This window comes from Vibrio sp. 1978, from assembly GCF_033344345.1.
Genome location: NZ_JAWPOP010000013.1, coordinates 3,936 through 61,606, shown reverse-complemented (window position 1 = coordinate 61,606; position 57,671 = coordinate 3,936). Strand labels below are relative to the sequence as shown.

General features: G+C 44.7%; 47 protein-coding genes, 4 tRNA genes and 1 other annotated feature (1 of these 52 only partly in view). Of the genes, 29 read left to right on the top strand and 22 right to left on the bottom strand.

Going from position 1 to position 57,671, the window contains the following annotated elements; translation table 11 throughout:
- The 8 genes from R8N49_RS14100 to uvrY form a co-directional block, all read right to left on the bottom strand.
- Window positions 1–1,218, bottom strand: the 5' portion of a protein-coding gene (locus tag R8N49_RS14100) for a pyridoxal phosphate-dependent class III aminotransferase (protein ID WP_186584860.1). Its footprint begins 1,659 nt before the window's first position; the window shows 1,218 of its 2,877 coding nt (coding positions 1–1,218); it begins with the start codon at window positions 1,216–1,218; the stop codon falls past the left edge of the window.
- 897 nt (window positions 1,219–2,115) lie between these two features.
- Window positions 2,116–2,191: transfer RNA gene (locus R8N49_RS14095), tRNA-Gly, on the bottom strand.
- A gap of 13 nt (window positions 2,192–2,204) precedes the next feature.
- Window positions 2,205–2,291 (bottom strand) — tRNA-Leu (locus R8N49_RS14090).
- A gap of 78 nt (window positions 2,292–2,369) precedes the next feature.
- Window positions 2,370–2,445: transfer RNA gene (locus R8N49_RS14085), tRNA-Gly, on the bottom strand.
- A 36-nt stretch (window positions 2,446–2,481) separates the two neighbouring features.
- Window positions 2,482–2,555 (bottom strand) — tRNA-Cys (locus R8N49_RS14080).
- 463 nt (window positions 2,556–3,018) lie between these two features.
- The gene (gene pgsA, locus R8N49_RS14075) at window positions 3,019–3,576 is read right to left on the bottom strand and encodes a CDP-diacylglycerol--glycerol-3-phosphate 3-phosphatidyltransferase (protein WP_186584859.1); all 558 of its coding nucleotides are present in this window, start codon (window positions 3,574–3,576) and stop codon (window positions 3,019–3,021) included.
- A gap of 46 nt (window positions 3,577–3,622) precedes the next feature.
- Window positions 3,623–5,455, bottom strand: a complete 1,833-nt coding sequence (uvrC, locus tag R8N49_RS14070; RefSeq protein WP_017820475.1) for an excinuclease ABC subunit UvrC — start codon at window positions 5,453–5,455, stop codon at window positions 3,623–3,625.
- Between the two features lies 1 nt (window position 5,456).
- Window positions 5,457–6,101: a UvrY/SirA/GacA family response regulator transcription factor gene (uvrY, locus tag R8N49_RS14065; protein ID WP_005386783.1), complete on the bottom strand. Its 645-nt coding sequence runs from the start codon at window positions 6,099–6,101 to the stop codon at window positions 5,457–5,459.
- A 427-nt stretch (window positions 6,102–6,528) separates the two neighbouring features.
- Here uvrY and R8N49_RS14060 point away from each other — a divergent pair, with 427 nt between their 5' ends.
- Window positions 6,529–8,892 (top strand): DNA polymerase II, encoded by a 2,364-nt coding sequence (locus R8N49_RS14060; protein ID WP_132936802.1) that lies wholly within the window; start codon window positions 6,529–6,531, stop codon window positions 8,890–8,892.
- Here the strand turns inward: R8N49_RS14060 and R8N49_RS14055 are convergent.
- Window positions 8,889–9,656, bottom strand: a complete 768-nt coding sequence (locus tag R8N49_RS14055) for a nucleotidyltransferase domain-containing protein (protein WP_258489724.1) — start codon at window positions 9,654–9,656, stop codon at window positions 8,889–8,891. The genes R8N49_RS14060 and R8N49_RS14055 overlap by 4 nt on opposite strands.
- Window positions 9,657–9,850: 194 nt before the next feature.
- Here R8N49_RS14055 and yeiP point away from each other — a divergent pair, with 194 nt between their 5' ends.
- Window positions 9,851–10,417: an elongation factor P-like protein YeiP gene (yeiP, locus tag R8N49_RS14050; RefSeq protein WP_005376801.1), complete on the top strand. Its 567-nt coding sequence runs from the start codon at window positions 9,851–9,853 to the stop codon at window positions 10,415–10,417.
- Window positions 10,418–10,419: 2 nt separating this feature from the next.
- On the top strand, window positions 10,420–10,740 hold the full coding sequence (locus tag R8N49_RS14045; RefSeq protein ID WP_005376800.1) for an HI1450 family dsDNA-mimic protein: 321 nt from the start codon (window positions 10,420–10,422) through the stop codon (window positions 10,738–10,740).
- 187 nt (window positions 10,741–10,927) lie between these two features.
- On the opposite strand, the gene rluB is transcribed toward R8N49_RS14045, so the two are convergent.
- A complete protein-coding gene (gene rluB / locus R8N49_RS14040) occupies window positions 10,928–11,866 on the bottom strand; it encodes a 23S rRNA pseudouridine(2605) synthase RluB (RefSeq protein WP_005376798.1) in 939 nt (312 codons plus the stop codon).
- Between the two features lie 565 nt (window positions 11,867–12,431).
- Here rluB and R8N49_RS14035 point away from each other — a divergent pair.
- Window positions 12,432–13,142: a calcium-binding protein gene (locus tag R8N49_RS14035; protein ID WP_005376796.1), complete on the top strand. Its 711-nt coding sequence runs from the start codon at window positions 12,432–12,434 to the stop codon at window positions 13,140–13,142.
- Between the two features lie 93 nt (window positions 13,143–13,235).
- Here R8N49_RS14035 and R8N49_RS14030 read toward each other — a convergent pair whose 3' ends face one another.
- Together R8N49_RS14030 and rnm are read right to left on the bottom strand one after the other, a co-directional pair.
- Entirely contained in the window at window positions 13,236–13,856 is a 621-nt protein-coding gene (locus tag R8N49_RS14030; RefSeq protein ID WP_005376791.1) for an L-threonylcarbamoyladenylate synthase, read from the bottom strand.
- Between the two features lie 59 nt (window positions 13,857–13,915).
- Window positions 13,916–14,773 (bottom strand): RNase RNM, encoded by an 858-nt coding sequence (rnm, locus tag R8N49_RS14025; RefSeq protein ID WP_005386777.1) that lies wholly within the window; start codon window positions 14,771–14,773, stop codon window positions 13,916–13,918.
- 95 nt (window positions 14,774–14,868) lie between these two features.
- On the opposite strand from rnm, the gene R8N49_RS14020 reads away from it, so the two are divergent.
- From R8N49_RS14020 to R8N49_RS13985, 8 genes are all read left to right on the top strand, one after another.
- On the top strand, window positions 14,869–14,994 hold the full coding sequence (locus R8N49_RS14020; protein ID WP_132936804.1) for a Trp operon leader peptide: 126 nt from the start codon (window positions 14,869–14,871) through the stop codon (window positions 14,992–14,994).
- Window positions 14,941–15,044, top strand: a sequence feature (Trp leader region). Its footprint overlaps the gene before it by 54 nt.
- A gap of 126 nt (window positions 15,045–15,170) precedes the next feature.
- Window positions 15,171–16,736, top strand: coding sequence for an anthranilate synthase component 1 (locus tag R8N49_RS14015; RefSeq protein ID WP_258489726.1), 1,566 nt, complete (start codon window positions 15,171–15,173; stop codon window positions 16,734–16,736).
- Between the two features lie 16 nt (window positions 16,737–16,752).
- Window positions 16,753–17,361: an aminodeoxychorismate/anthranilate synthase component II gene (locus R8N49_RS14010; protein WP_005434961.1), complete on the top strand. Its 609-nt coding sequence runs from the start codon at window positions 16,753–16,755 to the stop codon at window positions 17,359–17,361.
- Between the two features lie 37 nt (window positions 17,362–17,398).
- Window positions 17,399–18,409 carry an anthranilate phosphoribosyltransferase gene (gene trpD, locus R8N49_RS14005; RefSeq protein WP_186584854.1) on the top strand — a complete coding sequence of 337 codons (1,011 nt, stop codon included), beginning with the start codon at window positions 17,399–17,401 and terminating at the stop codon, window positions 18,407–18,409.
- A gap of 13 nt (window positions 18,410–18,422) precedes the next feature.
- The gene (gene trpCF / locus R8N49_RS14000; RefSeq protein WP_186584852.1) at window positions 18,423–19,862 is read left to right on the top strand and encodes a bifunctional indole-3-glycerol-phosphate synthase TrpC/phosphoribosylanthranilate isomerase TrpF; all 1,440 of its coding nucleotides are present in this window, start codon (window positions 18,423–18,425) and stop codon (window positions 19,860–19,862) included.
- A gap of 64 nt (window positions 19,863–19,926) precedes the next feature.
- Window positions 19,927–21,117, top strand: a complete 1,191-nt coding sequence (gene trpB / locus R8N49_RS13995; protein WP_005445041.1) for a tryptophan synthase subunit beta — start codon at window positions 19,927–19,929, stop codon at window positions 21,115–21,117.
- Window positions 21,117–21,923 (top strand): tryptophan synthase subunit alpha, encoded by an 807-nt coding sequence (gene trpA, locus R8N49_RS13990; RefSeq protein WP_025767264.1) that lies wholly within the window; start codon window positions 21,117–21,119, stop codon window positions 21,921–21,923. Before trpB ends, trpA begins: the two co-directional genes overlap by 1 nt.
- 196 nt (window positions 21,924–22,119) lie before the next feature.
- Window positions 22,120–22,815 (top strand): Crp/Fnr family transcriptional regulator, encoded by a 696-nt coding sequence (locus R8N49_RS13985; protein WP_005376777.1) that lies wholly within the window; start codon window positions 22,120–22,122, stop codon window positions 22,813–22,815.
- Between the two features lie 126 nt (window positions 22,816–22,941).
- Here R8N49_RS13985 and R8N49_RS13980 read toward each other — a convergent pair whose 3' ends face one another.
- Window positions 22,942–24,483 (bottom strand): long-chain-fatty-acid--CoA ligase, encoded by a 1,542-nt coding sequence (locus R8N49_RS13980; RefSeq protein ID WP_186584850.1) that lies wholly within the window; start codon window positions 24,481–24,483, stop codon window positions 22,942–22,944.
- 543 nt (window positions 24,484–25,026) lie between these two features.
- On the opposite strand from R8N49_RS13980, the gene R8N49_RS13975 reads away from it, so the two are divergent.
- The 8 genes from R8N49_RS13975 (at window position 25,027) to R8N49_RS13940 (ending at window position 32,705) form a co-directional block, all read left to right on the top strand.
- A complete protein-coding gene (locus tag R8N49_RS13975; RefSeq protein WP_005376774.1) occupies window positions 25,027–26,286 on the top strand; it encodes a dicarboxylate/amino acid:cation symporter in 1,260 nt (419 codons plus the stop codon).
- A 156-nt stretch (window positions 26,287–26,442) separates the two neighbouring features.
- Entirely contained in the window at window positions 26,443–27,627 is a 1,185-nt protein-coding gene (locus R8N49_RS13970) for an acyl-homoserine-lactone synthase (RefSeq protein ID WP_186584848.1), read from the top strand.
- A complete protein-coding gene (locus R8N49_RS13965) occupies window positions 27,620–30,160 on the top strand; it encodes a hybrid sensor histidine kinase/response regulator (protein WP_258489733.1) in 2,541 nt (846 codons plus the stop codon). The genes R8N49_RS13970 and R8N49_RS13965 overlap by 8 nt, the downstream gene beginning before the upstream one ends.
- A 111-nt stretch (window positions 30,161–30,271) precedes the next feature.
- Complete coding sequence (locus tag R8N49_RS13960; protein ID WP_017634694.1) at window positions 30,272–30,514, top strand: hypothetical protein; 243 nt, start codon at window positions 30,272–30,274, stop codon at window positions 30,512–30,514.
- A 198-nt stretch (window positions 30,515–30,712) separates the two neighbouring features.
- A complete protein-coding gene (locus R8N49_RS13955) occupies window positions 30,713–31,276 on the top strand; it encodes a septation protein A (RefSeq protein WP_005376769.1) in 564 nt (187 codons plus the stop codon).
- Window positions 31,277–31,501: 225 nt separating this feature from the next.
- Window positions 31,502–31,897, top strand: coding sequence for an acyl-CoA thioester hydrolase YciA (yciA, locus tag R8N49_RS13950; protein ID WP_005376768.1), 396 nt, complete (start codon window positions 31,502–31,504; stop codon window positions 31,895–31,897).
- A gap of 115 nt (window positions 31,898–32,012) precedes the next feature.
- A complete protein-coding gene (locus tag R8N49_RS13945) occupies window positions 32,013–32,309 on the top strand; it encodes a YciI family protein (protein WP_005376766.1) in 297 nt (98 codons plus the stop codon).
- A gap of 3 nt (window positions 32,310–32,312) precedes the next feature.
- Entirely contained in the window at window positions 32,313–32,705 is a 393-nt protein-coding gene (locus tag R8N49_RS13940; protein WP_005386726.1) for a GspS/AspS pilotin family protein, read from the top strand.
- A gap of 133 nt (window positions 32,706–32,838) precedes the next feature.
- Here R8N49_RS13940 and metE read toward each other — a convergent pair whose 3' ends face one another.
- Window positions 32,839–35,121, bottom strand: coding sequence for a 5-methyltetrahydropteroyltriglutamate--homocysteine S-methyltransferase (gene metE / locus R8N49_RS13935; protein WP_186584844.1), 2,283 nt, complete (start codon window positions 35,119–35,121; stop codon window positions 32,839–32,841).
- A gap of 281 nt (window positions 35,122–35,402) precedes the next feature.
- Here metE and metR point away from each other — a divergent pair, with 281 nt between their 5' ends.
- A complete protein-coding gene (metR, locus tag R8N49_RS13930) occupies window positions 35,403–36,314 on the top strand; it encodes an HTH-type transcriptional regulator MetR (protein WP_005386724.1) in 912 nt (303 codons plus the stop codon).
- A gap of 21 nt (window positions 36,315–36,335) precedes the next feature.
- Here the strand turns inward: metR and R8N49_RS13925 are convergent, their stop codons facing one another.
- From R8N49_RS13925 to R8N49_RS13915, 3 genes are all read right to left on the bottom strand, one after another.
- Window positions 36,336–36,536 carry a DUF4250 domain-containing protein gene (locus R8N49_RS13925; protein WP_005376762.1) on the bottom strand — a complete coding sequence of 67 codons (201 nt, stop codon included), beginning with the start codon at window positions 36,534–36,536 and terminating at the stop codon, window positions 36,336–36,338.
- Window positions 36,537–36,688: 152 nt separating this feature from the next.
- Entirely contained in the window at window positions 36,689–37,399 is a 711-nt protein-coding gene (locus tag R8N49_RS13920; protein WP_005389354.1) for a hypothetical protein, read from the bottom strand.
- Window positions 37,400–37,485: 86 nt separating this feature from the next.
- Entirely contained in the window at window positions 37,486–39,942 is a 2,457-nt protein-coding gene (locus R8N49_RS13915; RefSeq protein ID WP_151514980.1) for an EAL domain-containing protein, read from the bottom strand.
- Between the two features lie 425 nt (window positions 39,943–40,367).
- Between R8N49_RS13915 and R8N49_RS13910 the strand changes: the two genes are divergently transcribed.
- From R8N49_RS13910 to R8N49_RS13900, 3 genes are all read left to right on the top strand, one after another.
- On the top strand, window positions 40,368–42,701 hold the full coding sequence (locus tag R8N49_RS13910) for a YgiQ family radical SAM protein (RefSeq protein WP_258489735.1): 2,334 nt from the start codon (window positions 40,368–40,370) through the stop codon (window positions 42,699–42,701).
- Window positions 42,702–42,963: 262 nt separating this feature from the next.
- Window positions 42,964–46,461 carry a T6SS effector BTH_I2691 family protein gene (locus tag R8N49_RS13905; protein ID WP_186584838.1) on the top strand — a complete coding sequence of 1,166 codons (3,498 nt, stop codon included), beginning with the start codon at window positions 42,964–42,966 and terminating at the stop codon, window positions 46,459–46,461.
- A gap of 3 nt (window positions 46,462–46,464) precedes the next feature.
- Entirely contained in the window at window positions 46,465–47,409 is a 945-nt protein-coding gene (locus tag R8N49_RS13900) for a hypothetical protein (RefSeq protein ID WP_054574767.1), read from the top strand.
- 128 nt (window positions 47,410–47,537) lie between these two features.
- On the opposite strand, the gene R8N49_RS13895 is transcribed toward R8N49_RS13900, so the two are convergent.
- From R8N49_RS13895 to R8N49_RS13885, 3 genes are read right to left on the bottom strand one after another with little or no spacing between them, the layout of a single operon-like run.
- On the bottom strand, window positions 47,538–47,960 hold the full coding sequence (locus tag R8N49_RS13895) for a GtrA family protein (RefSeq protein WP_186584836.1): 423 nt from the start codon (window positions 47,958–47,960) through the stop codon (window positions 47,538–47,540).
- Between the two features lie 4 nt (window positions 47,961–47,964).
- A complete protein-coding gene (locus R8N49_RS13890) occupies window positions 47,965–49,371 on the bottom strand; it encodes an ArnT family glycosyltransferase (protein ID WP_186584834.1) in 1,407 nt (468 codons plus the stop codon).
- Between the two features lie 2 nt (window positions 49,372–49,373).
- On the bottom strand, window positions 49,374–50,414 hold the full coding sequence (locus R8N49_RS13885; protein ID WP_186584832.1) for a glycosyltransferase family 2 protein: 1,041 nt from the start codon (window positions 50,412–50,414) through the stop codon (window positions 49,374–49,376).
- 152 nt (window positions 50,415–50,566) lie between these two features.
- On the opposite strand from R8N49_RS13885, the gene R8N49_RS13880 reads away from it, so the two are divergent.
- The 3 genes from R8N49_RS13880 to R8N49_RS13870 all read left to right on the top strand — a co-directional run bounded on the left by R8N49_RS13880 (window position 50,567) and on the right by R8N49_RS13870 (window position 53,531).
- Entirely contained in the window at window positions 50,567–51,244 is a 678-nt protein-coding gene (locus R8N49_RS13880; RefSeq protein ID WP_020197905.1) for a response regulator transcription factor, read from the top strand.
- Entirely contained in the window at window positions 51,241–52,527 is a 1,287-nt protein-coding gene (locus R8N49_RS13875) for a sensor histidine kinase (RefSeq protein ID WP_186584830.1), read from the top strand. Before R8N49_RS13880 ends, R8N49_RS13875 begins: the two co-directional genes overlap by 4 nt.
- Before the next feature lie 107 nt (window positions 52,528–52,634).
- Window positions 52,635–53,531, top strand: a complete 897-nt coding sequence (locus tag R8N49_RS13870; protein ID WP_086046917.1) for a 1-aminocyclopropane-1-carboxylate deaminase/D-cysteine desulfhydrase — start codon at window positions 52,635–52,637, stop codon at window positions 53,529–53,531.
- A gap of 39 nt (window positions 53,532–53,570) precedes the next feature.
- Here R8N49_RS13870 and R8N49_RS13865 read toward each other — a convergent pair whose 3' ends face one another.
- Entirely contained in the window at window positions 53,571–54,113 is a 543-nt protein-coding gene (locus R8N49_RS13865) for a hydrolase (protein ID WP_005457944.1), read from the bottom strand.
- Window positions 54,114–54,263: 150 nt separating this feature from the next.
- Window positions 54,264–55,124, bottom strand: coding sequence for a LysR family transcriptional regulator (locus R8N49_RS13860; RefSeq protein ID WP_017634710.1), 861 nt, complete (start codon window positions 55,122–55,124; stop codon window positions 54,264–54,266).
- 99 nt (window positions 55,125–55,223) lie between these two features.
- On the opposite strand from R8N49_RS13860, the gene R8N49_RS13855 reads away from it, so the two are divergent.
- Together R8N49_RS13855 and R8N49_RS13850 are read left to right on the top strand one after the other, a co-directional pair.
- Entirely contained in the window at window positions 55,224–56,288 is a 1,065-nt protein-coding gene (locus R8N49_RS13855; RefSeq protein ID WP_186584828.1) for an HlyD family secretion protein, read from the top strand.
- 9 nt (window positions 56,289–56,297) lie between these two features.
- Complete coding sequence (locus tag R8N49_RS13850) at window positions 56,298–57,317, top strand: DUF2955 domain-containing protein (RefSeq protein ID WP_053306601.1); 1,020 nt, start codon at window positions 56,298–56,300, stop codon at window positions 57,315–57,317.
- Window positions 57,318–57,671: the final 354 nt, after the last annotated feature.

Genomic DNA, 57,671 nt, shown 5'->3' with positions numbered 1-57,671 from the left:
AAATTTATTGAGCTCACCGTCTGGATTTTTAATCTCCACGCCTAGCATCAAACCTTTGCCACGAACCTCTGCGATACAGTTTACACGCTTTTGAATACTCTCAAGGCCGTAACGCAGGTACTGACCCGCAATATTGGCATGCTCAACAAGGTTATCACGCTGGATAATTTCTAATGCTTTCGCACCAGAGACCATAGCTAGCTGGTTACCACGAAATGTACCTGTGTGCTCGCCCGGCTTCCATGTATCATGTTGCTTGTTGATAACCAATAGCGACATTGGTAAGCCACCACCAATTGCTTTTGATAAACACAGAATATCTGGAACAATGCCCGACTCTTCGAACGCGAAATTGTAGCCAGTTTTACCAATACCACACTGGATCTCATCGAAGATCAGTAAGATACCGTGTTCATCACAAATACGACGTAACTCTCGTAGCCAGAATGCTGGCGCAGGAACAACACCACCCTCACCTTGCACTGGCTCCACGATAATCGCGGCAGGCTTCATAATGCCTGACTCATCATCGTTTAAAAGACGATCGATATAGCGAATACTTGCTTTTGCACCTTCATCACCGCCAAGCCCAAAAGGACAACGCAGGTTGTATGGGAAAGGCATAAAGTGCACATCCGACATCAAACCAGTTCGACGAGCTTTGGTGCCTAAGTTACCCATCATCCCCATCGTACCATTAGTCATACCATGGTATGCGCCACGGAAGGCAAACATAGTGTTGCGACCGGTAGTCTGTTTCGCGAGCTTGATAGCAGCTTCAACCGCATCAGCTCCAGACGGGCCACAAAATTGGATAACGCTGTTCTCGCTTAACTCTTGAGGAAGAAAAGACTTAACAGATTGAATAAACGTCGTTTTTGCTGATGTTGCAATATCTAGCGTCTGATATGGCAGTCCTGAATCTAATTGCTCTTTCAGAGCTTGGTTTATTTCAGGATGGTTATACCCCAAAGCTAGAGTGCCTGCCCCCGCAAGGCAGTCTAGAAAGATCTGTCCACGCGTATCTTCAACCAAGCACCCAAAGGCTTGTTTAATTGCGATCGGCAAACGACGTGGATAAGAACGTACTTCAGATTCATGCTCAGCCTGATCAATCAATACTTGATCTGGCGTTAAGTCATACGTTCCCTCAACGATAGGAACCTGAGACGAAAAAATGTTTGCGATATTGCTATCGACTTCAAAGGCAGTGCTCATACTACATAATCCCTTGAATTATAATAATTCTGTATCCTGTATTAATAATCATTAGAATGAAATTACAGGAGGTGTGAATACCCCTCCGCATTTGTCAGTGCATAAATGACAAATACAGATCATCCGCCACGATACTCGCGACTTTATATGTAAAAGGGATTAATCAAGGTTCTGTAATGCACCCGTTTTGTAAAACAGGACATTTCGGCAGTATGAAGCTGATTAGTGTGTGTTTATTCAAAGGTTTCAATGTTGGGTTTCCCATTAATATGCCGCGTTTACAGCATTAGTATCCCGTCTATCGACAAAAGGCTTTGCCGATACCTACCCTACGCAGTGTCACAATCAGCTTGAATGGTCACTACGCGTATCCCCCAGAGATCAAACGTTGTTAATTACGCTCCGAGATTGCGCGCGAATTTATCACAAAATAAAATCTTCTGGCAACGATTTTTCATATTAGTAACAGTGATGTAAATCACAACAAAACATACCCCATCGTAACTCGCATGTTCATATTCATGAGCTATGCTTTTCTGCTTCTCTCAAACAGCTGTTATTTAAACAAATATTCTTGAGATATCATCACCTCATCCAACAGAGGTTTAAGGTTGTGCTGCTTAATCGTAAAACATTCCTTTCAATATCCGGAACATTTAAAAAGATAGCATTCTCGTCACAGCTTTGCCTGGAGTAAGAGTGGTTATTCTCCACAAGTGATGGTTTAAACATAGACTAGTAGGAATGGCTAAGATGCTTTGCAATGGCAGAATGAACAATCACTTGAGTCAATTAGACAAAGGGTTCGTTACTTAACGAAGTCTGTGACAGAAAAGAAGTTTGAGATTTTCAAAAAATACGAAAAAGGCCTAACATTTTCATGTTAGGCCTTAAATCTGGAGCGACACACGAGGTTCGAACTCGTGACCTCAACCTTGGCAAGGTTGCGCTCTACCAACTGAGCTAGTGTCGCATTTAATATGAGATGGTGCCCCGGGCCGGACTTGAACCGGCACAACGCGAACGTCGAGGGATTTTAAATCCCTTGTGTCTACCAATTCCACCACCAGGGCACACAAATATTCTTTGTGATGCCTTTACAGAAAAGTAAAACACCATCTGATACCGCTAAATGCCATATCAATAAAATTTGGAGCGACACACGAGGTTCGAACTCGTGACCTCAACCTTGGCAAGGTTGCGCTCTACCAACTGAGCTAGTGTCGCATTTTTCTCGAAAGCCATTCGCTCTCAAAAGAATAATGGAGGCGCCTCCCGGAGTCGAACCGAGGTCCACGGATTTGCAATCCGCTGCATAGCCACTCTGCCAAGGCGCCTCATTTGTGAATAAAGCTAAGCTTTTTCACAACCCTTTTGAGCCGTGCTCTCTTGGGTACGGGATGCATTCTACGGATTCGAGCGATCGAGTCAACACTATTTTTATTTTTTTAAATCGTTTGACTAGAATTTGTGCGAAAGACGATGGATTGCTTAGTTTTAATACTAAAAATCGCTTAAATACACTTGTTTATCATAAAACTTTGGCTACGCCTTACACTGCTGGCCGTGCGTTGCGTGCATTGAAGTATTAATAATCAGAAGACTCGCCTCTCTAAGACTCTCCAAGGACAAAAACAAGACTTAGATCACAAATAGAACTCTATCGAAGCAAAAGCCCCAGATACAAATTGCAAACATGGCCGTTAGCAAGCATTGAAAAGCGAGAGAAGCCAAAAAATGCTGTAGATTGTCTTAGATACAAAAAAGCAGGCTATTAAGCCTGCTTTCTAACATCAGAATTTAATGGTGCTCTTCATTCAACAGATCGTCTTTCGCAGCAGCCAAATATTGAATCATTGACCAATATGTCAAGAAAGTTGCCACATACAAGGCCGCAAAGCCTAGCCAAACCATCCATTCATCGTAACGCCATATCAACACCCATAAGGCGAACATTTGCGAAACAGTTTTTACTTTGCCAACCCAAGATACCGCAACACTCGCTCGCTTACCGATTTCAGCCATCCATTCTCGCAATGCTGAGATAATGATTTCTCGCGCAATCATCGTTACCGCAGGAATGGTCACCCAAATTGAATGATAATGTTCCGTGATTAGAATCAATGCCGTTGCCACTAGCACTTTATCAGCGACAGGATCAATAAACGCGCCAAAACGAGAAGTTTGGTCAAGTTTACGGGCCAACATGCCGTCAAGCCAGTCAGTAAAACCCGCTACCCAAAACACCATTGCTGCTGCAAACGGTGCCCATGAATAAGGTAGATAAAAGACAACCACAAAAACAGGGATTAGGAACAGTCTAAGAAGAGACAGAATGTTCGGGATATTCAAACGCATTTTATTATTCTCTTACACATTGCGGCTTAATGTTGCGCGATTTTCCTTATTGTTTCAATGCTTGGAAAATAATTTCTGCTAAAGAGTGACTTATTCCCGGTACTTTGGCGATTTCTTCGACACTTGCACGTTTAAGTTCTTGTAACCCACCCATGTACTTGAGTAACGCCTGACGTCGTTTAGGGCCGATTCCCTCAATCCCTTCGAGTGCACTCGTACGTCTGGTTTTACCTCGCTTAGCACGGTGCCCCGCTATAGCATGGTTATGACTTTCATCACGAATATGTTGGATAAGATGCAGCGCAGGAGCATCGCTTGGTAAATGAAACTCGTCCCCATCGACTGTAATCAGCGTTTCTAAACCTGGTTTGCGAGTAACGCCTTTTGCAATACCTATCATGATAGGACGCTTTGGCCAATCCCCCCAGTACTGCGAAATGATGTCATGCGCACGATTTAACTGACCTTTACCGCCATCGATAAAGATGATGTCGGGAATTTTCTCTACGTCCAATTGCTTCGAATAACGGCGCTCCAACGCTTGTCCCATTGCTGCGTAATCATCACCACCGGTAATCCCAGTAATGTTGTAGCGACGATACTCTTGCTTTACGGGGCCTTCGTTGTTGAACACAACACATGACGCAATCGTGCTTTCCCCCATCGTATGAGAGATATCAAAACATTCCATTCGAGCTATAGACTCCAAATTCAATGTTTCGCGAAGCGCATGAAAACGTTGATTAATCGTCATTTTGTGATTGATTTTGGTGGTAATCGCCGTTAGTGCATTCGTGTTCGAAAGCTTGAGATACCTTGCTCGAGAGCCAGTTGGCGACGTATGAAAATGAACCTTACGGCCTGCCACTTCACTTAACGCTTTCTGTATTGGCGCAATATCTTCTGCCAACTCTTGATTCAAAATAATACGAGAAGGAATTGTACGTGCTTCGTTATGGCTCAAATAGTATTGAGTCAGAAAACTATCGAACACTTCCTGCTGGCTTGTATTTTGTGGGATTTTCGGAAAATGGCTACGGCTACCAAGCACTTTGCCTTGACGTATCATCAGGATATGGATACACGCGATACCATTCTCCTGAGCAAACCCGAGTACATCCATATCATCCATGCTGTCTTCTGAGACGTACTGCTGCTCTTGAACACGCCTAATCGCTTGGATTTGATCGCGAAATTTAGCGGCATCTTCAAAGCGCAATTGCTGACTGGCAACTTCCATTTTCTCGATCAGTTGTTTGAGTACTTGCTGATCTTTGCCTTGCAAAAACATGCGCACAAAGCCAACCAACTCTGCATATTCTTCATCAGAAATGATGGTATTAACGCATGGTCCTGCACAACGACCAATTTGGTACATCAAACATGGGCGCGTTCGGTTGGAATAGACAGTGTCTTCACACTGGCGCACAGGAAATATCTTTTGCAGCAAATGCAATGTTTCTCTTACTGCACCAGAATCTGGGTAGGGGCCAAAATATTCACCTTTGCGCTTCTTGGCGCCACGGTGGATAGAAAGCCGTGGGTGCTTATGACCGCTAATAAAGATATAAGGGTAAGACTTATCATCTCGCAGCAACACATTGTATTTCGGCAAATACTGCTTGATGTAGTTATGCTCTAAGATCAGCGCTTCTGTCTCAGTGTGAGTCACCGTGACGTCTATTTTGGCGATATTACTGACAAGCGCGCGAGTTTTCTCACTGTCTACTTTTTTCCGAAAGTAGCTTGAAAGGCGCTTTTTAAGGTCTTTGGCTTTACCTACGTAGATTACAACAGCTTCGGCGTTGTACATTCTGTAAACGCCGGGCTGATGAGTTACTGTCTTGAGAAAGGAAGCCGAATCGAAAGGAGGATTCACGCTAAAGGGTCTCGGTGTCCAGCATTCCGTGGCGAATCGCTAAGTGAGTTAACTCAACGTCACCATTAATGTCCAATTTACTAAAGAGTCGGTAGCGATAGCTGTTGACTGTCTTTGGACTTAAATTAAGTTGCTCAGAAATATCCGTTACCTTTTGGCCTTTGGTGATCATAAGCATGATCTGCAATTCACGTTCGGATAAGTCTTTAAAAGGGTTCTCAGAGGCTGGAGAAAATTGACTCAATGCCATCTGCTGCGCAATCTCTGGCGAGATGTAACGCTGCCCACTATTAACTACACGAATCGCATTCACCATTTCGTCAGGGCCAGCACCTTTGGTTAAATAACCAGACGCACCTGCCTGCATCACCTTGGTTGGAAACGGGTTTTCTGTATGAACGGTAAGTACGATGATTTTCACATCAGGATTCACGCGAAGAATTTTTTTAGTGGCTTCCAAGCCGCCAATTCCTGGCATGTTCATGTCCATTAAAACGACGTCAGCATGATTACTGCGACACCATTTTACTGCATCTTCACCGCTGTCAGCTTCTCCTGCTACGTTCATTCCACGGACGTCTTCAATAATACGTCGTATCCCTGTGCGAACCAGCTCGTGATCATCTACAAGGAAAACATTTATCAAACTTGTATCTCCACACTTTGTATTGGTTCTGCACCCACATAACCATTATTTGTTAAATGTGGATATCAGTATGACTGCCTATATACTAACGTAATCGACAAAAAATTGCTTTCTATGAATATGTGCTGAAACGCAAACTTTAGCAAGAACTTATTCATAAACCACTCTATTATTTTAGAGCGTGATGAGCAGAACCGAAATCTAAGAAAAGACAATTAACAACATTAAGTACAATAAATCAAGTAACTAGGTTTCATATTGCCCAGAGAAACACGCTATAACTTAAAATGACACTGTCCCTCTTGCACCAAAGACTAACTTGTAATCACTAATTCCAGCAAAAATTTGAGACGCTTTCTTTACTGGTTATTTTTACAGTTCTTAGTGTTAAACTAACGTTCTTCAAGTTTTCTAAGGTTTCTCACATTTGAATATTCAACAAGGCTTCCTGCTAACTCGACAGGCACGAGACATCAAAGGTCAAACTCAAATCGAGCTGTGGCTTTCGACAGAAGCAGGTCCTACTCAGTTACTTATTAATGGTGAGAAGCCAGTATTTTTCATCGCTCAGAAACACTCAGAGCAAGCAAAGACACTCGCACGAGAAAAAAACATATTCGTCGACATCCGCCTTTTGGATCTCAAAACGTTTGAACATACGCCTCTTGCTGCCTGCTATACCAATGTAACCAGAGACGCTCTCGCACTCAAAGACACATTCGCTCAAAAAGATATCACTACGTATGAAAGTGATATTCGCCTCGCCGATCGCTACCTAATGGAGCGTTTTATCAAAGGCAGTATCGAGTTTACAGGCAATGTGACTCGCACCAATGGCTACCAACGCGTCCAGAGCGCAAAATGCCGTGCGGGGCAATATGAGCCGAAGTTAAACGTTGTCTCGTTAGATCTAGAATGCTCTGAGAAAGGCATTCTTTACTCAATCGGATTAGACAGCGTCATGGATTCCCGCGTTATCATGATCGGAGAGCCAGAACCTTCGGAGACACCGATACAATGGGTTAAGGATGAAAAAGCGCTTCTAGAAGCACTCATCGATTGGTTTAAAAAATTCGACCCCGATGTCATTGTCGGTTGGAATGTCATTGATTTTGACTTTCGTCTGCTACACAAACGAGCAGAATGGCACAACATGAAGCTAATGCTTGGCAGAGCAGACCAAGCCAGCTTTTTTAGAAGTTCATCTCAAAGCCAACAAGGGTTTATCTCCATTCCCGGGCGAGTTGTGATGGATGGTATCGATACGCTAAAAACGGCTACTTACCACTTTCGATCTTGGTCATTAGAGTCTGTATCTCAAGAACTCTTGGGGGAAGGGAAAGAAATCCACAACGTGCATGACCGCATGGATGAGATCAATCGTATGTACCGCTCCGACAAACCATCGCTGGCTAAATATAATTTACAAGACTGCGTGTTAGTGAATAAGATTTTCAATCACACTCACCTACTAGACTTTGCAATAGAGCGCTCTCGTCTCACTGGTGTCGAACTGGATCGTGTTGGCGGTTCGGTTGCAGCATTCACAAACCTATACATGCCTCAGATACACCGAGCAGGCTACGTCGCCCCAAACCTACACCCTGAAAATTGGATTGCCAGCCCCGGAGGTTACGTGATGGACTCCATCCCTAACCTATATGATTCTGTTTTAGTATTGGATTTTAAGAGTCTATATCCATCGATTATTCGCTCTTTCTTGATTGATCCTATGGGTTTAGTTGAGGGGTTATTGCTCGATATTGGAAAAGAAGAAAATCAGGCTGTACCTGGCTTTCGCGGTGGGCAGTTCCATCGTACGAAACACTTTTTACCAGAAATGATTGAAAAGCTTTGGGCAGCACGTGATGTTGCAAAGAAGAACAATGAAAAAGCTTTTTCTCAGGCAATCAAAATCATCATGAACTCCTTTTATGGCGTACTGGGCTCATCGGGATGTCGTTTCTTTGATACTCAGTTAGCTTCTAGTATTACCATGCGCGGACATGAAATCATGAAGCAAACTAAGGTGCTGATTGAGGAGCAAGGATATCAAGTGATTTACGGCGATACGGATTCCACATTCGTGTCGTTGAATCGACCATACAGTCAAGTAGAAGCTGACGCTGTTGGAAATCAATTAGTTGATTACATCAACTCTTGGTGGCAAGAACACCTGCGTTCTGAGTACAACCTAACATCTATGTTGGAAATCGAGTATGAAACCCATTATCGCAGATTCCTTATGCCAACGATTCGTGGCGCAGAAACTGGCTCGAAAAAGCGCTATGCGGGTTTAATCGGTGAAGGAGAGCAAGAACGGATTGTATTTAAAGGGTTAGAAAGTGCCCGTACTGACTGGACCTCGTTAGCACAGAAATTTCAAAATACACTCTATAGCATGATTTTCCATGGTGAAGATCCAAGCGACTATGTCCGAGAGATGGTTGAGAAAACTAACAACGGTGAATTTGATGAACAGTTGGTGTATCAAAAGCGACTGCGCAGAAAACTGCATGAGTATCAGAAGAACGTCCCGCCACAAGTGCGTGCAGCTCGTTTAGCGGATGAGATAAATGCCAAGCTTGGCCGCCCATTACAGTATCAAAACAAAGGGCGAATTGAATACATTATTACCGTGAACGGCCCTGAACCTTATGAGTACCTCAATAGCCCTATTGATTATCAACATTACATTGATAAACAACTCAAACCTGTTGCGGATGCGATTCTCCCTTTCATTGGGACGGACTTTGACAGGCTTTCAGCGCCACAAATGGGGTTGTTTTAGCCGATACGAAACTCTGTTTTCTGGTACTGTTTGACTAACCAATCACCAAACGCATCAATTAGCCCGATAACAGAACGCTTGGGAATACCCCGGCCAGAAAGTAAAATTTCTAGCCGCTCGATCTCAAGCTGCTTTTCAGTATGATAAGTTAAGAATACCTTGCCACATTGTATAGGGTCATCAAACCAACGTTTATCTCGATACATCACCAAAGAGTATGACGCTCTTAGTAACTTTTTAGCAATCACGCGCTGGGCGGCCACCTGCTCTTCTATCGTCTTCGCTTGTACGATTTTTTTGCGATACACCGTAATCCAATCTTCCACATCCATATTCCAGTGCTTAGCAATTTCCCAACTTGGGACGTAATCACCGAAGCAGTCTGCTAGATCATCACCATAAACACAGACACAGCAATGCTTAAGCATAAAGCCCCAAGTGAAAATACTGTCTAAATTAGCTACTTCACTCACTAAGGCTGTACGGACCGATACACCATTAACGTGAGGGTAACTCTGCTGCGCACGCCACTTAATTGTGTTGAGCAAAGTCGCGCGATTGTGCTCAAAGGATGATTGAGTAACGACAACCAGGTCTAAGTTCGACTTCCCAACGATCGCTGTTTTACGAGCAACACTACCGTATACATAAACGCTGTGTAAGTTTTGCCCCAGTCCACCTTTGAGACAAGCGATGACTTCCCTAATTAAAGGCGCAAACTCTGGTTGAAATGGTTGTTTAGGATCGATAACAGGCAGAGACATGACTTAAAACGTGTTCTCAGATGGTTCAAGAAGTTGGGCTATATGTTCTCTTAGCCGACTCACCGAATCAAGTCCATTCAGGTGTTTAGTCATGGGAGTAACAACAAATTTCTGCAATGAATTTTAATGCTAGGCGGCTAACTTAGCGCTATAATCACCGAGTTTTGCTTAATAAGTATGAATAGGAATATACAATGCCAAAGGCAAGTGAAATCAAAAAAGGCTTCGCAATCGAGTCTAATGGTAAAACTCTTCTAGTTAAAGACATCGAAGTAACGACTCCTGGCGGTCGTGGCGGCGCTAAAATCTACAAAATGCGTTGTACAGATCTAAACACGGGCGCACGTGTAGATGAGCGTTACAAGTCTGATGACGTTGTTGAAACGGTAGAAATGAACAAACGTGCAGTTGTGTACTCATACGCTGACGGCGATGAGCACATCTTCATGGATAACGAAGACTACTCACAATACACATTCAAGCACAATGAAGTTGAAGACGACATGCTGTTCATCAACGAAGATACACAAGGTATCCACATTATCCTTGTTAACGGTGCTGCAGTGGGTATTGAGCTACCATCTTCTGTTGAGCTAGTGATTGAAGAAACTGACCCTTCAATCAAAGGTGCTTCTGCATCTGCTCGTACTAAACCAGCACGCTTCGCTTCAGGTCTTGTCATCCAGGTTCCTGAGTACATTGCAACTGGTGACCGTGTTATCATTAACACAGCTGAACGTAAATACATGAGCCGAGCATAAGCATGTCTGATTTGATTTCTTACGACGACGTCATCGACGCAGCGTACGACATTTTCCTTGAGATGGCTCCAGATAACCTAGAGCCTGCTGACGTGATTCTGTTTACTGCGCAATTTGAAGATCGTGGTGCCGCAGAACTTGTTGAAACCGGTGATGACTGGGTTGAACATGTTGGCTTCGAGATCGACAAAGAAGTATATGCAGAGGTTCGTATCGGCCTAGTAAATGAGGAAAATGACGTTCTTGATGACGTATTTGCTCGTATGCTAATCAGCCGAGACCCTGAACATAAGTTCTGCCATATGCTTTGGAAACGCGATTAACGTTTCTTCATCATGAACAAAAATACCAGCCTAGTGCTGGTATTTTTTTATCTGTTGTTTTTGTTTAGCTGAGATATTTGTTTATCCAAAGCACCCTGCTCTATATCGGCTTTAGATCCTTTTGTTATGTAACAGATAAGAAAAAGGCTTGCCGAATTGGCAAGCCTTTCTGATGTTTTGCTATCGATTAACGATGCTTGTTGCGTGCGCCTTGGTCACCAGCAGTCTTCTTCGGCTTACGACGAGAAGGGTTGTTGCTGCGACCTTTTGGTGTGTTAACACGCTCTTCATGGCGCTTAACTGCGCGACGAATTTTTTGGCTGCGTGCACGCTCACGTTTGCGTGACGTGTTGTCTTTGTTCAGATCAAGCATGGTTTCTTTCTCTGGACGAAGCTCTACAAGCTCACGCAAGTAGTTTACTTCTTTCAGGTCAAGCTCCATCCAACCGCCACGAGGCAGTTTCTTGTCTAAGAAGATGTCGCCGTAACGAACACGTTTCAGACGGCTAACGGTACACTCTTGCGATTCCCATAGTCGACGAACTTCGCGGTTACGACCTTCATTGATAACAACGTAAAACGTGTGGTTCATGCCTTCACCACCCGCGTAAACAACATCTTCAAAGCGAGCTAAACCGTCTTCCAGTTCAACACCTTTTACTAGATTACGAACTTTCTGTTCAGTTACTTCACCGAACACACGTACTAGGTATTCACGTTCAACTTGGCGGCTTGGGTGCATTAAGCGGTTCGCCAGTTCACCATCCGTTGTGAAAAGTAGAAGACCAGAAGTGTTCGCATCCAGACGACCAACTGAAATCCAACGAGAGCCACGAATTTTTGGCAGACGATCAAAAACAGTACGACGACCTTCTGGATCGTGACGAGTACACAGTTCACCCTCAGGTTTGTAGTACGCAAGTACACGACAAATCACTTCTTCTTGAATCTTTGCAGAGACAATGTGACCATCGATACGAACTACGCTGCTCTCGTCTTCAAGTCTTTCACCAAGCTTAGCGACTACACCGTTCACGCTAACGCGACCAGATTTAATTAACGATTCAATCTCACGACGAGAACCGTGACCAGCACGTGCTAATACTTTTTGTAACTTTTCGCTCATTTATCTACCTATGTGTCGTCTTCACAGACGTCTAGACCAGGATTGGTCTGCATTTTGCTATTTACCCATTTCAGTGGGATTTTTCGGTCGGACATTATACGTAACTTTCTTAGTTAATGTAAGCTAAATCGGCGCCATTCTCCACACCAAAATTCACTTCAAAAATGACCGAAATATTTGTCCTATTCTGCAACTTTTTTACTACTTAATGCAGGCATTGATCAACGAGAATCCCACTAATATCGGTCTTCCTGAACCACTTTAACCACGCTGTACCTGATAAAATTGTCAGGGTTACAACAATAACCACTTGGGGTGTGTTTACTGTTCGTATTGCTAGAAAGCAACGAAGAATAAGCCGTCCCGGTTTGCTGCTAAGTAATACCAATCACCGCAGACAATGAGCGCTCATAGCAAAACAAGGTCGTGGGTAACAAGACAAAAATTGTCTTTAAGTCATTAGTTCACATCAAAAATAACACTAATGCTATCGTGTACTCTGACTCTCTAGGTTCGCTCTGCACTCTCGGCGATTGGCATAAATCAGACAAAAAGGAATAGAACAATGTCTATGCTAAATCTCGACCTAAATTGGATTTTTGGGACATCTCAAGATGACGATATGACAGGCACAAAAGGCTCTGAAACAACCGATATTTTCTTCGGCTTCTGTGGTGATGATAAGTTTGTAGGATACGGAGGTAATGATATTGTCTTCGGTGGCTGGGGAGATGATACCTTGCTTGGTGGCCGAGGTAACGACTTTGTTTCTGGCGGCTTTGGAAACGATTTCCTATCCGGAGGATTAGGAAACGACAAACTCTTTGGTGGCTGTGGCGACGACACAATTTTTGATTATTCAGGCAACAACTACTTGAGTGGTGGCTGGGGTAACGACACCCTCGTTGTTGGTGATGGTGAATCAGTACTGAGCGGTGGCTGTGGAGACGACACCTTCGTGCTTACAAACCGCCTGGCTATTGGTGTACCTGATCAGCCAGTATCTTCCAACGATATTGATGTCAAAGCCGACATTGTCGATTTTAATATTTTCCATGACAAACTTGTCTTTGATATGGGCCGAGACACTGATAACGATGGCATTCGAGATACGTTCTTGGATTCAGCGGATGATCTGACTTTATCTTACAATGAATGTGGCTGGGCAGTATTCTCAAGTGATGAATACAATGTTGAAGTGACACTAAACGGTGTGAGCTCTGCATACATCAACTATGCAGAACAAAATGGTATCGACATTTTCGATTTCGCTTAACCTCAATCAGTTAAGTTCAATGAGATATTCGATATGACAACTAAAATAGGAGGCGCGATGCCTCCTATTTTGTTTGGCGGTGGTGTGCGTCTACTATTCGAATGGTGCAGGGTCACCAGATCCCAAACGAACCACAACAGGTTCACCTTCGCTAAAGTCAATTACAGTCGTAGGTTGTTCACCTAAGTAACCGCCATTAAGAATCACATCAACCGCATGTTCTAGTTTATCGCGAATATCCTCTGGATCAGATTCTGTTACGTCACTGCCAGGTAGAATCAACGACGTAGACATCATCGGCTCACCTAATGCTTCCAACAAGTCCAAGGCAATTTGATTGTCTGGAACACGGATACCGATGGTCTTACGTTTTGCATTCATCAAACGACGCGGCACCTCTTTTGTGCCTTTGAAGATGAAGGTGTAAGGACCTGGTGTGTTATTTTTCAGCAGTCGGAATGCAGAGTTATCCACTCGCGCATAGAGAGAGAGCTCCGACAAATCACGACACAGTAAAGTAAAGTTATGCTTATCATCCAGACGACGAATCTGACAGATTCGTTCCAGTGCCTGTTTGTTCTCCAACTGACAGCCAAGTGCATACCCTGAATCAGTAGGGTAAACCACAACGCCGCCGTTACGAATGATTGCTACTGCTTGATTAATCAAGCGAGCCTGTGGGTTTTCTGGGTGAACGTAAAAAAACTGGCTCATTGTAATTCCTCATTATCGAGCCTCTCGGCTCTATATTTTTATGGGTTCTCGACTTCGTATTACTGAGTATTATTCAACGAAGGATCTATTCCCCAATCTTTCCAAACTGGTTCGACGCCAGCAGGCAACCATAGGTTCCTTCCTAGCTCCATCCACGGTGATGGGTAGTGAAAATCACTGCCTTGAGAGGCTAATAGTTTGTATTGTATAGCATAATCAGCCAAGTTGCGCCTTTCTTGTTGCGCTTGCTGTGGCTGTGCAACTTCCATCGCATCACCACCCGCTTCGACAAACGCTGCTAGAAGACGCTTAATCCACTTCGCTGTCAACTTATATCTACCAGGATGCGCTAATACCGCCATTCCACCAGCCGCATGGATAGCATCAACCGCATCCTTCATCGAACACCAATTCGGTGGTACATAACCTGGGTTATTACGCGTTAGGTATTTTTTAAACACCATTTGCATGGTTTTTGCGTAACCATTATCTACCAACCATTTCGCGAAATGCGCTCTTGTCACTGGAGCATCACCGGCGATTTGTCTTACCTCTTCAAGCACACCTACTCGAGTTGCTTTTTGTAGTCGCTCTGCAATTAACTCAGATCGTGTTATGCGATGCTGCTTCTGTTGTTCTATGAGGGCAGATAATTGTTCATTTTCCGGATCGATATTCAGGCCGACAATATGAATGTCTTTGTTTTGCCAGACGGTCGATATCTCAATGCCATTGATGATTTTTATCGGCAAATTATTATCTTGAACGTATTGCTTAGCTAACGCCAAACCGTCAACCGTATCGTGATCAGTGATCGCCAAAACCTCGATATCAAAACTCAGCGCCCTTTCCACTAAATCTTTAGGTTCTAACCGACCGTCCGATGCAGTGGTGTGACTATGTAAATCAATTCTCATATTTTTATCGTTTTAATGCCGTTTTGGGGTTGACTTTTTACTCTCGCACTAGTTAACTAGTACACAGATACAAAGTACGTAATTTAAGGTTCACCATGTTACAAGAATTTAACCAAAACCAAAAAGCGAAAGTTACGGTTTGTCTTAATAAGGCAAACTCATCAGATCTTGCTTGGTGGCGCACTTGGACTAGTTCTTGGTGGGCAAACGTATACTTCTAGTTTATAGAACCAAACGTTGTAAAGCCCGCTACTTAAGCGGGCTTTTTTGTTTTGTTGCTCATTTCACATTCAACTGCCTAAACATTAATCGAATATAGCCAAGTCTAGATTGGGAGAACGTTTGCTTTATGCGACTATGTACGGCAGGAAGATTTAAACAGCTACAAGGAGGTCTTGTGAACAAGGCCATTGAAATTAAGAAACTTGGACAGCTTGAAGTGCTAACGGCTTCCGTCCCTTATACTCAAGACCCGACTCGCTTGTTCCACACACTATGTGAGAACAAAACTGACAGCCTATTGCTGGAATCTGCTGAGATCGATTCAAAGCAAAATTTAAAATCCCTGCTGATCGTAGATTCAGCGGTTCGCATTGTTTGCTTCGGCCATACCGTTAGCATGCACGCCTTGACCAATAACGGTAAAAACTTACTGTCTCACCTAAACCAGAACATCCGTGGTGACGTTGAGAGCAAGTTCGATGGCGAAACGCTAACTTTGCAGTTTAACCAGCCATGCGACACGTTAGATGAAGACTCTCGCCTACGTGAAGCCTCTTCTTTCGATGCGCTGCGCTTGGTTCAGCATAGTTTTGATATTTCACAGCAAGACAAACACGCAATTTTCCTTGGTGGTCTGTTTGCCTACGACTTAGTCGCAAACTTCGAGCCGCTTGGTAATGCAAAAGCAACAAATCAGTGTCCAGATTACGTTTTCTACGTAGCGGAAACACTACTTGTTGTCGACCATCAAACGGAATCTTGCCAGCTTCAAGCGACGTTGTTTGTTGATGGTTCAGAGAAAACCGCGTTAGAGACTCGTATTGCAGAAATCAGCGCTCAGTGTGCAGCGCCAAAACTACTGCCAAGCGCAAAACAAATCGCTGACGTAACGGTAGAACCTAGCGTATCTGATGCAGACTTCTGCCAAACTGTTCGCGACTTAAAAGAGTTCGTAGTGAAAGGCGATGTATTCCAAGTTGTACCATCTCGCCGATTCACTCTACCTTGCCCTTCTCCACTAGCGGCTTACAAAGAACTGAAACAAAGTAACCCAAGCCCTTACATGTTCTACATGCAAGATGAGCTGTTCACTCTGTTTGGCGCATCACCAGAAAGCGCGCTTAAGTACGAAACCGACACTAACCAAATTGAAATCTACCCAATCGCAGGCACACGTCGCCGTGGTAAGCGCCCTAACGGCGAGATTGATTTCGACCTAGATAGTCGCATCGAACTTGAACTGCGCACCGACATGAAAGAAAACGCAGAACACATGATGTTGGTTGACTTGGCACGTAACGACGTCGCTCGTATTGCTCAATCTGGTACTCGCCACGTAGCAGACCTTCTAAAAGTCGACCGCTACAGCCACGTAATGCACTTGGTGTCTCGTGTGGTTGGTCAACTGCGTGAAGACCTAGACGCGCTGCACGCATACCAAGCATGTATGAACATGGGTACGCTCACCGGCGCACCTAAGATTCGTGCCATGCAGTTGATTCGCGATGTAGAAGGCGCACGACGCGGTAGCTACGGCGGCGCTGTTGGCTACCTCACTGGTGAAGGCACACTCGACACCTGTATCGTGATTCGCTCAGCGTACGTTGAGAACGGCATTGCTCAAGTTCAAGCTGGTGCTGGCGTGGTGTTCGACTCTGATCCACAAGCGGAAGCAGACGAAACGCGCGGCAAAGCACAAGCGGTAATCTCTGCTATCCAAGCAGCGCATAATTCACAATAAGGAATAGGGTTCAGAGATGGCTAATATCATTTTTATCGACAACTTTGACTCGTTCACCTACAACCTTGTGGATCAATTCCGCTCGCTAGGTCACTCAGTCAAGATTTACCGAAACAACATCCCAGCAGAAACCATTGAACAAGCGGTAAATGAGCTTGAAAACCCAGTGGTTCTGCTATCACCAGGTCCTGGTGCACCGTCAGAGGCAGGCTCAATGCCAGAGCTTATCCAACGTATGAAAGGCAAAGTGCCGATGATCGGCATTTGTCTTGGTCACCAAGCGATTGTTGAAGCGTACGGCGGTACTGTTGCTGGCGCGGGCGAAATCATTCACGGTAAGGTCTCTATGATGGAGCACCAAAACCATGCGATTTACCAAAACCTACCATCACCACTTGCAATTGCACGTTACCACTCGCTGGTTGCGACCAAGGTTCCTGAGAGCCTAACCATCACAGCAGAAGTGGATGACTTGGTAATGTCTGTTGTACATGAAGAAGATAAAGTTTGCGGGTTCCAGTTCCACCCGGAATCTATTATGACGACCTACGGAGCAACACTGTTGGCCAATGCCATTGAATGGGCACTTGAAGAACAAACTTCAGCGAACCCACTCACTGCTTAATAAGCACTTGGCACATAAGAAATTTAGGAGAGGAAATATGGAAACAATCATCAACCCTATTATTACCAAACTGTACGAGCAAGAATCGCTTACTCAGGAAGAGAGCCAACAGCTATTCGACATCATTATCCGTGGTGAACTAGATCCAATTTTGATGGCATCAGCACTGACTGCACTAAAAATCAAAGGCGAAACGCCAGACGAAATTGCAGGCGCGGCCAAAGCACTGCTGGCAAACGCAAATCCATTCCCTCGCCCAGATTACGATTTCGCAGATATCGTAGGTACTGGCGGTGACGGTCACAACACCATCAACATTTCAACCACTGCGGCGTTTGTTGCTGCAGCATGTGGTCTAAAAGTAGCGAAACACGGTAACCGCAGCGTTTCCAGCAAATCGGGTTCTTCTGACCTTCTTGATTCATTTGGTATCAACCTAGCTATGAGCGCAGAAGATACGCGCAAAGCGGTAGACGATATCGGTGTTGCTTTCCTATTTGCACCTCAATACCACGGTGGTGTGCGCCATGCGATGCCAGTGCGTCAAACCATGAAAACACGCACCATCTTTAACATTCTTGGCCCACTGATTAACCCTGCTCGTCCTAACATCGAATTGATGGGCGTTTACAGTGAAGAACTGGTTCGTCCTATCGCAGAAACCATGCTACAAATGGGTATGAAGCGCGCAGCAGTAGTACACGGTAGTGGTTTGGATGAAGTGGCGATTCACGGTGAAACAACGGTTGCCGAAATCAAAGACGGTAAAATCACTGAGTACACGCTAACACCAGCAGACTTCGGTCTAGACGCGCACCCACTAGAAGCAATCAAAGGTGGCGATCCTGAAGAAAACAAAGCGATCATTACCAACATTCTGACGGGTAAAGGTACAGACGCACAATTGGGCGCAGTGGCAGTGAACGTTGCTCTGCTAATGCGTCTATTCGGCCACGAAGATTTAAAAGCCAACACGCAACAAGCGATTGAGGCAATGAATTCAGGCAAGGCGTACCATTTGGTACAACAACTTGCCGCACACGCTTAAGGAATTGAAGAAGATGACTGACTTCAACACTCAGCAAGCTGACAACCTGTCTGAACACGTTTCTAAGAAAGAAGCAGAAATGGCAGAAGTACTGGCGAAAATTGTCCGCGACAAATATCAGTGGGTAGCAGACCGTAAGGTGTCTCAGCCGCTAAGCACATTTCAGTCTGATTTACTGCCATCGGACCGCAGCTTCTACGATGCTCTGAGTGGCGAAAAGACGGCCTTCATCACCGAATGTAAGAAGGCATCTCCTTCTAAAGGTTTGATTCGTGATCACTTCGACTTGGATTACATTGCATCGGTTTACAACAACCATGCTGATGCGATTTCAGTCCTAACAGACGAGAAGTACTTCCAAGGTAACTCTGACTTTCTTCCTCAAGTGCGTGGCCAAGTCAAACAACCGGTTCTGTGCAAAGACTTCATGGTAGATACCTACCAAGTTTACCTAGCGCGTCATTACAGTGCTGATGCCGTGCTACTGATGCTTTCTGTCCTGAATGACGAAGAGTACAAAGCGCTAGAGGAAGCAGCGCACAGCCTGAACATGGGTATCTTGACCGAAGTCAGCAACGAAGAAGAGCTTCATCGTGCCGTTAAGCTTGGCGCACGCGTTATCGGCATTAATAACCGTAACCTTCGCGACCTAAGTACTGATTTGAATCGTACTAAAGAACTGGCACCGACCATTCGCGAACTGGCTCCTAACGCAACAGTAATCTCAGAATCTGGCATTTATACGCATCAACAAGTTCGTGATTTAGCGGAATACGCAGACGGCTTCTTGATTGGTAGTTCACTGATGGCGGAAGACAACCTAGAACTTGCTGTACGTAAAGTGACGTTAGGCGAAAATAAAGTGTGTGGCTTAACGCATCCAGATGACGCAGCAAAAGCATATCAAGCAGGCGCAGTATTTGGTGGCCTGATTTTTGTCGAGAAGTCGAAGCGTGCGGTCGACCTTGAAGGTGCGCGCTTAACCATGAGCGGTGCTCCACTGAACTATGTAGGCGTGTTCCAAAATCACGATATCGATTTTGTTGCTTCTGTCGTGACCTCTTTGGGTTTAAAAGCGGTGCAACTGCACGGTCAAGAAGACCAAGCTTACGTAAACCAACTCAAAGCCGAACTGCCAGCAGCGGTAGAAATTTGGAAAGCTTACGGCGTGACTGATGCCAAGCCAGAACTGCTAGCAGACAACATTGATCGCCATTTATTAGATGCGCAAGTTGGCACTCAAACTGGCGGAACTGGTCAAGTGTTCGACTGGTCACTGATCGGCGACCCAAGTCAAATTATGCTAGCGGGCGGACTGTCGCCAGAAAATGCTCAACAAGCAGCGACACTAGGTTGCTTGGGATTAGATTTAAACTCTGGTGTAGAAAGCGCACCAGGCAAAAAAGATTCACAGAAGTTGCTCGCGGCCTTCACCGCCATTCGCAGCTACTAAAGCTGGATATCAGCTAAAAAATTTAAAGCTATTCGTAGCGAAAAATACGAGAAGGAATATAACGATGGCAAAACTGAATGCCTACTTTGGCGAATACGGCGGTCAGTACGTTCCGCAAATTCTAGTTCCAGCACTGGAGCAACTAGAGCAAGCGTTTATCGACGCGCAAGAAGATCCAGAATTCCGCAGCGAATTCATGACGCTTCTCCAAGAGTATGCGGGCCGTCCAACGGCTTTGACTCTAACTCGTAACCTAACCAAAGGTACGAAAACCAAACTGTACCTAAAACGTGAAGACCTACTTCACGGTGGCGCGCACAAGACCAACCAAGTGTTAGGTCAAGCTCTGCTTGCAAAACGCATGGGTAAAAACGAAATCATCGCAGAAACAGGCGCAGGCCAACACGGTGTAGCAACTGCACTAGCGTGTGCGCTGCTTGGCCTTAAGTGTCGCGTTTACATGGGTGCAAAAGACGTTGAGCGTCAAAGCCCGAACGTATTCCGTATGAAGCTAATGGGCGCAGAAGTTATTCCTGTCCACTCGGGTTCAGCAACGCTTAAAGACGCATGTAACGAAGCGCTACGCGACTGGTCTGCAACTTATGAAGACGCGCACTACCTACTAGGTACAGCGGCAGGTCCTCACCCATTCCCAACCATCGTGCGTGACTTCCAACGCATGATTGGTGAAGAAACGAAGAATCAGATTTTGGCACGTGAAGGCCGTCTTCCTGATGCGGTTATCGCATGTGTGGGCGGTGGTTCAAACGCTATCGGCATGTTTGCTGACTTCATCGAAGAAGAAAGCGTTCGCCTAATTGGTGTTGAGCCAGCAGGTAAAGGTATCGATACTGACCAGCACGGTGCACCACTTAAGCATGGTAAAACAGGCATCTTCTTCGGTATGAAAGCGCCATTGATGCAAGATCCAAACGGCCAAGTTGAAGAGTCTTACTCAGTATCTGCTGGTCTTGATTTCCCTTCAGTTGGTCCACAACACGCCCACCTAAACGCAATCGGCCGTGCTGAATACGACAACGTAACAGATGATGAGGCGCTAGAAGCATTCCAAGAGATTGCGCGTCACGAAGGTATCATCCCTGCTCTAGAATCTTCTCACGCACTGGCTCATGCACTGCGTATGGCTCGTGAGAACCCAGAAAAAGAGCAATTGTTGGTTGTTAACCTATCTGGTCGTGGTGATAAAGATATCTTCACTGTGCATGCCATCCTAGAAGAAAAAGGAGCAATCTAATGAGCCGTTATGAAAAGATGTTTGAGCGCCTAAACGAAAAGAACCAAGGCGCGTTTGTACCGTTCGTAACGGTTTGCGATCCAAACGCAGAGCAGTCTTACAAAATCATGGAAACACTGGTTGAGTCTGGCGCAGATGCCCTTGAACTTGGTATTCCATTTTCAGATCCGCTAGCCGATGGCCCAACCATCCAAGGCGCTAACATTCGCGCGTTAGATTCAGGTGCAACACCAGATATCTGCTTCGAGCAAATCGGTAAGATCCGAGCTAAGTACCCAGAGTTGCCTATTGGCCTTCTGATGTACGCGAACCTTGTTTACTCTCGTGGTATCGAGAACTTCTATGAGCGTTGTGCAAAAGCAGGCATCGATTCTGTTTTGATTGCAGACGTACCAACTAATGAAAGTGCTGAATTTGTTGCTGCTGCAGAAAAGTTTGGTATTCACCCAATCTTCATCGCACCACCAACGGCAAGTGATGAAACACTGAAGCAAGTATCAGAGTTGGGTGGCGGATACACTTACCTACTCTCTCGTGCAGGTGTTACTGGCGCAGAAACCAAAGCAAACATGCCTGTAGGTCATATGCTCGATAGACTGAACCAATTTGATGCACCACCAGCGCTACTTGGTTTTGGCATCTCTGAGCCTGCACAGGTGAAACAAGCACTAGAATCTGGTGCGGCTGGTGCAATTTCTGGTTCAGCCGTGGTAAAAATCATTGAAGCGAACGTTGAGCAACCACAAATTATGCTCGACAAGCTAGGTGAATTCGTTTCTGCAATGAAAGCTGCCACTCAAAAATAATTTCAGTTTGATATGACACAACAACGCCCGCTTAACATTATGTTTAGTGGGCGTTTTCTTACTATCGCGTTTATACCACGTCATTTTTTGTTCAACGCCCGCACTTTCCAAATCTATCTCAAGCAGAGCACTCAAAGAGTGTTAAGCTTGGGTAACTTAACTAACTCAATAAAGCAATGTGCAGTAAGGTTGCTACATGGAAGAAGTCAAAACACTGCTAGCCAAATGTCCTGTACTATCAGGGCTGCCAGATAAAGGGCTTAGTGAAGCAGCGCAAATGACTAAGGTTCGCTGCTTCGACGAAAAAGCACTGATTTGCAATAAAGGTGCGCTTCAATCTTCTCTTATGGTCATAGCTCAAGGTGCAGTGAGAGTGAACTCAATTAGTTCAAAAGGCAAAGAAGTCACACTGATGATTTTCGAAGCTGGTGGCTGGTTTGGAGACAATGTTTTTTCTCCCGGTATGCCTCGTATTTTTGGTGCGACCGCGCATTCTGACGTGACTGTAATGGAGCTTCCTGGAGATAAATTTCGCCAATTACTCGCCAAATACCCTCAAAGTTACCCCACTATACTAGACTTACTTAGCCGCCGCTTGTGGTCTGCTATTTCTGTTATCGAAGATGACGCGATTAGAGGAATTGAAGAACGAGTCGCCAAAAGGTTGCTGCTACTTGCTGAATACCAACTTAATCAAGCGATCGATACTCGACCATGCGTTGTCAGGGTAACAAGAGAACATATCGCTAACATGATGGGGCTAACTCGTCAGAGTGTACACAAGATACTAAAACGACTAGAAAGTATCGGGATGCTAGAGCTAAACTATGGCTCAGTAACCATTACCAATCCGAAACGCTTAGAAGAATACTTTAAAGAACTCGAGCAATAGATCCATTCAACAAACGCTAAGTATTGTCTAACGATAGCTAAAAAACTTATGCATCTAATTGGTCAAGAGCACAACACCATTTGCGCTTAGGCAAGTGGCGCTGTGACACAAAAACCATTGAATTGACTAAGCTATATTCAATTCAGATTTCAACTCACGTTTCAAAATCTTTCCTGTCGCACTCATCGGGAGGTGTTCACGAATTTCGACATAACGAGGATATTTAAACGAGGCTAATTGCTCTTTACCCCACTTTTGTAATGAATCGGCGTCAATATATTCTTTTGGTTTAAGTACAACGTAAGCTTTTATCTCTTCGCCATACTCTTCATTTGGAATCCCTATCACCGCTACCATTGAAACTGCAGGATGAGTCATGAAAACTTCTTCAATTTCTCTGGGATAAACATTAAATCCACCTCGAATGATCAGATCTTTCATTCTATCGACAATAAATAAATTACCTGAACTGTCAAAGCGGCCCACATCACCAGTATGGAACCAACCATTTTGTAGCGCAGATTCAGTAACTTCTGGGCGGTCAAGATATCCCTTCATAACATTATGACCACGCACAACAATCTCACCTTCTTCGCCTATCGGTAGTGCATTACCTTCAATATCGATAACTTTTACTTCGACACCTTGAACCGGTTGACCTACCGAGCCTGGTATGCGCTCCTGATCCAAATGATTAAAACATGCAATAGGACTTGTCTCCGACAACCCGTATCCTTCTAAGATCGGCACATTAAATGTTTCTTCAAAGGTTCGAAAGATTTCGGTTGGCAATGACGCACCACCGCTTACTGCAACACGCAATGACGAGGTATCAAATTGATGCTGCACATGAAGCAGACCGATGTACATCGTTGGCACACCAGCAAATATCGTCACCCTATGTTTTTCCACCAGCTCAAGAACATGTTTAGGCTCAAACCTAGGCACTAACACCAATGTTGCCCCGCCCAAAACACTAGCATTTAAGTGGACGGTTTGACCAAATGTATGAAATAAAGGCAAAGTTACTAAGTGAATATCATCGGCCTGGCTGCCCATAATGTTTTGTGCCACCAGAGCGTTCATTATGATGTTCTGCTGAGTCAGCTCAGCGCCTTTTGGTAAGCCTGTCGTCCCTGATGTATACAAAATCACACAAGTATCATCCGCATTACGCGGTATATAATCCGGCAACGGTTGGACATCGGCTATAAACGCATTGAGAGTTATTACACCATTCCAATAGCTTTGATCTTGAGATTGAGTCAGTACGACTATGCCTTCGCATGTATCGACTTGTTCAAAGGCTTTGACGCCCTCTTTTGCCATTGGCAGTTCTTTCGTCCCTTCAAAGCAGAAATAAAACTTCGCTTTTGAATCTTCTAAGTGATACTTAATTTCTCGCGCTTTCAAAAGCACATTTAATGGGACTGCAACCGCGCCAGCTTTTTGTATTGCATAATAAACAAACGCGAAAAAAGGAATGTTTGGGCATGAAATCGCAACGCGGTCACCTGGCTTTACGCCTTTATTGATTAAAGACGCTGCGATCTTGCCGGCGATCGCATTAAACTGCGCATAATTTATCTTTTCAGCGCCACATATCAACGCCGTTTTATCTGGTTTACTCGCAGCATTTCTTTGTAACGCAGCAGCAAGATTCATCATAGTCTCTTCACCTCTTACTTGTCTTTCTCGTCTAATCAGCTCAGGAGCATTAACTAAGCAAGTTATCCTTAACACTGGATCGTCAGCATTTGATTCTCACCAGTCATTACCATTTAACATTATGTTTACAACGCAATCAGGACTAAGAATGTAAAGCAATTAACATTTCAGAAGGCAAATTAATAAAAGTGTGAGCTTGAAAGAGATGAATTGTTATAAATATCACCCCAAGTCACTAAAAACTCTGACTGCAATAGCAAATACAAAAGCGGTTAAAATTAACAAAAAGAAAACAAATAAAGAAAAATAAACTTGAACAATCCCAAGCGTAACCCTTATAAGAAAAATCAATAGCAAACGTTTGCTATTGAACAAAACTTTATCGTTCGTCAATAAAATATCGATTAATCCATCAATAATACCTTGCTGCATATTGCCAATTGTAAACGATAAGTGTAAAAAGCAAGGCGAGATAATTATCCGTAAATCCATTTATGGTTAGTGGGTAATTTTAGGATTTTACATTTTATTAGCACAGAGGTTATGGAAGTGTTAAAAGAAAAGAGTTTGCTAAACAACATTGGCGTACAAGTCGTAATCGCCATGATCGTGGGCACAGCCGTTGGTGCCATGATGGGTCATGATGCGACAGTGTTCGCTCCTTTAGGTGCTATCTTTATCAACTTAATCAAAATGTTGGTTATTCCTTTGGTCGCTGTAGCCTTGATTTCTGGCGCCGCTGGTCTTGGGAACAGCCAGTCAGCAGGTAAAGTTGGTATCGTCACTCTAGGTTATTTTGGTTTAACATCCGCCCTAGCCGTTGCGCTTGCACTATTTATGGGTGAAGTATTCCAACCAGGCATGGGTATCGACGTCTCTGGCGTTGAAGGCATGTTCTCAGCAGAATACGCTTCAAAAGGTGAACTACCTACTTTCTGGGCAACCATCACTGGTATGATCCCAACCAACGTTTTCCAATCACTAAATGAAGCAAACATCCTACAGATACTCGTTTTCTGTATGTTCTTTGGTATTGCGATTTCTAAGCAAGCAAAAGAACGTCGTGAACCAATCATCAATGGTGTTAACTGCATCGTTGACGCAATGGTTTGGATGATCAATAAAGTAATGATCATTGCACCTATCGGTGTATTTGGTCTGATGGCAGAAGCCGTCGGTACGTTCGGTTTTGGTGCGCTAATGGTGGTGTTTAAACTGTTCGTTGTTTACGTTGCCGCCATCCTAATCTTCGGTTTCGTTGTTTACCCAGCAATGGTGCATGTTTTCACGAAGACATCTGCGAAGAAATTCCTGTCTTCAATGAAGAAACCGCAAGCAGTTGCGCTTTCAACAGCGTCTTCTATGGCAACACTGCCTGTCACAATGGACACCTGTGAAAAAGAGCTGGGCGTAAAAAATTCAACTGCATCATTTGTTCTGCCTCTAGGCGCAACGATCAACATGTCAGGTAATGCGATTTACTATGGCTTGGTTGCTATCTTCTTTGCTCAACTGTTCAATATCGATCTAGGCATGGGCGCTTACATTGCAATTATCGTAACGTCTACATTGGGTGCGGTTGGTCAAGCGGGTGTTCCTGGCCCTTCTTTCCTAGTGGTTGCCGTGCTTCTTGCCGCTGGCATTCCAATTGAAGGTCTACCGCTGCTATTCGCTCTTGACCGTATTTTCGATATGATTCGTACAGCACTGAACATCACAGGTGATGCTGCATGTGCAGTTATCGTTGATGCGCTAATTGAAGAAGAAACGGCAGAAGCTGAGCTAAAAAAGCAAGAAGCCTAACCCTTTCTTGAATAGACCAAAAACCGCTCATAATGAGCGGTTTTTTTGTCTTTTCTTGCATTACGTAACTATACAAATAGAAACCGATGGCATAAATTTTTCAAAATGATATAAACCATTACAAAATATAACAAAACGTTAGAACTAGGTTATATCATGAGTCTTGAGCAATCTTTGGAATATCTCACCAAAACAAATTTGCCGATCGAATCAAAGCAGCAGGCACTGATTGACTTAGTTATTCTTACCCTAACGAAACAAAAACGAGATGCTCTTTTTCAACAGGTTGCTCTGTATCGAATAAAACTGCTTAAATCTCTCTTTCCTAAACACGCATCAAAAAGTCTTTCTGCACTATTTGAGTTAATGGATTATCGAGATTTAGTGCAACAGTATCCGACAGGTTTCTCCAAAGAGATTCGTTTACTTGAACAACTTGCCGCAGATTGTTACCCGCATTGGATGGTTTTCTGGTGTCAATGCGAGATCGAAGCAATCAAGCAAAAATATCCTTCAAACGAAGCTGCGATTCCTACTCCGCTTCCGTTTGACGACCACAGCTATACTAGCGTGTTAATTGAAGATATCGCAGATTGCGATCTTGAGGTAATGCTGCCAAATCATGCAGCGTTAATGCCGATTTCCGAAGCGATCACACTGAGTAATCTTGAGCTTTTCGTCCAAACTGAACAATGGTTTGAAATCTTGCCTCTTTTATCACTCTCGCAAAAAGGGCAGCACTTTGCGCTCTTGCTCAAATCGTCATCTTCACCAATCATGGTCTCCTCCGCTTTAGTGCAAAGCTGGCATCAACGAAATAACTGGCTCAGTTACTCACCACAGTTTAGTAACGAACAATGGCAGTTTTGCTTTCCTAATCATGGGTACAGTGTTCTCAATCAACTGGGTATTTTGGAGTGTCGTGCTCTAACTCATGAGCACACTCTTATTGAGTTTGATGCTCAGTTTCAATCTCGTGTAAAGAACACTGAAGCGGTTTGCGAAGTGCTGCGCCTTACGGTGGGAGGCAACATCCAACAAAAGCTGTATTTTTTGTATCTGGCGCAAAAAACAATGATGAGTGAGCTTTATAAAACAGGCTATAAGCTCGGCTTTACCATTATTGAGCAAGTATTTATGTTAAATTTCTATCAATCTATTGATTTAAGTGCCTACTTTCACTCAGGATACCGCGACATTAACGGTGACGGTACCAAGACATACCGCGGTTTCTGGAATTTAGGTATGATGGTTGAAGCATTTCAAGACATACAATTTCGCGACTACAAACATTGCGTACGAACAAAAAGAATGGATAAAAAGGTGAATGAGCATGCTTGATGTTCATTTGCACGGTCTCTTTTACCCAAAAGCAATGGCATTGTACGCGACTGTACTAATAGTATTCGCTTGGCTACTGTATTACTGCTATCGCCTAAAGCAGAAGAGTGAATCAATCTTAGGCTCGCATCACGCGCCTTACATCGCTTATTCCAGCTGTATCATTGTTTGGATAAGCAGCAACGCCTATTTCCATACCGATTTATTGCCAGAATTAGGCTCTGTTGGTGGCATCTTTATGGCTAAGTTAGCGAACTTAGCGTCTTTTTTCGCCTTTGCGTTTGCATTCTATTTTTCTTGCCAGTTAACCGCAGATGTTAAAAAAACAGCGGTCAAAGTCTGGCAAAAAGTCGTCTTTGTCGCACTAGCAACGTATTCACTGTACATCAACTTAGTGCCGAATCTTACTGTCGAAAATGTCACCATTAGTGGTCCAAGCCAGTTCGTCATTGAATTTGGCCCACATACCTCATATTTTTTCATTAGTTTGCTAGCTTTCGTGGTACTAACGCTGCTTAACTTGATTGCCATGCGCGCGAACAGCAGCAAGCTCACGCTAGCAAAAAGCAACTATATGATCGCTGGCATTTTGGTATTCATGTTATCTACGGCAGTGATACACCTTGGAATGACGTATTTCCTTGGCGACTTCTCCCTAACTTGGTTACCACCAGCACTTTCAATCAGCGAAATGTTGTTTGTGGGCTATGCCCTACTTACCTCCCGCTTCTACAGCGCTAAATATCTCACGTACTTAACGGTAAGCGCGCTCTTAGTCTGCGCCATTTTTGTTCTGCCGCTAGGGGCGATATTTATTCCGATCTCTGAAGATAACCAATGGCTTGTTGCGGTACCTTTATGTGCGCTTATCGGTATCACTTGGCACTTGCTTTTTAAGCGAGTCAGTCGTTACGCTTCGTATTTTATTTATGGGAAACGACACACTCCCGTTCAGCAAATCCTTGGGTTAGAGGAAGAGTTTAAACGCTCAATAGATGATGCTATGCGTCAGTTGGCATCGTTACTTAACATACCAAACAACAAGCTACAGCTAGTCACTAGCAATTACACAGAAACGTTTTACGAAGAGTACCTGCCGTCAAGCAAGTCAGTTCTCGTGCTTGATGAGTTGTCTGAAGAAATTGATTATGCCTCCTCTTCTAAAGGGTCGATGAGAAAGCTCTACGAGCGCATGCGCTCAAGCAATACTGCGCTCGTTATGCCTCTCTTCGGTCGTGGAAAATCTGTTACTCACTTGCTGATTTCTTCACATAAAATAGATAATAAGCTGTTTTCTAATGAAGAAATCTCAGCTCTGCAAACGTTATTAGTTCGCATCCAGAGCACCATTGAAGCCGATAGAAAGGTACGCCAAAGCCGTGCGCTGGCTAACTCCATTGCACATGAAATGCGTAACCCTCTCGCTCAAGTACAATTACAATTTGAAGCTTTAAAACAGCATATAGAGTCAAACGCCTCACTGGATACGCTAAAAAGAGAAATTGATAAAGGTGAAGCCGCTATACAACGCGGTCGACAACTTATCGATATTATTTTACGAGAAGTTAGCGACAGCTCACCAGAGCATGAGCCTTTAGCTCTCACTTCCATACATAAAGCCATCGACCAAGCAGTAAGCCGTTATGGTTTTGAAAACGATCAAATAATAGAGAGAATTAACCTGCCACAGGCACACGATTTTGTCGCGAAGTTAAATGAGACCCTGTTTAACTTTGTCATTTTCAATTTGATTCGTAACGCTATCTACTATTTTGATTCTTATCCCGACAGTCAAATTGAGATTCGTACCCAGACGGGGGCTTACGAAAACATTCTGATCTTCCGAGATAGTGGGCCAGGTATATGTAGCAGTATCTTACACAAGATATTTGATGACTTTTTCTCGTATCAAAAAAGCGGAGGCAGTGGCTTAGGTTTGGGCTATTGCCAACGTGTTATGCGCTCCTTCGGAGGACGAATAGAGTGCCAGTCTGAATTGAACGAGTTCACAGAATTCTACTTGTATTTCCCAGTCGTACCAAACGCACCAAAACCAGAGACATTAAGAGCACCGGACTTTGATAGCTGGAAAGCAACTGCATCACATTCTGAAAATCATTCAGCTCAACACGTACAAGTATGTAAAGATGCACCAACAGTGCTCATTGTAGATGACAAAGAGGTGCAACGCACCTTGGTACAGATGTATTTAAAAAGATTGGGAGTCAACAGCTTACAAGCAAATAATGGAGCCTCTGCGGTAGAACTATTCCACTCTCACAAGATTGATCTCGTTCTTATGGATGTCCAAATGCCGGTAATGAATGGATTTGACGCCAGCCAACGGATTAAGCAAATCACATCCTCCGTTCCAATCATTGCCTTATCTGGTGAGTCTGGAGCTAGAGAGTTGGAGCTAATTTCGACACTCATGGATGACAGGCTCGAAAAGCCCACCACGTTAAATGCACTTCAAGTCGTCATCCAAAGATGGTTACAGAACGAGAATTTTGCACCTTCCAACACTTTTTAATTTGCAAATATAGAATTGGCACTAGATGTGCATTGTTGGAGTAAATCGAATTATCCAGAAGGTCAAGCAGGCTGCAAATGAGTAGCGTATGAGCTTGATAAGGAGATCGCCATGTTACTTCATCGACATACATACTACGGCTTGATTCATCATGGAATCAAAACACTGTTACTTGATCGCTTAGGCCACTATACAGAAGAAGAGTATCATCAATATCTGACCCTGATGACTGGTAAATCCACTTGCTTCACGATGTCTCTCGAAGAGCTAGAAGCAACGGTCGATAACTTACTGCGGGAAGGCTATTTAGAAGATGTAAAAACGCTTATTTCCCAATATCAACGTGTGGCTTAAGGTTTAAAACTCTCAACTCTATTGCCGCTTCACGCGGCAATTTTTATTCCTTCCATTTGCTGTTTCGACGTGGAAGAAGCTTGCGGTCTATACGATATACTAAGCGTTACTATTCTTACCTTAACTTCCTCAGTATTCACATCTTGTCAGATTCCGTTAGACTGTCTTCAATTCAATAATTAGGTAGATTTTGCCATCATGAAGCAGATCCTAGACTTTATACCACTCATCGTTTTCTTCGCTTTATACAAGCTGTACGACATCTACGTAGCGACAGGTGCACTGATCGTAGCAACAGCCATTCAACTTGTCGTCACCTACGCGCTGTATAAGAAAGTCGAAAAGATGCAGCTAATAACATTTGTTATCGTCACTATCTTCGGCGGCATGACCCTTTTCTTCCACGACGACAATTTTATAAAGTGGAAAGTCACCATCATTTACGCGATTCTGGCGATTGGCTTAGCAGTGAGCCACGCATTGGGAAAATCAGCTATCAAAGGTATGCTAGGCAAGGAAATTACGTTACCTGACGCTGTTTGGGCAAAGATTAACTGGGCTTGGGTTGGCTTCTTCTCATTCTTCGCTGGCCTAAACATTTATATTGCTTACGAATTGCCGTTGGATGTTTGGGTTAACTTCAAAGTATTTGGAATGTTGATCGCGACATTTGCCTACATGATTGCGACTGGCTTTTACATTTATAAACACATGCCAAAAGAACAAAAAAATAACTCATCCGATGTGTCCACTGATGATTAAAAACTCAGTTTTGCTATAATCCGCGACTTCACAGCGACCTTAGGGTCGCTGTTTTGCTCCATGTATCAGTAAACCGCTCAAACAACGTACCGTTTTCAGACCATTCTTGCTGCTGTAAACCAACTTTCTCTGGTCCGGTATCTGCGGTTTTTTAAGGACCTTTGGTTCTAGGTATTTACTATGTTGGCGCTTAGTTTGAGCGCCTTTAAGATTTAGGATGTCACAATGAGTCAAGAAATTAGCTCTCCGAAAGGTCAAATGCTGCTTCGTACCCTTGCAATGCCTGCAGATACAAACGCCAATGGCGATATTTTTGGCGGTTGGATAATGTCTCAGCTCGACTTAGCGGGCGCGATTCTGGCAAAAGAGATCTCTTGTGGTCGCGTTGTCACCGTTTCGGTATCAAGCATTACGTTCAAAAAACCTGTTGGTGTGGGCGATGTCGTATGCTGCTACGGCGAATGCACTAAGATCGGCCGCACATCCATGAGTGTCGATTTGGAAGTATGGGTCAAACCCGTCAAAGCTCACGGTGTTGGCGAACGCTTCATGGTTTGTGATGCGACCTTCAACTACGTAGCCATTGACAGTGAAGGTAAACCACGTCCGGTTCAGAATTAGTCAACCTACAACGCTAACAGTTAGAAAGGATCTCACATTTTCTGTTGTTCACTTGTGAGAGACACAAAAAAGGCGTTAAATTAACACTTTACCCTACCAATTAAGGAACTATGCTATGTGGTATGTCATCTTTTCACAGGACGTTGAGAACTCGTTGGAAAAACGCATGAGCGTTCGCCCACAACACTTGGATCGCTTACAAAAGCTACAAGACGAAGGTCGCCTTCTTACAGCTGGTCCGATGCCTGCGATAGATTCTGACAATCCTGGTGAAGCTGGATTTACGGGCTCAACTGTCATCGCTGAATTCGCCTCTCTAGAGGATGCTAAAGCGTGGGCAGAAGCCGATCCTTACGTAGCGGCTGGTGTTTACGATAATGTAATCGTGAAACCGTTCAAAAAAGTGTTTTAATTTATGAAAAAATTACTGTGTCTTTTCTTGGTATTTGGTGCTCTGGCTGGCTGTTCATCAACCGATGATAATCAGCGCCAACTTGAGCTTATGGCATCAAACCGAGCAGGAGTCTTGTCAGCGGGCCTCCCTTTAGAGTACGGTCCACTGCAAATAATGCGTGTCTCATCCAACAAAAATGTTGTAGAGATGATGATGATTTATAACGATGGCGCACTCGGTGCAAAGCCGTTAAATCAAGTACTGAATACCAGTATCTATACCTACTGCAGCAACCCAGAAGTTCGCAAGCAAATTGATATGGGCTTGATGTATCGTATTAAAGTACGTAATTCTCGCGGTCAGTTGATGGCAGATGAGTTGGTTTCCGCACAGACTTGTACTCAGGTGAAGTAGCTACAGTAATTTTTGTTGCTTTCGGCATGAGACGATGATTCGCTATTATTGGATAATCTGAAAACGAAAGTTAACAATTAAGAATAGAAAAACGGAGACCACAGTCTCCGTTTTTATTTGCTGTAACGATGTGTTATGCCAGCTCAGCACGGAGCTTCTTCGCCGCTGAAACCAGATTTGCCAATGCGGCTTCTGTCTCCTTCCAGTTTCGTGTTTTCAGACCACAATCTGGGTTTACCCACAAACGTTGAGCCGGAATTTTTTCTGCCGCTTTCTTGATTAAACCTTCAATCCATTCTTCCGTAGGAATGTTTGGTGAGTGAATGTCATAAACACCAGGGCCAATTTCGTTCGGGTAATTGAACTCTTCAAATGCTTTCAGCAACTCCATATTCGAGCGAGATGTTTCAATGGTAATGACGTCCGCATCGAGTGCCGCAACCGAATCAATGATTTCATTGAACTCGCTGTAACACATATGAGTGTGAATCTGAGTTTCTGGTTTTGCACTTGCCGCAGAGACCTTAAACGCATTTACGGCCCATTCTAAGTACGCTTTGTGATCGCGTTTTTTGAGTGGTAAACCTTCTCGAATGGCTGGCTCATCAATTTGAATGATATTGATGCCTGCATCTTGCAGGTCAGACACCTCATCACGCAGTGCCAAAGCAAGTTGCTGCGCAATTTCTTGACGTGTGATGTCTTCACGTGGGAACGTCCAACACAAAATCGTAACTGGTCCAGTCAACATGCCTTTCATCTGTTTGCTGGTTAGCGACTGGGCGTACGTCGACCATTCAACCGTGATCGGTTTTTCACGTTCAATGTCAGCAACTACAATGGCAGGTTTCACACAGCGAGAGCCATAACTCTGTACCCAACCAAATTTGGTCGTTTGAAAACCCGCCAAGTTCTCAGCGAAGTATTCCACCATGTCGTTACGCTCTGCTTCGCCGTGAACAAGCACATCTAGGTCGAGCGCCTCTTGACGTTTTACTGCGTCAGCAATATGTCCTTTAAGTGCTTGGATATATTCAGACTCAGATAATTGACCTGTACGATAAGCGCTGCGCTGCACCCGGATTTCACCCGTTTGAGGAAAAGAGCCGATTGTCGTTGTTGGCAACAAAGGCAAGCCCAATACTTCAGCTTGATGCGCAGCACGCTCTGCATAAGGTGCGCTGCGCTCGGCAAGTGACGCGGTAATGTTGTTTAAACGCGCTTGTACTTGAGGTTTATTCACATGTGTTGCTGTCTTGCGCGCTTTGATTGGCTGGCTATAGGTATCACAAGCGAGAATCGCATTTTGGTCACCATCGAGCGCTCGGCCAAGCAAGGCGACTTCTGCCACTTTTTGTTTTGCAAAGGCAAACCAACTTTTTACTTCTTCGCTCAGTTCTGTTTCCAGTGCTAAATCAACAGGGCTATGTAGCAGAGAACATGAACTGGCAACCCAAAGTTTGTCGCCCAGTTTCTCTTTGACTGGCTGTAGACGCTCGAGTTGGGCACTTAAATCTGAACGCCACACGTTACGACCATTCACAACGCCGGCAGAAAGCACCCACCCCTCCGGTAACTTGGCAACCACATCGTCAAGCTGCTGAGGGACGGCAGATAAATCGATATGCAAACCATCCACCGGTAGCTCTACAATTTTGTCTAGCGTATCGCTTACGGAGTCAAAGTACGTCGTTAGCAGCACTTTTACATCGCTTCGAATCACTTGGTAGGCTAGCTTAAACGAATCAGCCCATTTGCTTTCTAGCTCCAGTGACAAAATTGGCTCATCAATCTGAACCCACTCAACACCTTGACTTGCTAGCTTTGCCAAAATAGCTTGGTAAGCAGTAAGTAAGCGTGGTAGCAGGGTTAAGCGGTCAAACCCTTCTTCGACCTCTTTGCCCAAGTAAAGGTAACTGACTGGGCCAAGCAAAACAGGCTTCACTTGGTGGCCAGCTTGAAGCGCTTCGTTGACTTCTTCAAACAGTTGCGGCCAGCTTACTTCAAACGTATCGTCCTTGCTGAACTCAGGGACAATGTAATGGTAGTTTGTGTTGAACCATTTGGTCATATCCGATGCCGCAGCGCCCGCACAGCTGCAACCCGCCTGAGATTGACCGCGACCCACTTTAAACAACGTATCCAGGTTAGGGAAACCATCAGCGTGACGCTTTGGCACATGACCCAATAGCAACGTGGTCGTCAGTACATGATCGTACCAAGCGAAGTCGCCAGCGGTGGCAAAACTCAGACCAGCATCCGTTTGTGTTTGCCAGTTTTTGGCGCGTAGATCTGCCCCAACCTTTTTAAGCTCAGCTTGATCAATTTCTCCTCGCCAGTATTTCTCCTGAGCGAATTTTAATTCTCTTTTTTCACCAATGCGTGGATAACCTAGTATGTGAGTCGTTGTCGCCATGTCCCTATTCCTTTCTCAATTTTGTTCAATTTGTTTGGGTCAGAGCATCTTTCGGTAAACAATAAGATGTCTGGATGGCTAAACTATCGCTCTCATCTGATATTAGAACAACGTCCATTTATTCAACTTGTTTATTAAAAAAATTCATCATGAAGCGACATGATTCGCAAATAAAAACAACAAATAGACGTCTAGACGTTTACATATCCATTTTTTGTCGTTAAGTTATTTACACGATTGCTATTCTGTTCATAGCGAGCAACAAAGGATGAAAGGAATTCATGATAGAGCTAAAACATTTGCGGACACTCACTTCGCTTCGAGACACTGGCTCTCTAACGGCGACAGCGACCGCTTTGCATCTCACTCAGTCGGCACTGTCTCATCAGATCAAAGATTTGGAGGCGCGAATTGGAGGGCAACTGTTCCTGAGAAAGACTCGTCCGGTGAAGTTCACTTCAGAGGGAGAAATCCTATTGCGTCTTGCAGAAGATATCCTTCCGAAACTCGCAAGAGCAGAAAATGATTTAGCGAGCTTGAAAGAGGACGTCAATGGCCGATTACATATGGCCATTGAATGTCACTCTTGCTTCCAATGGCTAATGCCTGCACTTAGGGAGTACCAACTTGCTTGGCCTAGCGTAACATTGGACTTTTCCTCTGGTTTTGGCTTTGAACCACTCCCAGCTCTATTGGCAGGCGAACTCGATCTCGTTATTACTTCCGATATCCAACCTCGATCCGAAGTCCACTACGAGCCTCTATTCGACTTTGAAATGCGTTTAATTACCGCAACCAACCACCCATTGGCGGAAAAAGAAATTATTGAGCCGCAAGATCTCGCAGATCAAACCATGCTCTCTTATCCTGTTCAAAAACAAAGGCTAGACGTCGTAAAACACTTTCTTCAGCCAGCAGGAATAGAACCTGCGAAATGGAAGCAAGCCGACAACACTCTCATGTTAGTTCAGATGGTCTCTGCTGGATTAGGGGTGGCGGCACTACCCAATTGGGCGATTTCTGAATTTTCTCGCCAAGGTCTTATTACCAGTAAACCTTTCGGCCAAGGCTTATGGCGTCGCTTGTTTGCTGCAACGCGTCACTCAGAGAAAGAAAAGCGTTACTTACAAGCTTTTTTCGCAACCGCGAGGCTACAATGTAAAAGCCACCTTGACGGAATCAAGGTGGCTTAAAAGATTTGGGTTATGAAAGGCTTAGCGTTGATATGCTTTAAATTGGTTAGTCAATGGATCGTACTGATAACCGAGCATATCAAGCTTGCCGACTACAGACTCTACATCCATCTCATACACTGATACTAACTCGTCAAAACTGTCGCACTCTAAACGTAGCTTTTCGTTGACGATACCTAGCAAAATAGTGCTGTCCAGATTACCTACATTGCTTAAATCCATCGCGACTCTCCTCTTCGACAAGGTATATAAACAAGCGTAGTAGTAATCACGCGAATTTAAAGTGAGTGCGATCTAAAACGTGATCACCTTATACCCAAGCACCAAGAAAGCACTTGGATATAAGCTGTCTAGCTTTGTCTTTAGAATAGAGGTTAAGCCGCGAGAGAGAATAAACCTTGCAGGCTCGTCATCGACGCGAGTGCTAGCAACAAGGCAACGCTCAGTTGCACCTTTTCTGGTTTCTTATGCGTAAAAATATGCCAACACCACACAATAATTGAAGAAATTAGCATAGCTAAAGACAGCAAGATCGGCTGTGTCGCAGCGTTTAGTGTGGCTTCATTTAACTGATAAGAAGCAAACAACGTTGCGATGACTAATAGCATTCCAGACACAATGCCCGTAACTGGTAAAATACGGTGAAATGCCTGTAATCTGCTGCGAGCTATCGTAAGCAGCAATTGAGAAAATGACGCCCCAAGGAAAAATATCATTAGCGCCATCGCTATCGATGCTGGCCAGCTTGATTGCTCAAATACTTGAATACTCACATACGCAAAGGCCAAACCATTCGCTAAATGCATCGCCCATAGTGGCCCTTTTTCACGCGTTTTCTTGGTTTGAACCTGAGAATAGAAGTAGAAAATAGCAAACACGATCATAAATGCTTCAATGCGAAGTGACGCAACAGCGAGCCACAATACAGCTACTGCAGGCAACATTTTATGAAGACGTCCTCGCTGACCAGGACAAATATCGCCCTTGATTAGAAGCAAAGTCAGTAGCGCTTGTGCGCCAAATAGCATCGGAGGGAAAGTAACCAGCAATTGTTGAATCATGTTGAATGCACGCTCAAAAGTCATTTTGGGGGGCGATAATATCAAATCAACTATCGCCAAACCACCGAAAGTCGGCCCCCAAATGAGCTAAAACGGTAAGACAATTTTATTCACAGAGAAGCAAGATACTTCAACGCGTCTTCCTGCGTTAAAACTCCACGGTACTCTTCTTTGGTATTACACAATACCCAAGGGAAACGAATGCCGGTTTTAACCAACTCTCGAATAACAGAGACAGGTAAATCCTCATCAACCAACACAAATTCGGTGCTCATTATCTGATTAACAGGACGTTTCCAAATTCTGCTTTCTCGTTCAGTTTCTCGCTCTGTGCCCATCGAGGGCGTTAGGTGTAAATTCACCGTCTCTTTCGTAATTAACCCAACACAACGATTTTCATTGAGAACAACTAAAGGCAAGCTTGGATTCAAATTCATGTACTCCACTGCCAAGGAGAGCGGTTCTCCAGGGTCCATAGACCTGACTTGTTCATGGCTCAAAGATTGCAGCACATCACTTTGCTTAGACTCAATCGCGATGTCAGAGAACAGATGCTCATAACTGTCCGCTTTATCCATCAAATCGACAGGCACGGCAGCAGAAAATAGAAAGCCCTGCATGTAATCGACACCGATTTCTGCCAATACTTGAAGTTCTTGCTTAGATTCCACGCCTTCAGCAACCACTTTTACATTCATTTGCTGTGCAAGCTCGGTGACCATTTTCACAATGTTATAGCTGGTGCTCCCTTTATGAATGTTCTTGATGAATTTTCGGTCTATTTTCAGTAAATCAAACTGCCCTTTTTCTAGATAAGAAAAAGAAGAATACCCAGTACCGAAGTCATCAATCGCGATCTCAATGCCCTCTTTCCGCACTTCCTCTAGAGCTCGAGTATGCTCCTCATCTTGTTCAAAATACGCGGTTTCTGTTAGCTCGATAGTTACTCGCTTAGGGTCTACACCACTGGCTTTAATCAAATCATGCGACCGCTGAAGGATCTGAAGAGAATCCAATTTCGTATTGAGGGAGCGATTGATGGTCACGCCCACTTCCTCGCCATAAATTTCTTGTAAGCGCGGAAAGTGCTTCAACGCAGCTTGGCAGACCACATCATCAAGTGCCGCTATGAGTTCTAGATCTTCAATAATAGCGATCATCTTCTGCGTACAATACGCATCATTTTCATCATAGAAGCGTGCGAGAGCCTCGAACTTAACCACGCTTCCGGTTTGAACGTCGATAATCGGTTGAAAGTAAACGTCCACTAGCCCACTCTCTATTTGCGCCTCCAAAAACGCCTCGAGATGTTGGCGCTTCACTAATTCAGAGTGAAGTTCACTGTCGTAAAAGTTGAAATAGCTACCTTCACCGGAAATAGAGGACAACATTGCTTGCGCTGCATGTGCTAGCGCTTGTCTTGGTCGGTTCGTATCATAGCCAAGGATTGACACACCAGTTTGGCCTTTAACGATAGTGGCATGCATTTTTGTGCCCATTTCATTTCTAAGCTCATTAAAGAACCCTTTCATGGCAATTTGGATCAAACGAACCGGGCTCAACCATTGACAATGAGGGGTCTGCAAGCATACGACAAACACATCCCGAGATAACTGCCCCGCAATACTGGTGTAGCGACTTCGCATAATAAAATCTGCAAAACCTAATTGCTGTTCAAGCAAGTATCTCTCCGAAAACTTGGGTCTGAGTGTCATAACAATGTTGAGTTCTTTATTTCTGCTTTCATTCGCTAAGGTAGCTAATTGGAGTTCAAATTCTTTCCTCGTCGGTAAAAAGGCAGCCCAATCATGCTGTTGTTCACAACGATTTTTCATCCACAACAACGAAGCAGAAATATCCGTAGAAAATCCGAGATAAAGAATTCGTCCAGAGTGAAAAGTAAGTCGGTAAATACAAAGATGATGAGCTTGGTTGCTACCGTTTGCTGTTTTGCTCAGCAAGTTACCACACCAACATCCTTCATCATTAATTTGCTGCCACAGCTGATCATAAAACGCTTGGCTATGGTGAGAGGTACTGAATATATGAGTTTTAAGCCCAACCAGATCTCGGTTTTGATAGCCCATTTGTAACTCAAAGGCACGGTTACAACCTAAGATGCGCGTATCTTCATCGGCAACTAAAACGCCTACATTTGGCAAATCAAAAATCGTTTCGAGGATTTTCGCTAACTCCTCGCAACCAGTGATTGTTAATTGTGGAATGATAGTGCCTTGGATAATGCGCTTATTGAGCCTTTCAAAACTAATAGTAACGTGCACTAAGTTAACGTTTTTTAGCATCATGCAACAAGAAAACCGCCCCCGTCCGCCAAAGAGTTCCACTTCTAGAATTCGTTGTTTTAGCGTTTCTTGTTGCCCCATCAGCATATGATCAAACAAGTTATTTAGGCTGGTTACTGGCGTACTTATCCCAAATGCCTTTGCCATTCCTTGCTGATCACATTCGAACTCGCGAGTATCAATATCGTAAGACCACTCTATAACAGGAGTTAGACTGGAAGTCGTTTGCATTTTTGGATGCACTGTTGTCGTAGATTCACTCATACCCTAGCCCCTTTTTTTGTAATTAGCCCAAGGCTCAAAATTCACAGTCAATTCGCGACATTCCAGTTGGGACCTGCCGATCCTCTTTATAGATGGATTGTGTCAACGATAAGCCTATCGACTTAGAACTATTTCCAGAGCAGCTCAGCCTTTTGCATTTAATATGCACTAATTTGATTATAGGCTTTACCCCATATAAGCACACCATTGCTTATACTTTGTATTAAGATTGCGACATTTTTCATGAACCGATCTATAACCATGAGGCTTTCAAGGTGAAATTAGACAGAAAATCGCCGATAGAGCATTGATATTTTTACAAACCAAATAAAACTCGATGAACTAAGCTGGAATAGATGAGTTTGTTATAGATACCTGATAATCAAATCGCTATAATTCGCGCTCCCTGGAACAGAGAGCAAAATATGACCAATAACATCACTCCTATTCATGAGTACAAAAAATACTGGGCAGAGTGTTTTGGTACGGCACCTTTCTTGCCGACCAGTCGCAAAGAAATGGATGCCCTAGGATGGGATAGCTGTGACATTATCATTGTAACCGGTGACGCTTATGTGGATCACCCAAGCTTTGGTATGGCTATCATTGGCCGCCTGCTAGAAGCACAAGGTTTCCGTGTCGGTATCATTGCTCAACCAGAATGGCAAAATAAAGCTGAGTTCATGCAACTTGGTAAGCCAAATCTGTTCTTCGGGATCACTGCGGGTAACATGGACTCCATGATCAACCGTTACACCGCGGATAAAAAGCTTCGTCACGATGACGCGTACACACCGAATAACGAAGGTGGTAAACGCCCAGACCGCGCGACTTTGGTTTACTCTCAGCGTTGTCGTGAGGCATACAAAGAAGTACCTATTGTTTTAGGTGGTATCGAAGCTAGCCTACGCCGTGTGGCGCACTACGATTACTGGTCAGATAAAGTTCGCCGTTCTGTACTGTTTGATGCAAAAGCAGACATCCTACTTTTTGGTAACGCAGAGCGCGCACTTGTCGAAGTAGCACATCGCATCGCAAACGGCGAAGACATCAGCACCATGACCAATATTCGTGGTACTGCCGTGAACTTGCCAGCGGCGCCAGAAGGCTACACGGTTATTGATTCTTCTCGCATTGAAAAACCTCGTAAAGAAGCGTTCGTACCAAAGAACCCATACGAAGTAGAAACTCAGTGTGAAACTAAAAAAGACGAGCCAGTTGCACAACCAATCACGATTCGCCCATCACGCCACGATGCTGCGACGACTGCGGTCCGTTTACCTTCGTTTGAAAAGCTAAGAAACGATCGCATTCTTTATGCGCATGCAAGCCGTGTATTGCATCTAGAAACGAACCCGTACTCTGGTCGAGCGTTACTTCAAAGCCATGGTGATCGTGAACTTTGGGTAAACCAAGCTCCAATTCCATTGACGACCGAAGAGATGGACTTTGTGTTTGGCCTGCCTTACGCGCGTGTCCCTCACCCTATGTACGGGAAAGCAAAAATTCCTGCGTACGACATGATCAAGACGTCTGTGAACATCATGCGTGGTTGCTTTGGTGGCTGTTCTTTCTGTTCGATTACCGAGCATGAAGGTCGAATCATTCAAAACCGTTCGAAAGAGTCTATCATCAACGAGATTGAAGAAATTCGCGACAAAGTTCCGGGCTTTACCGGCACAATTTCCGATCTTGGTGGCCCGACTGCAAACATGTACCGCCTGGGCTGTAAAGATCCAAAAGCGGAAGCGAACTGTCGTCGTCCTTCTTGTGTATTCCCGGGCATCTGTAACAAGCTAAACACAGACCACAAACACACGATCGATTTATACCGCGAAGCGCGTAAAGTTGAAGGCGTGAAGAAAGTGATGGTTGCATCTGGCGTACGTTACGACCTTGCGATTGAATCACCAGAATACGTGAAAGAGCTCGTGACTCACCACGTAGGCGGTTACTTGAAGATTGCACCGGAACATACAGAGAAAGGTCCTCTTGATCTAATGATGAAGCCAGGCATGGGTACGTACGATCGCTTTAAAGAGATGTTCGAGAAATACAGTGCAGAAGCAGGCAAGAAGCAGTACTTAATCCCTTATTTTATCTCTGCGCACCCAGGCACAGAAGACGAAGACATGCTGAACCTTGCTCTGTGGCTGAAAAAGAACAACTTCGAATGTGACCAAGTACAAAACTTCTACCCTTCGCCAATGTGTAACGCAACGTCGATGTACTACTCAGAGACAAACCCTCTGAAACGCGTGAAGTACAAAAAACGTGAAGATGTACCTGTAGCAAAAGGTGAACGTCAACGTCGCCTACATAAAGCGCTGTTGCGTTACCACGATCCAGCAAACTGGCCAATGATCCGTGAAGCCCTAGTCAGTATGGGTAAAAAACATTTGATTGGTGACAAACAAGGCTGTCTCGTTCCTGCAGAAGACATTGAAGCACAAACACCTGCGCAACGTCGTAAATCTGGTCGTCACGGGGCAAACCGCTTTGCAACCAAACATACCAAAAATCAACCAGGCTTCGGTGGTCATTTGAACAAACGCTCTGAAAGCGGTTCAAAAGATGGTAAGCCATCTGGTAACCGTAACGGTTCTGGCAAAGCTACAGGTGGTCAACGCCCTGCAAGCAACGGCCAACGTCCTAGCGGCAACGGTGCAAACCGCCCGGCAGGTAGCAAGCCGCAAGGCCAAGGTCGCCCGCAAGGACAAGGCAAACCAGCTGGTCAACGTAAACCAAAGCGTCGCTAATTATTTAGAGCTTAAATACTAGAAAGGGCTCCAGAGTTAACTCTGGAGCCCTTTTGTTTTGTCGGCTCATTGAGGCATCACTCACAACTCAAACTTTGATTCAATCAATACAAAAAATGGTAAACACCAACCAACTTATTGGAAAAACAAACAATTATTTGATTGACGCAAAACCATAAAAATCTAACTCATTGATTTTTAATTGCTTTATTTTGGTGCGATATTTGCGTAATAGAATAAAACTCTTAAACATGGGCTAACGATGAATAATCCACTTCCCCCAAAAACTTCTATGTTCTGGTATGACAACAGCTATACCTATGAGGAGGCCGTTCAGGCATTTGAAAGCGATGGTACACTGAAATCGCTGAATATCGTTCCAACCACGGAATCCGATGATCTTGCTGGCTCACCCCCAGAGCGCAGTATGTTTTGGGAGGGAGAAACAAAAAAAATCGATCCGCCACCGCCGTCTGAACCAGAGCCTCTCAATTTAAAAACTGAGAAGGAAGCAACGGAAGCATCACCTGCGCACTTTATCCCAGTCCGCTATGCCATCGATCAGCTAGAAACAGAAGAGACACAACCTTTTGGTTTGCCTGAAGAATGGAAAGGCCAAGGCCCAGCCAAACTCAATACCGTTGGTTACACCCTGCGTCAACTGCGCGACGGTTGGCTGTATGTCTATGATGCAATCAACAAAAGCTTAGACGAATACGAAATCAAAGGAACGCAATTCACGCTCTATAAGTTGGGAGAATCAGAAAGCCCAAAATCAGAGCAGCGAGGGACACCACAAGATGCAAAGGCCTTCCTTACTTACGTCAACGGAAGCGTACTATCGATTTGCTTCTCTGAGCACCGCTGGACATGGCACACGTTCATGCGCGTACTTAACAATCCGAGTAATCATATCGATCGCATGCAAACCATTGTTCTGTCCTCAAACGAGAATCAGCACAACATTGCACCAATAGATAAGTTAACCCAAGTCGCTGATATTGAATCTTCTGCCGTCGATGATGGTCGCTTTGCGGATTCTGGCATCGCCACCAAAGCAGATGAAGATGGTTCTGTCTTTAAACCTGTCGCAGTCGAAAGCGATTTAACCTCTGCGATTCCAGAAGAAGAATCAGGCTACTTCGCCGCGATAAAAGATTACGCCGCAGACATTCAAGATATGTCACTGCATTTTGTTGGTGCCGCAAGCCCTTACCGCCTTTTCACTGACCAGTTTTCAAACCAGTGGAACTTGATGCAGACCGCCATGCAACTGTGTATGTTTGGTGCAAGTGACGAGGTAGACATGCCAGCTAGCGTTAAGCGTAACGGCGAAGAGCTGTCGTTTTATACCGACATGGCTGACTATTATGACTCCTCTCACCAACTTGATTTGGCAGAGCAGAACAAAAGCTCAGTTCAGTCCGGCTATCCTGCTAAATTTTCCGCTGGAGCGATTGAATCACACCAACATACCCAAAGTGACATTGCTAAAGCGATACAGGACAAATATCGAATTTCTGCGAGCCGTTTTGGTAAATACGAACAATGGATAGCGACTGAACGCTGGCGTCAGCAGCTCAACTGGAAGCAAATGCTGAGCGAGATGCAAGAGCTGTCAGAACAAAAAGAAACCATGATAGCCCAAGTGGTTTCGGTCAAACGCGACTTTATTGCTGTAATGGAATCTTTGACACCTCATCATCTTGAGAGAACCTTCGACCTATACAGCGAAGACACGCAGTACAGCTTGTATCAACTGCACAAGCAAGCCGTTGAGTCATTTACTCTGGTGATGCAAGAAGAAGACCGACAGTGGGCTGAAAGCCAATGGGAAAAACCAACCAGTTTACTTGCTCTCTATGCCTCAGGGTTTAGTCGTAGTTTATTTAAAGTGATGGAGAAGAATATTACAGAGGCGCTTGATGAACAGTCGATCGTCTCAGACAATCCTGAACCTGATAATCAGTTGATGGACCAGATATCTGATACAAGCAACCGCGTGAATATGTACTCTAAGATCATGGACTTTGTTTCCAACCCAAACACTGCGGAAACAGCCTTTCTCAAAGATATCGCCAAAGGTTTCCAAGAGCTGGATATTATTTTTAAATCTGCAATAGGTGCGCTTGCAAAAGGCGTTGTAGAGTTTGGTGTTAGCATGACCTCACAAGTATCAATTTCGCTGATGCCTGTTTTCGCTAAACCTCTGAACCGTCATAGCTATTATTTATTTGCCGTTATTGCAGAACATATGGCACACAATATGCCCGTAACAATAAAAGAAGGTTACGCTCACGATTTTAAAAAATGGAAAACACGCGTAAATGATTATCTGATTAAGCTCGAAAAAAACGATGCAATCATTGCTGACTTCCAGAAAAATAACCGCAAAGCTGACTCTAAATACACAACAGCTTTAAAAAATAAAAAGACTATTAAGAAGGCTCTCGCTGTAGCTACATTGGAGTACCCGCAGTACATTGAGTTACCTGATGATCTACCTCAAAGAACCATCGAGCTTAGAACGCGGATCGTGATGAATAAGCTCAATGATTTGAATAAACTGTTCGAGAATGCCGGTGGTCTAGGCTTTCTGGCATTAATATTTAACTGCATCGCGCTTGGTGATGCCATGAGCAGTATTCAAGACACGGGGTTAATGTCCTCAGATGAATTTTTGGATATCCAGCAAAAGTTATTTTACACAGTCAACGCTTGGACAGGTGTTCGTACAGGTAAGTTATGGGAGAAAGTGAAGGGTGAACCTAGGTTAAGGTCACATTCATATAATGTCTTAAAAAAGTTAGTGAATAGAAACGAAGATACCTTTAAAAACTTAAACCTTGATGACCTAAAGGTATTCAATAAATGGCTAGCAATCACAGGGGCTTTAGGTGCGTTAGCTTCGGGTATTGAGGCTTACCGTTCTTGGCAGAGTGCTGACAAAGTTTATGGTCAAGAAAAATATCTGCATGTAGCAAATTCCCTAGTATTAACAGCAATGTCAGCTGTCGGTATATTCCAAGTATACGGAGGGTTAACTGGACAATTTGCATTAAACTTATCCTTTGGCGGGCCTATAACGGCCGGCCTGGTTATTCTCACGATTGCATACCTAGCCATCAATTATAAGTTGAATAAACTGAAACAAGATGATTTCCAAAAATGGTTAGATAAACTGCCTTGGGGTTATCACCCGACTCGCACTCAGTGGAGCCAATCTTCGAGCTTACCCGAAAGAGAGAAGCATAATTCAGCATTGGTTCAGCAAGCGCTGTTTGACTTACAATCTATTATTCAACAGCCTACGGTATACCATCAACCTATTGAAAAAGTACAAGCTTACCCAGGTTACACACATCGTGAGTTAATCGGTTTGGAAGTGCATATTCAACTGCCAAGGCGTGCTGCAACGAATGGTATTACGTTGAGAACTAACAGCAAGGCAACAGAAGATGATTTGATGTCAGGCTCGTGGCATCAAAACGCAGATTTAGTCACGCTACAAACTCAAGATCAAGCGAGCAAAGAATCACTGGTGTACAAAGTAACCTTGCCAATTGAAGAAGCAGATCATTACCTTGCAATGCAAGTAGCTTACGATGTGGAAGATGATGCCCCTGCTAAGCGTGAGTATTGGTTCCAAAACGGCATAAAACAGAGTGCAACTTATGGCATTATTTCAGACAATATCAAACAAGACATAATTAAAAAAACACTCACCCCCGCTGTTGGCACACTAGGTTTTCAGGAGTAACCCTTGGCATATTCACCGTTTTATATCACCCCAGAAGAATTGGCGGTTTATCAAGAAGCACAAGAGCAAGAGATTCTCAAAGGGGACAATTTAACAACATGGCATAAGTATGATGTAGAAGAGCCATTTCGCTACCATTACAAGTTAACGGCTTTGCCATTTATGAGCTTCTTATTTGTAATTGTATTTTTGACACACTCAAGTGATACGCTTGTCGTGACCTTTTTTGGCCTTATCTTGTCAGTAATGATGGCCGGGATCTTTTATCTTACGATTGGCCTCGACTATCGCTATGACTATATCTTTTCTGACAAAGGCTTTGTGATGAAGAAGCGTCGCAACATGCCTAAGTGGGCGAATACCGCCACACAAGCCGTTGGCTGGATCGGTGCGGTAGTTTGCGTTTTGATGGTAGCGGTAGTTGGCCCGATGGCGTTAGCTGGAGCGGGCGCTCTTATTTTATTCTCATTTGGTATGTTAAAACGCAAGCCCGATGAACCAACAGAAGTGAGAATTGGAGAGCGTGAAGATTGGTTGTTTGCCGACTACAACAAAAAGCGCAAAGTGATCCAGTTCTACTTTAAGCAGGATAAGTGTGAATATATCGATATGGAACACAACACTATTGTCCGTTCACATAGTAGATCTGATTGCTACGTATTTTTCAAAACTGAAACGGACTTAGAATCGATGGTAAATCAGTTAGCGACGGAATATAAGCTGGATTGTACAGAGGTAGATGACCACAAAAAGCTGTTTGAATCGAAGCCAGAAGCTAGACTGTTTAACATTCCTGTTTGTAATAGAGAATATAAAGCCGATGAGGTATTTGATTTAAGAGCGTCAAATGCCCCGCTTCCTGAGCGTGAATACCTTTACAACGGTAAGTGGCAAACCGAGTCTGAAATCGAACAATCAAAATCTGAACTAACGGCAGCCAAGGTATAAACCTTGGCTTATTTACCTTTTTACATCCCCCATGAAAAGCTTTAGGTTTACTCTGATGTACAAAAAGAAAAATTGGTTCAAATAACGAATTTTTTAACTCGAGGATAGGATAGTAAGCCCGAACCTTTCTATCCTCTACTAAACACCCATTTTGCACTGAGTAAATAGTTACTCACCATGCCTGCCAATATGCCTAAGATCAAAGCCAAATAGACCATCACTCCTTGCGTTCCAAGCGCGAGCGTTACGCCTTTGAACACAATAAAATTCGGCAAAGCACTGATACAGGCACTCGCCATAAATTTTTGCCATTGAGCGAAAGGGTTGGTTTTTTCTGCTTGAGAGAAAGTCAGCCAGCGATTGCCAAGCCAAGTCGTGGTTGCTGCAAACAAAAATGCTATCCCACGAGCCAGCATCAACTCCAGACCAAACCAATGGAACAACACAGAAAAGATAAGAGTGTCGACCATAAAGCCGACACCACCTACCAGAGCAAACCTTGTTAACGAAGCAAACCTTTCTAAAGAAGCAAATCTTGGTAATTTGCGCATTCCGTTACCCAACCACACAGGTGTAGAGTGAGCGTTTCGATTTTGCTGTGAACTCGTTGGTACAACTCAACGCATTTTCATGAATCATGCTATCCACTTGCTGCGATTTACCAATCAGGTGGAATTTCTTCAGATTGTTTAAGTCATTCTTATCTTCAAGCTTTTTCGCCTGACCATGACTATAGAACTGGCCTGAGAACGGGCGCTTACCAATGTAGAAGACTGGAGCGTTGTCATTAATTTGCGCGAAGATGATGCGGTCGCTGCGGCTATCTGCTTTGCCCATATTCAAAACCAACATCGCAATCATAAGCAGCGCTGGCAACACCGCTGCCGTTCCGGTCAGCCATTTGAAATCGTGTTTATCCACCAGCATCGCAATCAAGATACCCAATGCAGGCACACCCGGTAGCACGTAAGCAGGCAAAATATTCCCAGCCATGGTGAACAAGATCATTGGTGAAATCAGCCAACACATCAGGAAGCTAAATAGGCCTTGATGATCAGTTTCAATGGCTTTGAGTACTTTACGACGTTTCCACGCCAAGATAGGCAATACAATTGACCAAGGCGCAGCCGATTGCAGCCAGAATACCCAGATCATCCCACGTGGTTGATCATGAGCAGAGCCATACAGGTCTCCTTCCCAACCGCTGACAACAAAACGCTTAAAGTGCTCGCCAACAATAAAGTAATCAATAAATCCAGGCGTCGCCATTTCAGCCATGATGTACCAAGGTAGAGCAATCGCCAGCATGAGCGCCAACCCCAACACAATTGGAAAACGCTGCCACAAGGCTTTGAAGGCACCGAAGAAACCATGCTGAATCACAAGCCAAGGAAACACTGCGATGCCCATGATCACGATCGCCACCGGACCTTTTGCTAACAGCCCGCAAGCCAAGCCAAAGAAACCGAGATAACCCCACAATCGGCTGTGTTTGTCTTTGCCAAGCCAGCAGTAGTAAAAGCCGACCATCGCCATGGTCATTGCCAATGTCAGTGCCATGTCTGTCATCACTGCACCCGCCGCAATTGAAAAGATGCCACACGTCGCCAATACCAACGCTGCGATGACTGCATTAAAGCCAGCGCGATGCGCCATGGCTGCAACAAAAATAATAGTCGCGACACCCGCCAACCAATGAGGCGCGCGCACTGCGAATTCATTCAATCCAAACAACTCAATGCCATAAGCACTCATCCACGTGAACAGGGGTGGTTTCCCCCAAAAAGGCACGCCGTAATCAAACTGTGGGGTAAGCCAATTGCCTGTTTCCACCATTAAGCGCGCCATTTCGCCATAGCGGGCTTCTGTGGTGTCCATCAAAGGGTATGCGGCAAGTGAAATAAGACGGAGTAAAAGAGCAAACGCCAACAACAACCACAGATGGGTTTTATTAATACTCATGATTACGCGGTTTCTCCCAGTTTAAACTTCATGGTTTGGATGGATTGATGTTTTGCAGGCTGCTCGTAAACAGACTGAACAAGATAAAGAAGGCGTTGCTTGGTCTCGACAAAAATGCGGCCAATGTATTCGCCCAAAAGGCCAATCGACAGCAGTTGCACACCGCCCAAGGCAAGTTGGACGACCATCATGGATGGGTAGCCAGTGACAGGCTCACCAAACGCAACAGTTTTCATCACTATGAATGCGCAATAGATAAAGGCACTGAACGCCACCAATGCACCAGCAAGTGTCGCTAAACGCAAAGGACGAATGGAAAACGAGGTGATGCCGTCCATTGCAAGGCCAATCAGCTTGAGGTAGTTCCATTTGGTTTCACCACAGAAACGAGCGTCACGCTCAAACTGAACCGTCACTTGCTTGAAACCCGGCCAAGAAAAGATGCCTTTCATGTATCGGTTACGCTCTGGCAACGCATTGATGTGTTTAACCACTTTTGCGCTCAGTAGACGGAAATCGCCCACGTTCTCCGGCACATCCAATTTCGCCATGCTATTAAGCACTTTGTAAAAGCAAGCGGCCGAGAAGCGTTTGAACCAAGTTTCACCGTGGCGTTCACTGCGCTGCATGTTCACCACGTCATAACCTTCACGCCATTTTGATACCATTTGCGGGATCAACTCCGGTGGGTCTTGCAAGTCGGCATCAATCACAATCACCGCTTCACCTTGGCAGTGTTCCAGACCCGCACTCATGGCGGACTCTTTGCCAAAGTTACGGCTTAGTGCAATACAACGAACGTCGCTAGAAGATTGAGAAAAGTTTTGCGCGATCATTAGGCTGTCATCTTTGCTGCCATCGTCGACATAAACGATTTCACAGCGTTCTGGCATTTCATCCAAAACGGCGGCTAAACGACGATGAAATTCAGGTAAGACTTCTTGCTCGTTAAAGAATGGCACCACAACAGACAAAACTGTTTTAGGCTCAGTGTGTTGGCTCACCTTTGAAAAGGTTGCAGCGTGAATGTTGAAGGTTGACATGCTACTCTTCCACTAAATCCGATGAATGAATCCAGTCTACAAACATCAACGTGAAAGAGATGTTATTGACATCTTTTTCACGTCCTTAGTGAATAATGTTCGGTTAAGACGAAATCTTATTTTCGAGCACCTGCCCACTTGGAGAGAAATACATGAAACGCGTACTTTTAGTCGAAGATAATCGAGAAATCGCAGGCATGCTGTTCGATTATTTTGAGTGTGCAGGTATGGAACTCGATTATGCAGACAACGGCGAGCTCGGCCTGAAACTGGCGATGGAAAACACCTTCGACATCATCTTGCTCGACCTCATGCTGCCACGCATGGATGGCCTGACCATGTGTAATAAACTTCGCGATGCGGGCAACAACACACCAGTGCTTATGCTGACTGCACTCGATAGCCGTGACGATATGCTCAAAGGCTTCCAACACGGTGCGGATGACTATCTGACCAAACCCTTCGATCTTGATATTCTTGAAGCGCGCATGATGGCACTGATCCGCCGTTACCGCGGCACTGTCGCGTCGAGCAAGTTGGAATATGGCGAAGTCTCTATCGACCAAAAAACGCGTAAAGCTTACCGCCAAGATAAACTGTTGGCGCTAAACCCAACCACTTACACCATTCTGGAAATGCTTGTGAAAAGCGCGCCAGACGTAGTAACACGTGAAGAAATCGCCTTCCAACTATGGCAAGAGAACGAGCCGAACAACGACGTTCTGCGAAGCCACATTTACCAACTTCGCAACCAACTTGATAAGCCATTTGAACAACATGTGCTGATCACCGTGCCGAAAGTTGGCTTCCGCTTGGAGACAGTTGCATGATCAATCGCTTACTTGCTAGCACGCAAAGCACACAAAGTATGACAGGGCGGCTCGCTCTGTTTTTCTCTTTTGTGTCGGTCGTGATTGGCATCTTCTGTTTTTTGTTGATTACCGGCTCCCTGCTTTGGTCTGAAGACCGCGTGGGCGAGCGTCGTATTATGGTCGACAAAAAAGAAGCGATTGAACATTTCCAGTCCCACCCAGAGCAAGGCAGTATTCAGCTTGACCTGCTCACCACCGCATACAACGACATCTCATTGGTTGCCGAGCGCTACCAAAAATACCTAATAGGTCAAAAGCACTTTCTTGATGAAGTAGAAGATGGTGAATACTCGCGCATGGTTTACATGAGTACTTACACCTACAAAGGCGTTGAACATCCCGTTATTCTGGTTTCCTTGATTGATGAAATCGAGATCACCTCAGAGGAATTCATTCTCGTCGTCGCTATGGTGCTGTCCATTGTCGCCGTGCTGGTGTTCCTGTTTGGTAGCCTGCTGCTGCGCTTATCGCAGCGCTTAATTGAACCCGTCAATGCGCTTAAAACCCAACTCGATCATCACCAAGGCGATGCCACGCAGACCTTTAGTGTGCCTGAGGGCTCGGCCAAAGAGTTCCAAACCCTTGCGGATGAGTTGAATGAGTACCGCCACAAAATCAACCAAGTCATCAAGCGCGAGCAAGCCTTTGCACGATACGCAAGCCATGAACTGCGTACACCGTTAACCGTGATGAAAGGCTCAAGCAGCTTACTGGCGAGAAGTGCGAACACGGATTTCCAAAACCGCCAAGTGAACCGAATTCAGGATGCAACGCAGCAGATGTCGACCATGGTGGATGCCCTACTCGGCTTAGTGCGTTACGAGCGTAATGCAGATGATTCACCAGTACGCAGCATCACCGAAGAAGAACTCAACCAAATCATCTTCCAAAGCCAAGCTCAGGCGGATGAGAAAGCACTCAGCTTTAATGTACAGATAGACGGCAACCCAAGAACGCGCGCGACGAATGCCGTGTTGACCATTATTCTTGGCAACCTGATTCGCAACGGCATCGCCGCGACACCATCGGGATCAATTCATATCAGCATGGATGAAAACACCATCTCGGTGCGCGATGAAGGTGAAGGCTTTTCAACCATTCCACATTCTGATGGGCACGGATTAGGTTTGATGATTGTGGATGATTTGTGTCAACGCTATGGCTGGCAATTTAAGATTGGTACACATCCAGAAGGTGGTTGTGAGGCAGTAATTGATCTTGCGTCAGAGCATCAGGAATAACCGAAATGGTTGTACTGAAACACAGACTTTTTATCTGGGTTTAATGGCGTTACACTACGCGCCCTTTTTAACGGCAAGGTCGCGTGGTTGGACACGTCAGCAGTCACATGAAACTCTCTGAAAGCCCGATAACTCAACACAACTTCAACGGTCATACGTTTTTTCTTAAGCGTGATGACATGCTGCATTCTCACTTTTCTGGGAACAAAGCACGTAAGTTTATGACGTTAATGGAAGAGCAAAATCCCGACATCACCACGTTAATAAGCTTTGGCTCCGCTCAATCTAATGCCATGTACTCGCTAGCGGCTCTCGCCCAGATTAAAGGTTGGGCATTTGAGTTTTATGTTCATCACATTCCATCTTGGCTAAAAAGCTCCCCCATCGGAAACTATCGCGGCGCTCTCGATTTGGGTATGAAAATCACCGCCATGCAAGACATCGGTAGCGAACTTCACCCTAGTGAATACATCCACCAGGTACGAAGAGTAGATGAGTCGACATTGCTGATTCCAGAGGGTGGACGTTCCCACCTCGCTGAAGCTGGCATCAAACAGTTAGCACGAGAAATTCTTGATTGGACGCGATTGAGAGGTAAAGAGCAGTTTACGGTCGCCCTGCCATCAGGTACTGGCACGACGGCTTTATATCTTCATAAACATTTAAGCCCACACGGCATAGAAGTGCTAACTTGCCCTTGCGTAGGCGATGCAGATTACTTAACTGAGCAGTTCAACCAGCTCGGTGAAAACAGCCACCCAACCATTTTAACCGTGCGCAACAAACACCATTTTGGTCGCTTGTACGAAGAAGATTACATCACATGGAAAGCACTCTTTGAGCAAACCGACCTCGAATTTGACCTGTTATACGACCCGTATATGTGGCAATGCCTCACCCCTTGGTTGGAAGAGAACACAGATAAAACGGTGATTTATATTCACCAAGGCGGGTTACTTGGCAACGAGTCGATGTTGCCAAGATATCAACGAGAATTTGAATAGCGTGTTCAAATAAAGTTGTTGCTGATTACAGTGATTCCACTATTTGATGAGCGCCAGAATTTCTTTGAATTCAGGTGCTCGGCAATCTTCGACCATTTCATACAAACACATTTCTAACCCAGTGAGCACCACACCGTTAGCGGTTAACTTCGCAAGAGCGAGCGCTTTATTGGCAGCGGTTCGGGAAGAGACACAATCCGTGACTAATTCAACGCGATAACCGGACTGGCGCAGAGAAACCGCGGTTTGATAGACGCAAATGTGGGATTCAATACCGCAAACCAACCAGGTATCAACTTTCGCGTTCTCCACCGCGACCTTAAACGTCGCCTCTTTGCAACCATCAAACGTGTACTTGGTAATAGGTAAATGCGTGCTTTCAAGCACTTCACGAATCGGCTCCGCGGTTGGGCCCAACCTTTCTGGATTCTGTTCTAGCCACAGAATAGGCAAATCTAGTGCTTTGGCGCCCTTTACCAGTTTCGTGATATTTTCAATCAGTGCGTCGCTTTCATGCATTAATGTAGCGAGTTTGCCCTGAACATCCACCACAATCAGGCCCGTGTTTCCTTTCGATAACATTTCCATCTCCTATCTTGTGCGACCACAAACCATACTCAACAAGTTGAGCAACAGTTAATGTATCAGAACCCTTTCATGTTAGAGCAATAAAACCTAGAAAGATGACCTTCGCTCACACATTTGCCCTTAGGTAAGAGTGGTTTGAACTGACTATTTAAATTTCTCTCGAATTAGTTCAATCAAGGCTTTGACTTTATTGGGCAGAAATAAGGCCGAGGGATAAATCAGAGTAAGATGCTGCTTCGGATGCGCGAATTGAGGCAGCACCTCGACCAACAAACCGTCTCTCAGTGCAGGCTTGGAATGAATTTGAGGAATAAACGCGATGCCGTTTCCTGCTATCGCCATCGAGCGCAGCAAGTTGAGGTCATCCGAACGCAACGCCACATGCAGATCTGAATCGAGCAAATCGGCATTGTAACGATTAGTTAAAAGGCGATGCTGCTTAAGATCTTCCACCGTTTTTACTGGCGGATGCGATTCTAGATAGGCTTTTGACGCAACAAAGTGACTACGATAAGGCAAAAGACTGAACTGCACATAGCTGTCATCGGTGACTTTGACCACGCTCGGAAGAAGCTGTAAATCAAACGATTGACGCTTGAGATCGACACTCTCTTGATGGTTTTCAATCTCGACCGAAATCTCCGGATACCGCGTTGTGTACTCGGTGATGATCGCGTTAAACGCGGCAGAGCTCATCAATGCGGAAGGAATGGCTAAACGCACCTTGCCCGTCAGCTCTTGTTGATATTCGTGCATGGCATTTAAACCTTGCTGAATATGGTCAATAGGCTGCCCCACCAACTCAAACAAGCGTTTCCCGTGCTCCGTCAACTCAATGCTGCGTGTTGTGCGAATCAAAAGCTGTACCCCGAGCGATTTCTCTAATTCTTGCAGACGACGACTCACTTTTGAGCGTTGTAGTTGATTCGCCTCTGCCGCTGCACTTATACCGCCGTGAACCACTGTCTGAGTGAATAGGTAAATATCATCAAAATTAACGTTCATTGTCCTATTTTTAGGTCATTTATGTTCGTATTATCATTCTACTGAATTGTGAGTGACTTCTCTATAATCCGCTATCCAATATGTTTAACGGAGCTTGTAATGACGGCTGACCAAAAATTCAAACACTGGATGCGAACTTTGATTGTCCTGTTCATCGTACTATTTTTGTACATTATCATTGCTGACCGCCACGCCCCCTTAACGACCGAAGGACGAGTGCAAGGATACGTTGTCCAAGTCGCACCCGAGGTATCTGGTAAAGTGACCGACGTTCTCATCGAGAATAACCAGTCCGTTCAAAAAGGCGATGTGTTGTTTACGATTGATGATCGTAAATACAAGATAGCGCTTGAACAGGCGGAGCTGTCTCTGCAATCCGCCTATGAAAAAGAAGCAACGCTGTATTCTCAACGCGAAGCCGCTCTTGCCAATATTGCCCGCGCACGAGCGACATTTGATAATGCACACCGCGAGTACAACCGCTTACTGACACTATCGAAGCAGAAAGTCATCTCTCAATCGACACTCGATAATGCCTTTGCCCAAAATCAGGTATCACGTGCAGCGCTTAAAGCGGAACGACAAAACTTAAAAGTCATTGAGGCGCAATTAGGCGACCAAAAAGGTCAAAGCACCGCCGTTCGAATTGCCAAAAACGGCATCGAAAAGGCGCAACTTGATTTGGCAAATACCGCGGTACTCGCTCCCAGTGATGGTGTCGTGACCAACCTGCAACTAGAAGTTGGCACGATGGCAAACACCAACATGCCATTGCTGACATTTGTACCAACAGGATCACTTTGGGTAGCCGCTGATTTTCGTGAAAAATCCGTCGCGAACGTAGACAAGACTTTCCACGCCTTGGTCACATTTGATGCCAACCCAGGTTCAGTGTACGACTTTGATTTAGCTAGCCGCGATTACGGTGTAGCAGCCGCACAACAAACGCCTAATGGCGCACTAACCAAAGTAGAAGTGAACAACCGCTGGGTACGTGATGCACAGCGTACACGAGTGAACCTAACCAGCAGTGAAGAGTTACCACCAGCACTGTTTGTCGGCTCTCGCGCTACCATTGTTTTATACCCAGACAACAGCATTTTCTGGCAGTGGATGGCGCAAGCACAGATTCACCTCGCAAGCTGGTTCCACTTCATTTACTAGGCGGCGACAATGAAAACCTTACGAATTTGGTTCGGCTGCTCTTTAGGGCTCGCGCTAAGCATGGTCTTTGGTTGGTCTTACGGATTTTTTGCCATCATGATGCCGTTGTTTATATTAGGCAGAATGGACCACTTTAATCTTTCGGCTCTATTGACCGTATTTTTCTCTGCGGTGTGGACAACCATACAAGCCACATTTTTGCTGGAATACTTGCAGTTTCATCCAACATTAATGACCGTAGCCGTCGGAATTATGATGCTGTTCAAGTGCATTGCAATGATGAACCAGAAAACCTATTTGTTTGGTTACATGGGGTTGTTGGTGGGTTCAATTGTGTTGAACTTTGCCAGCTATAACTTCATGGATATTGAAGAGTTCAACGTCAACATGTGGGTGATGGCGTTCAGCAATATTTTTGTTTGCGCATTCGCGTATTGGTTGTTCCCGGAGCCAAAATCCCCCGCCGAGCACATTGAGATGTCGACTCCAGTGAAAAGCGATATTGACTACATCAGCCAAGTTGCCATGGGTTGGGTAGTGGCGATGGCGGCATTTATCGTATTCCAAGTAGCGGACTTATATGACTCGCTATCCGCACAAGCTTCCATTTTGATCATCCTAACCCCAATGACTTTAGCAGGCTCGCTCGCCATGGCAAAAATTCGCATCATCGGCACCGCACTAGGCTGCATCGCAGGAATGGCTGTTCAGCTCATATTGGGCAGTTGGTATGGGCATGGGCTACTCTTTTGGCTCGCCTTTACCATTGCAATGGGGCCATTCTGCTTGTGGCTCACCAAGGGGCAAATTAAAGCTGCTATCGCGTTTTCTGCCATGTCTGCCCTATCGGTTCCGCTGACGACCTCATTGGTGCCAGAACAAAAAGACGCGTTCTTTTCGATCTTGTACCGTTTCAGTTCGATTTTCGTCGCGGTTCTACTCACCGCGATGGTGATGTGGGTAGTGCATCACTGGATTCGTGTGATGTTGCTAAAGCATCCTGAGATGAAGAACGTGGAGTTGAATTAAACCTGACCGAGGCTGGAAACGGGAAATGTATGCCGCTCACTTTACTGTGAGCGGCATTTTTATTTAAAACGGTCACCCTGAACATCGAGGGACGAGCGTGATTCAGGATCTACCCACCGAGTGCTTTGAAGTGCGAAAGTTATCGTCATTTCCTAGCGAGCTGTAATCAGATTCCTAGTCTCGTCTAGACTCGCTGGAATGACCCTCTCTTGGAGCAGATCCAATACCTAGGGTTGTGGCGAGCAATGTATCTTCCAACATCCGTCATCCTGAACAGCGAGGGACGAGCGTGATTCAGGATCTACCCACCGAGTGCTTTGAAGTGCGAAAGTTATCGTCATTTCCTAGCGAGCT

Excerpts from the sequence above, each read along its gene's own strand:
- R8N49_RS13975 (WP_005376774.1), top strand. The coding sequence starts at position 25,027 with ATGGAAGTGTTAAAAGAAAAGAGTTTGCTAAACAACATTGGCGTACAA.
- R8N49_RS14010 (WP_005434961.1), top strand. The coding sequence starts at position 16,753 with ATGGCTAATATCATTTTTATCGACAACTTTGACTCGTTCACCTACAAC.
- R8N49_RS13870 (WP_086046917.1), top strand. The coding sequence starts at position 52,635 with ATGAAACTCTCTGAAAGCCCGATAACTCAACACAACTTCAACGGTCAT.
- R8N49_RS13960 (WP_017634694.1), top strand. The coding sequence starts at position 30,272 with ATGTTACTTCATCGACATACATACTACGGCTTGATTCATCATGGAATC.
- R8N49_RS13855 (WP_186584828.1), top strand. The coding sequence starts at position 55,224 with ATGACGGCTGACCAAAAATTCAAACACTGGATGCGAACTTTGATTGTC.
- metR (WP_005386724.1), top strand. The coding sequence starts at position 35,403 with ATGATAGAGCTAAAACATTTGCGGACACTCACTTCGCTTCGAGACACT.
- R8N49_RS13880 (WP_020197905.1), top strand. The coding sequence starts at position 50,567 with ATGAAACGCGTACTTTTAGTCGAAGATAATCGAGAAATCGCAGGCATG.
- R8N49_RS14045 (WP_005376800.1), top strand. The coding sequence starts at position 10,420 with ATGTCTGATTTGATTTCTTACGACGACGTCATCGACGCAGCGTACGAC.
- rnm (WP_005386777.1), bottom strand. The coding sequence starts at position 14,773 with ATGAGAATTGATTTACATAGTCACACCACTGCATCGGACGGTCGGTTA.
- R8N49_RS14020 (WP_132936804.1), top strand. The coding sequence starts at position 14,869 with ATGTTACAAGAATTTAACCAAAACCAAAAAGCGAAAGTTACGGTTTGT.
- R8N49_RS14035 (WP_005376796.1), top strand. The coding sequence starts at position 12,432 with ATGTCTATGCTAAATCTCGACCTAAATTGGATTTTTGGGACATCTCAA.
- R8N49_RS13980 (WP_186584850.1), bottom strand. The coding sequence starts at position 24,483 with ATGATGAATCTTGCTGCTGCGTTACAAAGAAATGCTGCGAGTAAACCA.
- metE (WP_186584844.1), bottom strand. The coding sequence starts at position 35,121 with ATGGCGACAACGACTCACATACTAGGTTATCCACGCATTGGTGAAAAA.
- R8N49_RS13890 (WP_186584834.1), bottom strand. The coding sequence starts at position 49,371 with ATGAGTATTAATAAAACCCATCTGTGGTTGTTGTTGGCGTTTGCTCTT.
- yciA (WP_005376768.1), top strand. The coding sequence starts at position 31,502 with ATGAGTCAAGAAATTAGCTCTCCGAAAGGTCAAATGCTGCTTCGTACC.
- rluB (WP_005376798.1), bottom strand. The coding sequence starts at position 11,866 with ATGAGCGAAAAGTTACAAAAAGTATTAGCACGTGCTGGTCACGGTTCT.
- trpA (WP_025767264.1), top strand. The coding sequence starts at position 21,117 with ATGAGCCGTTATGAAAAGATGTTTGAGCGCCTAAACGAAAAGAACCAA.
- R8N49_RS13920 (WP_005389354.1), bottom strand. The coding sequence starts at position 37,399 with ATGACTTTTGAGCGTGCATTCAACATGATTCAACAATTGCTGGTTACT.
- R8N49_RS13965 (WP_258489733.1), top strand. The coding sequence starts at position 27,620 with ATGCTTGATGTTCATTTGCACGGTCTCTTTTACCCAAAAGCAATGGCA.
- R8N49_RS14055 (WP_258489724.1), bottom strand. The coding sequence starts at position 9,656 with ATGTCTCTGCCTGTTATCGATCCTAAACAACCATTTCAACCAGAGTTT.
- R8N49_RS13875 (WP_186584830.1), top strand. The coding sequence starts at position 51,241 with ATGATCAATCGCTTACTTGCTAGCACGCAAAGCACACAAAGTATGACA.
- yeiP (WP_005376801.1), top strand. The coding sequence starts at position 9,851 with ATGCCAAAGGCAAGTGAAATCAAAAAAGGCTTCGCAATCGAGTCTAAT.
- R8N49_RS13940 (WP_005386726.1), top strand. The coding sequence starts at position 32,313 with ATGAAAAAATTACTGTGTCTTTTCTTGGTATTTGGTGCTCTGGCTGGC.
- R8N49_RS13970 (WP_186584848.1), top strand. The coding sequence starts at position 26,443 with ATGAGTCTTGAGCAATCTTTGGAATATCTCACCAAAACAAATTTGCCG.
- R8N49_RS13885 (WP_186584832.1), bottom strand. The coding sequence starts at position 50,414 with ATGTCAACCTTCAACATTCACGCTGCAACCTTTTCAAAGGTGAGCCAA.
- trpCF (WP_186584852.1), top strand. The coding sequence starts at position 18,423 with ATGACTGACTTCAACACTCAGCAAGCTGACAACCTGTCTGAACACGTT.
- trpB (WP_005445041.1), top strand. The coding sequence starts at position 19,927 with ATGGCAAAACTGAATGCCTACTTTGGCGAATACGGCGGTCAGTACGTT.
- R8N49_RS13850 (WP_053306601.1), top strand. The coding sequence starts at position 56,298 with ATGAAAACCTTACGAATTTGGTTCGGCTGCTCTTTAGGGCTCGCGCTA.
- trpD (WP_186584854.1), top strand. The coding sequence starts at position 17,399 with ATGGAAACAATCATCAACCCTATTATTACCAAACTGTACGAGCAAGAA.
- R8N49_RS13945 (WP_005376766.1), top strand. The coding sequence starts at position 32,013 with ATGTGGTATGTCATCTTTTCACAGGACGTTGAGAACTCGTTGGAAAAA.
- R8N49_RS13905 (WP_186584838.1), top strand. The coding sequence starts at position 42,964 with ATGAATAATCCACTTCCCCCAAAAACTTCTATGTTCTGGTATGACAAC.
- R8N49_RS13910 (WP_258489735.1), top strand. The coding sequence starts at position 40,368 with ATGACCAATAACATCACTCCTATTCATGAGTACAAAAAATACTGGGCA.
- R8N49_RS14030 (WP_005376791.1), bottom strand. The coding sequence starts at position 13,856 with ATGAGCCAGTTTTTTTACGTTCACCCAGAAAACCCACAGGCTCGCTTG.
- R8N49_RS13860 (WP_017634710.1), bottom strand. The coding sequence starts at position 55,124 with ATGAACGTTAATTTTGATGATATTTACCTATTCACTCAGACAGTGGTT.
- R8N49_RS13955 (WP_005376769.1), top strand. The coding sequence starts at position 30,713 with ATGAAGCAGATCCTAGACTTTATACCACTCATCGTTTTCTTCGCTTTA.
- R8N49_RS13865 (WP_005457944.1), bottom strand. The coding sequence starts at position 54,113 with ATGTTATCGAAAGGAAACACGGGCCTGATTGTGGTGGATGTTCAGGGC.
- R8N49_RS13925 (WP_005376762.1), bottom strand. The coding sequence starts at position 36,536 with ATGGATTTAAGCAATGTAGGTAATCTGGACAGCACTATTTTGCTAGGT.
- R8N49_RS13895 (WP_186584836.1), bottom strand. The coding sequence starts at position 47,960 with ATGCGCAAATTACCAAGATTTGCTTCTTTAGAAAGGTTTGCTTCGTTA.
- R8N49_RS13915 (WP_151514980.1), bottom strand. The coding sequence starts at position 39,942 with ATGAGTGAATCTACGACAACAGTGCATCCAAAAATGCAAACGACTTCC.
- pgsA (WP_186584859.1), bottom strand. The coding sequence starts at position 3,576 with ATGCGTTTGAATATCCCGAACATTCTGTCTCTTCTTAGACTGTTCCTA.
- R8N49_RS13985 (WP_005376777.1), top strand. The coding sequence starts at position 22,120 with ATGGAAGAAGTCAAAACACTGCTAGCCAAATGTCCTGTACTATCAGGG.